This window comes from Massilia arenae (assembly GCF_008014745.1).
Lineage (GTDB): Bacteria > Pseudomonadota > Gammaproteobacteria > Burkholderiales > Burkholderiaceae_D > Telluria > Telluria arenae.
Map to the genome: position 1 here is coordinate 57672 of NZ_VPFD01000023.1, position 47454 is coordinate 105125.

Below are 47454 nucleotides of genomic sequence, written 5' to 3' on the forward strand. Positions count from 1 at the left end.
GCCCGGCTCGAGCGTCCAGCCGGCCTTGACCGCCAGCCGGTCGAAGGCCATGCGCGGCTCGGCGAACCAGGCCGGCATGAACAGCGCCAGTCCCTGCGAATCCAGCGCCACGTTGCCGCCGCGCTCGTTCGCATCGATGTGGCCGCTCAAGTGCTCGAAGCCGGGCGTGGCGGGCCGCGCCGGCAGCGCCGGCACGCCGCCCTGGGCGTTTCTCGCCGGGCGCGCGGCCACGGCATTGAGCGCCAGGTCGGCGACGTCGCCGCGGATGCGCCAGCCGCTCACGTTCGGGTAGCGCCCATCCCATTCGGCGCTGACGTCGCTCAGCATGCCGCGCGGCGCATAGTCGGCCAGCAGCTGGCGCTGCACCGGCGTGACCGGCAGGTACTGGGCCAGCGCCGCCAGCGCGCCGATGTCGAGCCCGCGCGCGCGCAGGGCGCCGCGTTCGGGCTGGCCATTCTTCGCCGGGCGCCAGGTTTCTTCGAGCGTGGCCGGCGGCAGCGCGCGGCCGCCCTGCACCGCCACCGAGAAATTATCGAGACGGATCGTGTGGCCGTGGGCGCCGAAGGTCGGCTTGCCGTCGGCCCCGTTCGGCAGCAATTCCTCGCGCGCCGACAGGCGGCCGCTGACCCGCGCCAGCTGCAGCGGCGCGATGTCCTTGCCGAGCCGCGCATTGACCCCGGCCAGGGCCAGGTCGGCGGTGAAGCCGGCCAGGCGCGCCTGGTCGAAGCTGAGCCAGGCGCGCAGCGAACCGCGGCCGCGCTCGAGCTGGATCGGATAGTCGACGAAGCGTTTCCATGCGCCGAGGTCGACGTCGCGCAGGTCGGCGTACAGCTCGCCCTTCCAGCGCAGCACGTCCGACGGCCGCTCGCCGAAGCGGTGGCGGAACTGGGCGCGCACGTCGATCGGGCTGCCCAGCGCGCGCGGCGGCGTGGCCTGCAGCGCGAAGTGGTGGGTGCCCCAGCGATTGAGCAGCGCCAGCGTCACGCCTTCCAGCGCCAGCGGCGGTGTGCCGCGCAATTCGTCGGTCCAGTCGACCCGGCCGTCGCGGATCACGATCTCGCGCTGGCGCAGCAGCCAGTCGGCGCCGCCGCCGCCGTCGGCCTTGTTGGGGTCGAGCCGGACGCCGGCGACCTCGATCACGCCGTCCAGCCCGCGCCGCACCGCCAGCCGCGGGCCCTTGATCTCGAGCGAGGCGAAGCGCGGCTCGAAGGCAGCCACGCTCCACCAGCCCAGGGTCGCATCGACCTGCGGCAGCGCCAGCACCTGGCGCCCGTCGCGGTCGTGCAGGCGCACCTCGCTCAGTGCCAGGGCCGGCCGCATGCCGTGCCAGGACGCGGCCAGGCGCGCGATCGTGACCCGGCTGCCGAGGGCATTGCCGGCCATGCGCTCGATGTCGCCTTTATATAAGTCGATGTTCGGGAGAATGGCGTAGCGCAGCACCAGGAACAGCACGGCGAGCGCGAAATACACCAGCAGCACGAGCTTGATGGTAAAGCCGAGCACGTGGTGCGAGGCCAGGTTGGCCATGCGGTAGGCCGAACGCAGCCGCCGCCAGCGCACGGCGAGCGGCGATGCCGCAGTGGGCGCCTGCGGATCCGGGTTGTGCATCAAGGTGCTAATAACAAAGGCTCGCCGTAAATTTAACTCTTTAATAAAACAGGTCGCTTGCAACAGTCGCGGCGTCTACCTTACCATCGGTGCAACCCCAGGCAGCGATGGCCTGGCCATGGCCAGCAGCTCATCCCGTGCCCCTGCCATGCCCATGAAGCGGGCCATTCTACCGCATCGCAAATGACCCGCACCTTAAACCGCCCTCATCTACCAGGATCGACGATGACCACAGCTTCCCCCGCCTGCGCTTCACGTTTCGTCCAGCGCTGGCTCGATGCCGCGCCGGAGCGGGCCGCCCAACTGGCCGAATTGTCATCATTATCGCTGGGCGGCGCCGATTTCCGCGCGCTATTGGAGCGCGAACTGGGCAAGGGGCTGCCGCTGGAACGGGCCATGCGCCGCGTGCGCAACCTGCTGGTCTCGACCATCGTGGCGCGCGACCTGGGCGGCCAGGCCGACCTCGACGAGGTGGTCACGGCGATGACGGCCTTCGCCGACTTCGCGATCCAGACCCACGTCGCCGCCCTCACCGACGAGCTGGTGGCCAGCCACGGCATGCCGATGGGCGAGGAATCCGGCCGCCCCCAGCACCTGATGGTGCTGGCCATGGGCAAGCAGGGCGGTGGCGAACTCAATGTCTCGTCGGACATCGACCTGATCTTCGTCTATCCGGAAGACGGCGAGACCGCGGCCGGTCCCGGCCAGCGGCAGTTGTCGAACCACGAGTTCTTCGTGCGCCTCGGGCGGCGCCTGAACGCGGCCCTGTCCGAGGTGATCGAGGACGGCTTCACGTTCCGGGTCGATATGGCGCTGCGTCCCAACGGCAAGTCCGGCCCGCTGGCGGCCAGCCTGGGCATGGTCGAGGAATACCTGATCGTCCAGGGCCGCGAATGGGAGCGCTATGCCTGGGTCAAGGCGCGCGCCGTCACCGGCACGCCCGACGACATCGCGGCGCTCGACGCCATCGTGCGGCCCTTCGTGTTCCGGCGCTACCTCGACTTCGGCGTGATCGACGCGATCCGCAATATGCACGCCCAGATCCGCACCGAGGTGAAGCGCCAGGAGCGCCTGCATCCCGAGCGCAGCCACAACGTCAAGCTGGGGCGCGGCGGCATCCGCGAGATCGAGTTCCTGGCCCAGGTGTTCCAGCTGATCCGGGGCGGGCGCGATCCGGCCCTGCGCGAGCGTTCCACCCGCAAGACCCTGCTGCTGCTGGCCGAGCGCGAGCTGCTGCCGCAAGAGACGGTCCTGCGCCTGCTGCAGGCCTATGTGTTCCTGCGCAATCTCGAGCACCGGGTGCAATACCTGGAAGACGCCCAGACCCACACCCTGCCGGCCAATCCGGACGACCGGCTGGCGGTGGCGCGCATGATGGGGTGCGCGGACGAAGCCACCCTGCTGGACGAACTCGACGCGCAGCGCAGCTATGTGGCCCAGCAGTTCGACGCCATCTTCGCCGACAAGGAAAAACCCGACGACAAGCCGGATGCCCCGGCCCTGGCCGACGAACTGGACAATATAGACGCGCTCGCCGCCCGCCTGGCCGCGCTCGGCTTCGACGACGCCCGCACCGCCGCCAGCCGCCTGGCCGCCACCCTGCAGGGGCCGCGCCTGTCGAACCTGCCCGACGCCAGCCGAACCAGGCTGGAAGCATTGGTGGAAGCCTCCCTGCCCCTGGTGACCACCGTGGTGGTCGAGGCCGGGATCGGCAGCCAGGCCGCCACCCTGGGCCGCCTGCTCGACCTGTTCGAGGCGATCGCGCGCCGCTCGGCCTACCTGTCGCTGCTGACCGAATACCCGCACACGCTCGAGCGCGTGATCCGGATGATCAATGCCAGCGGCTGGGCCGCCACCTTCCTCACCCAGCACCCGATCCTGCTCGACGAACTGCTGGACGACCGCAATGCCGGCGCCGGCGACCTCGGGCAGCTGGCCGCGCTGCTCGACGAGCACCTGGGCGAGGCGGCCGGCGATACCGAGCGCCAGCTCGACATCCTGCGCGAAGCCCACCATGCGCAGCTGTTCCGCCTGCTTGCCCTGGACCTGGGCGGGGAGCTGTCGGTGGAGCACCTGGCCGACCACCTGTCGGCCCTGGCCGACATGATCGTCGGCGCCGTGGTCAAGCATGCCTGGCGCGCGGTCAACGGCCGCCACCGCGAGGAACCGGCATTCGCCGTCATCGCCTACGGCAAGCTGGGCGGCAAAGAGCTGGGCTATGTGTCGGACCTCGACGTGATCTTCCTGTACGACGACGAGGACCAGGACGCCCCGCCCCTGTATGCGCGCCTGGCCCAGCGCTTCATCACCTGGATGACGGCGCACACCGCGGCCGGCATCCTGTTCGACGTCGACATCGCCCTGCGGCCGGATGGCGCCAGCGGCATGCTGGTGTCGTCCGTGGCCGCCTTCGAGCGCTACCAGAACGATGCCGCCTGGCTGTGGGAGCACCAGGCCCTGACACGGGCCCGCTTCTGCGCCGGCGAGCCGGCCATCGGCGCGCGCTTCGAGGCGATCCGCGAGCAGGTGCTGCGCAAGGACCGCGCCGCGCAAGAGGCCCAGCTCAGGGAAGAAGTGGTGAACATGCGCCAGCGCATGCGCGACGCCAACGTCAACCGCAGCGAGCAGTTCGACCTCAAGCACGACGCCGGCGGCATGATCGACATCGAGTTCATCGTGCAATACCTGGTGCTGCGCCACGCCGCGCACTACCCGCAGCTGACCGCGAACGCCGGCAATATCGCCCTGCTGCGCGTCTGCGGCGAACTGGGCCTGATCGATGCCGGCCTGGCGGCCGAGGTCGCCGACGCCTACCGCGCCATGCGCAAGCTGCAGCACAGCGTGCGGCTGCAGGGCCAGGACAAGACCCGGGTCGAATCCGGCCTGGTGGGCGCCCATCCCGACAGCGTACGGGCGCTTTGGCAAGCCTGTTTCGGCGACTCCCACCTACCGGGATAGGCTCTCATAGCAGCGCTTCCTTCCTCTCTCCTTCCTGTTTCGCGCACGCACCACTCCGGTGCGTGTGCGCTCTCCGCGCACCGAATTTACTCGTAAGTACACCTTTTTTGCACCATCGTTAAGCCATTGAATTTCCTGACTTTTTGGTCATTTAATTTCTTTTTGATAACTGTTGTTTTTGCCACTAATTCCAGCCTTCAACGCGTTGACACTGATCAACACGGAATGGTTTTATATAGATGTGTATGCACGACGGAAACCCCGTTATCCACGGGGCGTCCGCATGCGCACGGGTTGCACCTATTAATCATAAAAAGTCGTTCCACACCCGTGGAATGCAGGATGGAGAGCACATGCAACAACGAACGAAGATCGCATTGGCCGTCGCGCTTGCGCTGCCGGCAATGAGCGCCATCGCGCAGGAAGCACTGCAGCGCGTCGAAGTGACCGGTTCCCGCATTCGCCAGGTCGACCTCGAGACCGCACAGCCGGTCCAGGTGATGAGCCAGGAACAGATCCAGAAGAGCGGCCTGGTCACCGTCGGTGACATCATCAACAGCATGTCCTCGGCGGGCGTTCCGGCGTTCAGCAAGGGCACGGCACTCGGCGCAGGCCGCGAACAGGGCGGTCAGTTCCTCGACATGCGCAACCTCGGCTCGCAACGCCTGCTGGTGCTGGTCGATGGCAAGCGCTGGAGCCAGTCGGTCAACGGCTATACCGACATGTCGACCATCCCGTCGGCACTGATCGAACGCGTCGAGATCCTGAAGGACGGCGCCTCGTCGATCTACGGTTCGGACGCGATCTCGGGCGTGGTCAACATCATCCTGAAGAAATCCATGCAGGGCGGCCAGGCCAGCATCTACCACGGCCAGAACGAAAAGAATGACGGCAAGACCAAGGATTACTCGATCTCCTACGGCGCCGGCGACGACAAGGCTTCGCTGCTGTTCGGCCTGACCCATACCGACCAGGGTCCGGTCTGGGCCAAGACCCGCGACATCACCGCCAGCACCAACGGCCCTGAGCGCGCGAACATCGGCCTGGGAACTGGCCCATGGGGCCGCATCCGCCAGGTCAGCGCGACCGGCGGTCCGACCGGCTTCGACCGCGTCATCAACCATACCGGCGGTCCCCTGGGCGATGGCGTCGGCGCCGATTCCCGCGATCCCAACAACTACCACACGTTCGCGAACAACGTAAACGACCTGTTCAACTCGACGAGCCAGATGCACTTCCTGACGCCGAGCAAGCTGACCTCGATCTTCGTCAAGGGCGAAGTGGCGTTGCCGTGGAATATGAACTTCAAGACCACCGCGATGTATGCCGACCGCCAGTCGTCGCGTAGCGTCGCCGGTTATCCGCTGAGCTCGACCTCGCAGGCGGCCTACCCGGTCTATGTCGACAAGGGCAGCTACTACAACCCGTACGGCAACTCGGTCGCCGGCGCCGGCAACGGCCAGGACCTGTTCTTCTACCGCCGCACCATCGACGTGCCGCGCGTGACCGACAATACCAACCGCACCCTGCACATCGACGCGACGTTGGAAGGCGAATTCGCCATCGCCAACAATCCGTGGAACTGGAGCGTCGGCTACAACCACAGCAAAGTCGAAGGCTCGGTCCGCGGCTACGGCGACCTGAACCTGCTGAACCTGAAGAAAGCCCTGGGTCCATCGTTCATGAACGCCTCGGGCGTCGTGCAGTGCGGCACCCCTGACGCGCCGATCGGCCTGGCCGCCTGCGTGCCGTTCAACATCCTGGGCGGCCCATCGGCCTCGACGCCGGAAGCGCTGGCCTATGTGATGTCCACCGCGCAGGCTACCTACGGCTCGACCGTCAACAGCGCCACCGCCGACCTGACCGGCGAACTGTTCCAGCTGCCAGCCGGTGGCGTGGGCGTCGCGGGCGGTTTCGAGTACCGTGAAGTGCGCGGCCAGGACGTTCCGGGCCAGTTCGAACAGTCCGGCTACTCGTCCAGCCTGGCCGGCAACGCGACCTACGGCCGCTACACCGTGCGCGAAGCCTACCTGGAAGCCAACGTGCCGCTGCTGAAAGGCGTGCCGTTCGCTGAACTGCTGAGCCTGAACGCGGCGACCCGCTACTCGGACTACTCGAACTTCGGCTCGACCACCAACAGCAAGTTCAGCTTCATGTGGAAACCGGTGCGCGACGTGCTGACCCGCGGTACCTATGCCGAAGGCTTCCGCTCGCCGACCCTGGGCGACACCTTCGGCGGCGGCTCGCAGACCTTCGCCAGCTACCTGGACGTGTGCGACAGCCTGCACGGCGAAGCGGCGCGCAACCCGACCGTCGCGTCCCGCTGCGCGGCCGCCGGCGTGCCGGCCGGCTTCCGCCAGAAGAACCAGACCGGCGCCGACGTCGGCGCGACCGGCGCCCAGACGCCGTTCCCATTCACCACCGGCGCCGGCAATGCCTTCCTGGAGCCGGAATCGGCCAAGACCCGCACCCTGGGCCTGGTCATCAGCCCGTCGGCCGTGCCTGGCCTGTCGGTGTCCGTGGACTGGTTCAACATCCGCATCGAGAACCTGATCACCGGCGTGTCGGCGACCAACACCCTGGAAGAGTGCTACGTCAACAACGTGTCGAACTTCTGCTCGCTGATCAAGCGTGACACGACCGGCCAGGTGGTCGACCTGCAAATCGGTAACACCAACCGCGGCAAGGTCGAGACCGAAGGCGTCGACGTGGCGATCAACTACCGCCTGCCACGCACCCGCTTCGGCCAGTTCAGCATCCGCAGCGAATCGACGTACACCGATTCGTACAAGCAGCAGTCGACCCTGGACACCGAATGGGTCGAATACGCCGGCGAATACGACATCTACCGCGTGAAGTCGAACACCTCGCTCGACTGGAGCATGGGCAACTGGAGCGCCACCTTCACCGCCCGCTTCTACAGCAGCCAGAAGAATCGCTGCTACTCGGCGACCCAGGCCATCTACTGCTCGGATCCAACCGCAGCGGCCAGCTGGGGCACCGGCTACAACCGTCATGGCGAGATGTGGTACGGCGACATGTCGGTCGGCTATGCGCTGCCGTGGAACGCGAAGCTCCTGTTCGGCGCGAACAACGTCTTCGACAAGAAGCCTGAAATCAACTACAGCGCAGGTTCGGCAACTGGCGGCAACTCGTCGTCGTCGTCGGTGTCGCCGGAACTGCCGATCGACCGCTTCTTCTACGTTCGCTACAACCAGGCGTTCTAAGCTTCAAGTCTCAAGCAATTTAATTGCGCAAAAAACCCGTCCGGCGCAAGCCGGGCGGGTTTTTTTACGCATTGCCAAATTTAGATCAATTATTGACTGCATAGTCAATTACTTGCAACATTGCCAACGGGTAAATACACATTTCTGCAACACATTTGTCATACATGCGTATATGCATTGACAGTGATGCGCCGCGAATGTTTTTATTGCTGACTTGAAAACTCGTTAAACCAATAAGTTGGCGTTTTTCAGGTAGTCGCTTCGCGACATTTTCGGTGGCAGTGCCCTTCCCATGGTGCCGCCGCGTTTTCACCCCTAGGAGTTTGCAACATGATGGAAACACTCTTGTCCCGGTCGGTCCGCGCGATCTGCCTCGGCGGCATGACCCTCGGCATGACCGCAGCGGTCGCACAGGAAGCATCGGCGCCGCTACAGCGCGTCGAAGTGACCGGTTCCCGTATCCGCCAAGTCGACCTGGAAACCGCACAGCCGATCCAGATCATGAACCAGGAACAGATCCAAAAAACTGGTCTGGTCACTGTTGGTGAAATCCTGAACAACCTGTCGTCGGCAGGCGCACCTGACTTCTCCCGCTCGGGTTCGCTGACTTCGAACAGCGAAATCGGCGGCCAGTACGTCAGCCTGCGTAACCTGGGCTCGAACCGCCTGCTGGTCCTGGTGGACGGCAAGCGCTGGACCCAGTCGGTCGATGGCTTCACCGACTTGTCGACCATCCCGTCGTCGATGATCGAGCGCATGGAAATCCTGAAGGATGGCGCCTCGGCAATCTATGGCTCGGACGCGATCGCAGGCGTGATCAACATCATCCTGAAGAAGAACATGCAGGGCGGCCAGCTGTCCATCTACACCGGCCAGAACGAAAAGAACGACGGCAAGAACAAGGACTTCTCGCTGAGCTACGGCGCAGGCGATGAAAAGGCCTCGCTGATGTTCGGCCTGTCGCACACCGAATCGGGCCGCGTGGGCACCATGACCCGCGCCATCAGCTCGTACACCAACGGTCCTGCCCATCCATTTGACGGTCTGGGCGCTGGTCCTTGGGGTCGCATCACCCCGGTCAACCCGCTGAGTGGCGGTTCGCTGTCGACCGGCCCTGGCAGCTTCAACCAGGTCATCAACCACACCGGCAGCTTCGACGGCCAGGGCGTGGGCACCGATTCGCGCAACCCGAACAACTACCACGCATACAACAACCAGATCGAGGATCGCTACAACTCGACCCAGGACATGGACTTGCTGATCCCAAGCAAGCTCGACACCCTGTTCGTCAAAGGCGAGATCGCGCTGCCGAAAGACATGCGCTTCAAGACCACCGCCATGTACTCGCAGCGTAGCGCGACGCAGACGGTCGCCGGCTACCCGCTGACCTCGATCAGCCAGCCGAACTACCCGGTCTACATCGACGCGAACAACTACTACAACCCGTACGGCAATCAAGTCGCCGGCGCCGGCCTGGGCCAAGACCTGTTCTTCGCCCGTCGTACCATCGAGCTCAAGCGTGTCACCGAGACCGAAAACCGCACCCTGCACGTCGATGCCACCCTCGAGGGTGACTTCATGGTCAAGGACCTGGCGTGGAACTGGAGCGCTGGCTACAACCACAGCAAAGTGTCCGGCTCGCAATTCGGCACCGGTAACATCAACCTGCTGAACCTGAAGCGCGCCCTGGGCCCGTCGTTCATGAACGCCGCCGGCGTCGTGCAGTGCGGTACCCCGGACGATCCGATCGGCCTGTCGTCGTGCGTGCCGTTCAACATCCTGGGCGGCCCATCGGCTTCGACCCCGGAAGCGCTGGCCTACGTCAACTCGACCGGCCAGTCGACCTACGGTTCGACCGTCAACAGCGCCACCGCCGATATCGCCGGTGAACTGTTCCAGCTGCCAGCCGGCGCGCTGGGCCTGGCAGTCGGTATCGAGCACCGCGAAGTCAAGGGCCAGGAAGTTCCAGGCCAGTTCGAGCAATCGGGCTACTCGACCGACCTGGCTGGCAATGCCACCTACGGCCGCTACACCGTGCGTGAAGCCTACGCTGAGCTGAACATCCCGGTCCTGAAAGACCTGCCGTTCGCAGACCTGCTGAGCTTCAACGTGGCCACCCGCCACTCGGACTACAGCAACTTCGGCGTGACCAACAACAGCAAGGTCAGCTTCATGTACAAGCCGGTCAACGACCTGCTGGTTCGCGGCACCTGGGCTGAGGGCTTCCGCGCTCCAACCCTGGGCGACACCTTCGGTGGCGGCTCGCAGTCGTTCGACACCTTCCTGGATCCTTGCGACACCCAGTACGGCGAAGCATCGCGTGACCCAGCTGTCCAGGCACGTTGCCTGGCATCGGGCACCAGCGCCACCTATCGCCAGGTGAACCAGGCCGGCACCCCGATCCCGAGCGCCGTCGGCGTCCAGTCGACCGTCGCCTTCAACACCGGCGCCGGCAATGCCTTCCTGGAACCTGAAACCGCGAAGACCCGCACCGTCGGCTTCGTGTACAGCCCGTCGTTCATTCCTGGCTTCAGCGTTGGCCTGGACTGGTACAACATCCAGATCGAAAACCGCATCACCGCGATCAGCGCAACCTACGTTGCTAACGAGTGCTTCATCAACGGCAGCTCGAACTTCTGCTCGGCGATCCGTCGCGACCCGGTCTCGGGCCAGATCACGACGCTGTCGCGCGGTAACGCCAACCTGGGTAACATGGAAACCGAAGGCCTGGACCTGGCGATCAACTATCGCCTGCCACGCACCGCCTACGGCCAGTTCAACCTGCGTAACGAAACCTCGTACGTCGACAAGTTCCGTACCCGCAGCGGCGCCGATTCGGAGTGGAACAACTACGCCGGCGAGTACTTCTACAACCGCGTGAAGTCGAACACCAACGTCGACTGGGCACTGGGCAACTGGGGCGCCACCTGGGGCTTCCGTTACTACAGCCCAGTGAAGGACAATTGCTACACCTCGACCATCGAGTGCAATATGCCTGACTACGAAGCGACCTTCGGTACCGGCGCCAACAAACTGGGTTCGGTCACGATCCACGACGTCAGCGTGAACTACAAGACCAGCTGGGACGGCCGCATCCTGTTCGGTATCAACAACGTCTTCGACAAGTCGCCACGCACCGTGTACAACACGCAAGCGTCGGCAGCTTCGGTGGATGCAGATACCTCGCTGGACCGCTTCTTCTACGTCCGCTACACCCAGAACTTCTAATGGAACGGGGTCGCAAGACCCCTTCCTGAAAAGTTCAGTGAATGCCCGTCCGGCCTTGCCGGGCGGGCATTTTTTACATGGTCGCCCCACCCTGCCGCCGCCGACGCGGTATCATGGCGGTTTGCCCGCGCCACGCGCCGCCCCCTTCCCCTCTGTATGACCATCAAACTCAAGAACGATAAAGACATCGCCAAGATGCGCGTTGCCGGCCGCCTCGCCGCCGAAGTGCTGGAAATGATCAAGCAATACGTCGTGCCCGGCGTCTCCACCGAAGAACTCGACCGCCGCTGCCACGACTACATCCGCAAGGTGCAGAAGGCCACGCCGGCCAACGTCGGCTATCACGGCTTTCCCAAGACCCTGTGCACCTCGATCAACGGCGTGGTCTGCCACGGCATCCCGAGCGAGAAGGACGTGCTGCAGGACGGCGACATCGTCAACATCGACGTCACCGTGATCAAGGACGGCTGGCACGGCGACACCAGCCGCATGTACTTCGCCGGCACGCCAAGTCCTGAAGCAAAAAAGCTGGTCGACACGACCTATGAAGCGATGATGGCCGGGATCCGCGCCGTGCGTCCGGGCGCGCGCCTGGGCGACGTCGGCCACGCGATCCAGAAGCTGGCCGAAGGCGCCGGCTACTCGGTGGTGCGCGACTACTGCGGCCACGGCATCGGCCGCGTCTACCACGAAGAGCCGCAGGTGCTGCACTACGGCCGCCCGAACACCGGCCTGCTGCTCAAGGAAGGCATGACCTTCACGGTCGAGCCGATGATCAATATTGGCGAGGAAGACGTGATCCAGCTCGATGACGGCTGGACCGTGCTGACGCGCGACGGTTCGCTGTCGGCGCAATGGGAACACATGATCGTGGTGACGAAGAACGGCTTCGAGATCCTGACGCCCTGGCCGGACGCGAAATAAGGCACGTCGATAACGGAAACCCGGCCATGGCCGGGTTTCTTTTTTCAGGCGACGGACATCACCTGGCCATCAGAAGCTGTAGCGCGCCGATGCCGTGAAATAGCGGCCGTAAGGATTGTGCAATCCTTCGTTGTAGCCGGCCAGCGGGGCGCCGTTGTTGGCGCCGTAGCGCGGGTCGAACGGCGCAGCCTTGTCGAACAGGTTCTGGACGTTGAAGGTCAGCGCCAGGTTCTTGACACCGGTATAGGTGTAGCCGACGCCGAAACGCACCCACTCCTTGACCTTGCAGTCCGGGAACTCGCCGAGATAACCCGGCACCGCGATGCTGGCGCTCGGCATGCTCGGGCTGGTCGCCGGCTGGTAGTGGCAGAACGCCTGGTCATACACGGTGTCATTGTCGTACTTGCGCAGCAGCGAGACCGGACCGGTGTAGTTGACGTTGGCGCTGAAGGCGTGATTGCCCTTGGTCAGCGAGGCCGACACCTGCGTCTTCCAGCGCGGCAGGTCGATGCCGTTCGACAGGTTCCAGTCCAGCAGGCCGGCGCTGTAGCCCACCAGGTTGTGCTCGGCGTCGCCAGCTTCCTGCTGCAGGGTGTACGAGTGCATATAGGCCGAGGTCAGCTTGGCGGTGAAATTGCCCCACTCACCCAGGTTCTTGCGAAAGGCCATGTCGATGTCGACGCCGCGCACTTCGACCGAGCCCTTGTTCAGCCACGGCTCGCGCACCATCAGCAACGGTCCGGTGCCCGGGATCGGCAGGCCGTTGGCGTCGGTGACGAAATTGGCCTCATTCTGGTCGCGCACGACCAGGCCCGGGTTGCTGTCCTCGTTACGCAGCGCGTCGAAGGCCGAGCCCAGCGCGACTTCGCCCTCCTTGCGGATCTTGTAGAAATCCAGGCCGATGTCGAAGTTCGGGGTTGGCGAGAACAGGATGCCGAAGGTGTAGCTCTTCGACTCTTCCGGCCGCAGGTCGGGGTTGGCGCCGCCCGTGCCCGAGGCCGACTTGTTGCAGTCCGCCTCGGTGGCGTTGGGTTTCGGCGTTTCCTCGTCGGTCTCGCAGCGTTTTGGATCGAACAGCCCGGTCAGGAAGAACTGGGCGCCGCCCGGCGTCACCTGCGACAGGGCCGGTGCGCGGAAGCCCTCCGAATAGGTGCCGCGCAAGGCCAGGCTGCTGGTGGCAGTCCACTTGGCGCCGACCTTCGGCACGAAATTGGTCTTGATGCCCGGGTATTTGTCCCAGCGGCCGGCGAAATCCATCTCGAAGTTGGTGAAGAACGGCGTGCGCACCTCGACGAAGGCCGACTTGACGTCGCGCTCGCCGTCGATGATGGTGTTGGCCAGGCCGTAGATCTGGCCCGACGACAGCAGCGCGTTGGGCACCATGACCAGTTTTTCGCGGCGCGCCTCGGCGCCCACCGCGACGCCGATCGCGCCGCCCTGCAACTGGCCGAACGTGGTAGTCGCCTTCACGTCGAAGTGGGTAATCGACGACTTGTCGTCGCTGCTGGTGCTGCGGAACAGGTCCGGATTGTTCGACAACTGGGCCAGGGTGGCGCCCTCGTTCAGCGTGCGCAGCGCCGGCAGGTAGAGCCGGCCGTTATAGGTGTCTTCGCGCCGCGCCTCGTTGTACAGCAGGCCGACTTCCCAGTCCCAGTTGAAGTGCGTGCCCTGCAGGCCGGTGAGGAACCTGGCCTGTTCGTTGATGGTCTCGGTGCCGGTTGGCGCATTCTCGAAGCGGTAGGCGACCGAGGCGCGCGCATTCGGGAACGGGTTGTCCGGGTGGCCGGCGGGCAGGATGGTCTGGTAGCTCGGGGCCACGCCGGTGGCGGTGAAGTTGGTCACCGGCGTGGTGTTGATCGTGATCGGGCTGGTCGTGTACTGACGCTCGGTGCGGGCATAGGCCGCTTCGGCGAAGGCGCGTACGTTCGGCCCGAGCTTGATGGCGCCGCGGGTCAGGAGATTGGCATCCTTGCCCTCGCCCGTGCCTTCCAGGTTCTGGTTGGTGTCGTAGTTGCAGAAGGTGCGGCCGATGAAGACGCTGGTGGCGGCCAGGCCCATCGAGGTCGAGCCGACCAGCTGGCGCGACGGATCGCAATTGGTGGTCACGCGCAGGCGGTCGGCGGCATTGGCCTGGGTGGCGGTGAACTGGCCGGAGCCCGGCGCGGTCTCGCGGTAGAAGATGGGCGAGCCCGAGATCGTGCTGCCGTAGGGCGTGGCGTAGCGGTTCGACAGGCGGCGGTACTGGTCGAACTCGATGTCCTTGACGTCTTCGCGCAGCACGCGGTCGCGCTCGGACAGGTCGGCCGTGAAGAACACATTGTAGCCGTCGGACTCCAGGTCGCCGGTGCCGGCCACCACGTTCACGCCCTTGCGCTTGAACTTGCCGTCGTCATTGGCGCTGGCGCGCGCCGAGATCTCGGCGCCATTGTAGTTGGAGCGGGTGATGAAGTTGATCACGCCGCCGATCGCATCCGAACCGTACACGGCCGAGGCGCCGTCGCGCAGGATCTCAACCCGCTCGAGGGCCGCGATCGGGATCGAGTTCAGGTCGTACAGGGTGGAATTGCCGTCGTTCGGATCGGCATAGGCGGCCGGCGCCATGCGGCGGCCGTTGAGCAGCACCAGGGTCGAGGTCGACGACAGGCCGCGCAGCGACGCACTCGAGACGCCGCGCGAAAAGCCGCCGTCGTTGGTGTCGAGATTGACGTCGCTGCCCATCGCGGGCACCAGGCGGATCAGTTCGGTGACCGTCGCGGCGCCGGTCTCGCGGATATCCTTGGCCGTGATGACCTGGATCGGCTGTGTGCCTTCCTTGTCGGTGCGCTTCAGGTTGGACCCGGTGACGTACACGGTTTGCGCGCCCTCGGTTCCGGTGTTTTGCGCCGCGGCGAAAGGTGCGGCTGAAAGCGCCGTGGCGACGGCGATGACGCTGTACTTCAAGAGTGGCTGTTTCATTGTTTTGCTCTCTGCGTTTGTCGTTTTTTTAGACCTGCGTCATGTATGCATGGATACATACATCAACGCAGTCTCTCAGACGAATGCCGGAAAGGAAACTGGATGTTTAACAATCTACCCGTGCAACATAAATTCTGTTGTAAATATATAACATCAAACTTTATTAAACAAAAACCGAATTCTCTTATAATTTATTTGGCATAAGCGTTGAATTTTGAGCTCCATCTTCCGCCCGCAAGTACGCTAGTTATATGTATATTTGTGAAATATCAAAAACCATGTGACCTTTTGCAAAAAAGGCGATGGACGAAAAAAAAGCCCTGGACACCGCAATGGCGTCCAGGGCTGGGATGACGGCCGGGCTGATTACTTGGCGTTCATCAGCGCGACAGTGGTGTCGAGCATACGGTTCGAGAAGCCCCACTCGTTGTCGTACCACGAAGTCACTTTCACCAGGCGACCCGAGACCTTGGTGAGCGTGGCGTCGAAGTTCGACGATGCCGGGTTGTGGTTGAAGTCGACCGAGACCAGCGGATCGGTGTTGTAGGTCAGGATATCCTTCAGCGGGCCTTCGGCTGCGGCCTTCTTCATGATCTCGTTGATCTCTTCGACCGTGGTGTCGCGCTTGGCGATGAACGACAGGTCGACGATCGACACATTGATGGTCGGCACGCGAATCGCGAAGCCGTCCAGCTTGCCGTTCAGTTCCGGCAGCACCAGGCCGACCGCGGCAGCGGCGCCGGTCTTGGTCGGGATCATCGACTGGGTAGCCGAACGGGCGCGGCGCAGGTCTTCGTGCATCACGTCGGTTAGCACCTGGTCGTTGGTGTAGGCGTGCACGGTGGTCATCAGGCCGGTTTCCAGGCCGATGGCGTCATGCAGCGGCTTGACCAGCGGGGCCAGGCAGTTGGTGGTGCACGAAGCGTTCGAAATCACGGTGTCGGTCGACTTCAGCACGTCCTGGTTCACGCCGAACACGACGGTCGCGTCGACGTCCTTGCCGCCCGGTGCCGAGATGATGACCTTCTTGGCGCCGCCCTTCAGGTGGGCCGAGGCTTTCTCTTTGGTGGTGAAGAAGCCGGTGCATTCCAGGACGACGTCCACGCCCAGCTCACCCCATGGGATCTCGGCCGGGTTACGCTGCGCGAACACACGGATCTTGTCGCCATTGACGATCATGTTATCGCCCTCGACCGTGACGGTGCCCGGGAACTTGCCGTGGGCGGTGTCGTAGCGGGTCAGGTGGGCGTTCGATTCGGCGTTGCCGAGGTCGTTGATCGCCACGATCTGGATGTCTTGTTTCTTGCCGCCTTCATAGAAGGCGCGCAGGACGTTGCGGCCGATACGGCCATAACCATTGATTGCAACTTTGATCGTCATGCTGTGCTCCTGATTAGAAAAAAACTTTTTTCGTAACGAACATAGTAAAACGGGCCACCCCTTCAGGAGCAGCCCGCATGCAGCGAATGCTTATGCTGCGATAACTTCTTTCGCTTTCGCGACGACGTTCTCGACGGTGAAGCCGAAGTGCTTGAACAGCACCGGCGCCGGCGCCGATTCGCCGAAGGTGTCGATGCCGACCACGGCGCCTTCCAGGCCCACGTACTTGTACCAGAAGGCGGTCACGCCGGCTTCGATGGCAACGCGCGGCACGCCTTTGGTCAGGACGCTTGCCTTGTAGGCGGCGTCCTGGCGATCGAACACGTCGGTCGACGGCATCGAGACCACGCGTGCGGCGATGCCCTCGCCTGCCAGCGCGTCGGCCGCCTTGACTGCCAGTTCGACCTCGGAACCGGTGGCGATCAGGATGACTTTGGCGTCGGCGCTGTCGCGCAGCACGTAGCCGCCCTTGGCGATGTCGCTCACTTGCGCCGCTTCACGCGCCATGAACGGCAGGTTCTGGCGCGAGAAGATCAGGGTCGATGGACCGTCCTTGCGCTGCACCGCCGCGCCCCACGCCACCGCCGATTCGACGGTGTCGCATGGACGCCAGTTGTCCAGGCCAGGAATCAGGCGCAGCGACGAGACGTGCTCGATCGACTGGTGGGTCGGGCCGTCTTCGCCCAGGCCGATCGAATCGTGGGTGAACACCGAGATCGAACGGATCTTCATCAGGGAAGCCATGCGCAGGGCATTGCGGCTGTAGTCCGAGAAGGTCAGGAAGGTCGCGCCGAACGGGATGAAGCCGCCGTGCAGGGCCACGCCGTTCTGGATCGCCGACATGCCGAATTCGCGCACGCCGTAGTTGATGTGGTTGCCGGCGATGCCCGAACGCACAGGCACCGATTCCTTCCAGTTGGTCAGGTTCGAGCCGGTCAGGTCGGCCGAGCCGCCCAGGAATTCAGGCAGCACCGGGGCCAGGGCCTGGATCGCGTTCTGCGAGGCCTTGCGGGTGGCGATGGTCTCGGCCTTGTCGACGCAGGCGGCGATCGCCGCGTCCAGGGTCTTGCTGAAATCGGCCGGCAGGTCGCCCTTCATGCGGCGCTCGAATTCGGCAGCCAGCTCGGGGTGGGCGCCGCGGTAGGCCGCGAACAGCGTGTTCCATTCACCTTCGGCTTGCGCGCCGCGTTCTTTCGCGTCCCAGGCTTCGTACAGCTCGGCCGGGATGTCGAACGGGATCGGATCCCAGATCAGGTGCTTGCGCACGGCAGCGATCTCGGCGTCGCCCAGCGGCGCGCCGTGGACCTTGTCGCCGCCTTCCAGGTTCGGGGCGCCCTTGCCGATGATGGTCTTGCAGCAGATCAGGGTCGGACGATCCGACTGTTTCGCCTGCTCGATGGCCGCGTCGATGTCTTTCACGCTGTGGCCGTCGACCTTCGGAATCACGTTCCAGCCATATGCTTTGAACCGTTCCTGGGTGTCGTCCGTGAACCAGCCTTCCACGCGGCCGTCGATCGAGATGCCGTTGTCGTCGTACAGCCAGATCAGCTTGTTCAGGCGCAGGGTGCCGGCCAGCGACGCCACTTCGTGCGAGATGCCTTCCATCAGGCAGCCGTCGCCCAGGAAGGCGTAGGTGTAGTGATCCACCACGTCGTAGCCTGGACGGTTGAACTCGTTACCCAGCAGCCATTCGGCCAGCGCCATGCCGACCGAGTTGGCGATGCCCTGGCCCAGCGGACCGGTGGTGGTCTCCACGCCCGGGGTGATGCCGACTTCCGGGTGGCCCGGGGTCTTCGAGTGCATCTGGCGGAAGTCGCGCAGGTCGTCCATCGACAGGTCGTAGCCGGCCAGGTGCAGCAGCGCATAGTGCAGCATCGAGCCGTGGCCGTTCGACAGCAGGAAGCGGTCGCGGTTCGACCAGCCCGGATTGGCCGGATTGTGGCGGTAGTGCTTGTCCCACAGTGCGACGGCAATCTCGGCCATGCCCATCGGCATGCCCGGGTGGCCCGAGTTGGCTTTCTGGACGGCGTCCATCGCCAGCGCGCGGATCGCGTTGGCCATCAGGGTGGTGGTTTGCGTAGATTTCATGGAGATCGTGGATCAGGGATAGGAAAGCGATGGCCCGCGAGGCCGTAGCCCGTTATTCTACCAGACCGGGGTGCGGCCGATTTAAAATGCAGGTTTATTCCTTTAACGCAAGCCCACGCTGCGCACCCACAGAATGCCCCGTTTTTATTGCCCCCAGCCGCTCGCCATCGGCGCGAGCGTCGACCTGCCGGAAGCCGTCGCCCACCACCTGCACGTGGTGCGCCTGCAGCCGGGCGCGGCGCTCACCCTGTTCAATGGCGAAGGCGGCCAGTACCGCGCCACCCTGCTGGAAACCGGCAAGCGTCGCGCCACCGCGACGGTCGACGCCTTCGAGGACGCCGAGGCCGAGGCGCCCTACCCCGTCACCCTGGCCCAGGGCTTGCCGGAAGGCTCGAAGATGGACTGGATCGTGGAAAAGGCGGTCGAACTGGGCGTGGCCGCGATCCAGCCGCTGGCCGCGCAGCGCAGCGTGGTGCGCCTGACCGGCGAGCGGGCCGAGAAACGGCAGGCCCACTGGCAGGGCGTGATCGTGGCCGCCTCCGAGCAGTGCGGCCGCAACCGGCTGGCGCGGCTGCATCCGCTGGCCGACGTACAGCCGTGGCTGGCGGCGCCGGCCGGGGGCGTGCGCATCCTGCTCAGCCCGCGCGCGACCGAATCGCTGGCCGGCTGGGCACGCGCCAATGCGCCGCAGCCGGTAACTTTCCTGATCGGCCCCGAAGGCGGCCTCACGCCGCAAGAAGAAGCCGCGGCCATTGCCGCCGGCGCCCTGTCCCTGTCGATGGGACCGCGCGTGCTGCGCACCGAGACCGCCGGCCTGGCGGCGCTGGCGGTGCTGGCCGGGGCCTGGGGCGGGATCTGAGCGGTCCGCCAAATACATTCTATTGTTAACGTAAAAAAACGTCGTTCCCGCGAAGGCGGGAACCCAAGTACTGCTTGCGTGTCGAAACGCTTGCAACCTTAGGTTCCCGCCTACGCGGGAACGACGTGCTGAGGCAGCTGGCCTAAGACTTAGAACGTATAGTTCGCGCCCAGGCTGAAGAAGCGACCCACCGCGCCAGGCTGGTGCAGCGAGGCGTTGTACGAGGTCTGGTTGCCCGCGTTGCCGTAGGTGGCGACGTCATACGGGGCTTCCTTGTCGAACAGGTTCAGAATCGCGCCGCGGATGGTCAGGTTCTCGGTGACCTTGTAGCTCACGTTCAGGTTGGTCGAGGTGAACGAGGACACGTCGCAGTACCATGCCGGCTGGACCAGGCCCTGGAAGTAAGGACGGCCGCCGACGTTGGTGCCGGTCGAGGCGCAATCGGTCTCGCCCAGGGCCGGGTCGAAGGTCGAGAAGCCGCTCGTGTAGTTCACGGTGGCGGTCACGTCCAGCGGGCCGCGGGCATAGCCGAGGGTGAACTGGGCACGGTCTTTCGGGTTGCCGGTGGCGCCGCCGACCGACGATGGACCCTGGGTACCGGCCAGCTGGTAGCTGGCGCCCGCCACTTCGGTCTCATAGCCGAACACGTGAGCCGCGCTCAGGTTGGCCGTGATGGTGCCCATATCGCCCAGGCGCCAGCGATAGCGCACGTCCGCTTCGATGCCGTGGGTCTCGGTGCTGCCGGCATTGATGTACGGCGACAGGCCGTACAGGATCGGACCGGCGGCAGGCGTGCCCACCGCGGTGGTGTTGCCGGAGCCGGTCGCGATGTCGATCGGCGCCGCCGGGCCGCGCACCCAGGTCGGGGTGAAGCTCGGATCGTTGCCGGCCTGGGTCACGATCAGGTTCTTGATCTGGATCTTGTAGTAGTCCAGGGTCATGTTCAGGCCGCGCATTGGCTCGAGGATGACGCCGAAGGTGTACGACTTCGACTTCTCGGGCTGCAGGTCAGGATTGGTGGTCTGGACGTATGGCGGGCTGAACGAGCAGGCCGACGGCACGTTGCCGGCCGTGGTCTGGCTGCCGTTGGCGCACAGGATCGGGTCGCTGATCGCATTGAAGGTGAAGAAGGAACCCGCATTGCCGACCTCGGCCGGGGCCGGCGCGCGGAAGCCGCGCGCGAAGGTGCCGCGCAGGCCGATCTGCTGGCTCGGCGTCCACTTGAAGTTGGCCGACGGCGTGAACGAACGGCCGTAGGTGTCGTAGTGGTCATAACGGCCGGCCAGGCCGACTTCGACGTTCTTGATCGGGGTCGCTTGCAACTCTGCGAAGGCAGCCTTGTTGGTCTCTTCGCCGATGGTGAAGGCAGAGGTGTTGGCGACCGAACCGTTGGCCGTCAGGCTCGACGGTGGCGCATCCTGCTCGCGCTTGTGCCAGTGCAGGCCGGCCGCGAAGTTGAGCGGACCGGCGCCAAAGCTCGACAGCAGCTCGCGCGAACCGATCAGGTCGGCGTAATTCAGGGTCGACTCGATCTTGTTGCTGAAGCGCGGCGACACCTGGCTCATGACGGCCGGCGAGTTGTTGCCCAGCACATTGAAGGTGCCGTTACGCAGTGCGGCGTAGAGCGCGTTGCGGTTGACGTAGCCGCTATAGTCGAGGTCGTTCTTGACCTTGGTGGCGCCGACCGAGGCGGTCACGTCCCAACCATAGGCGCTGCCGATCAGGTCTGCCGAGAAGCGGGTCGCGGTCGACTCGTTCTTGGTGGTCAGGGCGGCGCCGATATCCGGGATGAAGCCGTACAGGCGGGCATTCTGGCCGAACGGATTGGTGACGTTGGCGCCGACCTGGGCGCCCGGTGCGAAGGTCGTGTCCGGCACAGCGCCCACGCGCGGGGTCAGCACGCCGTCGACCAGGGTGGTGGTGCCGCTGAAGGCGGTCGGATTGAACTGCAGCGGCGAGGTGCCCGCGCCGTTGCGGTTGTTGGTGCTTTCGCGGCGGAACAGCGAGCCCTTGAACTGCACTTCCCAGTCTTCGCTCAGCTTCTTGGTCATGCCGACCAGGACGTTGACGTTCTCGGTTGGCGGCTGGATGAACGATTCGGTATCGCGCACCGAGCAACCACCGGCGCGATATTTGGTGAAGTTACAGTTCGGATCCAGGAACTGGTAGTTGGCCGGGTTGTTGACGTTCGTCACGCCCGCCGGGTTGTTCGGATTGGCCGGGTTGTACAGGAAGGGGCTGCTCGACGCGGTCAGGAAGTTGTTGATGTTGGTCGGCACGCCCAGGGTCAGGTCGTTGCCGCCGCGTGCGCGCCAGTCGCGGTTGGCGTAGCCGAAGTTTTCGCGGTCGGCCACGTAGATCGGATCCTGCTTGCGGTACTCGGCGGTGATGAAGGCGTTGTAGCCATCGGCGCCCAGGTCACCGATGCCGGTGCTGATCGAGGCGCGCTTGGTCTTGCCGCCGCCGTGCTGGGTGTCGCCCACTTCGGCCGACAGGCGGGTGCCGTTCAGGTTTTTCTTGAGCTTGATGTTGATCACGCCCGCGATCGCGTCGGAGCCGTACAGCGAGGAAGCGCCGCTTTTCAGCACTTCGATGCTCTCGATGGCGTCGAACGGGATCGCCGACACGTCGACGAAGGAGCGCTGGGCGTCGTCCGACAGCGGATACGGCGCCATGCGGTGGCCGTCGATCAGCACCAGGGTGGCGCCGACGGTCAGGCCGCGCAGCGAGATACCCGATGCGCCGTTGGCGAAGGCGCCGGCAAAGCCGGTGCCCAGGGTGCCGGCGCCGTTGGCGGCCAGGTCGGTCAGCAGTTCGGCGACCGAGGTCTTGCCGCTCTTCTGGATATCGGCCGCGGTCAACACCTGGATCGGGGTCGGCGTTTCGGTATTGGTGCGGCTGATCAGCGAGCCGGTCACCACCACACGCTGCGGGCTTGCCTCGGCGTTGCCCTGCTGGGACTGAGCCATGGCCGGCGCTGCGCCGATCAGGGCGCCACTGGCGATCGCGCAGGCGATCGCAAAGGGCATCGACTTGAGTTTCAACATCATGTGTACTTCTCCTTGTGCTTTTCTTGTGAGTGGGTGCCTGCCGCAACATTGGTACCGACAATGTGCGGCATCCTCTCCGCCTGCAGCCGGCATGGCTCCTCGCCGAAACCATGCCCCAGCGCGCGCGGCCAGGAAGAGGATGGACTTTCGTGCGTCTGAATACGATGTCTGCATATGTCCGCATTCACGGCGATGCGTTATATGCATTCCAGATATTAAGGACGAACAGCCTCAATTAGCGTTTGTTATTAAATCAAACGTTATTTAAGTGAGCATATAAAAACATAGGGCGCGGAAAAGTGTCAATGAGACACAGGGCGTGCAGAGTGTTAAATACAACAGATTTCCAGAATGAAATTTTAATAAGCACAGTCGGTTCTTGATAAGACGCCAAGACAGGTATGCACGATGAAATCGGCAACACCGTCGCAAATCTGCGCTAAATCATTGTATTGACGATAGTTTCATACGTAGTGCATACATGAACGGCGGCATACCGGCCACAGCTTTTCCCGATTGCGCTCCAAACATTATTTACATCGTATGCATTCAAACTAAGTTGTAGAGGATTTGTAGAATGCTTTGGCGTGGTTGCGTAAACCATACAGAATGTCGTTTCCGATCACTATCACTCAACAAAAATAAAACTTCAGCCTCCATTCCGGGATATCGCGGCAGCACACCGAGGCCTAAAGCGGTGATGCACTCGGCCCAGCCGAGGCACTGAAGCCAACCCGTCCGATGCCCTGCCGCCGAGGTAAAATAGCGGTTTGCCCGCCTACATTTTGTTGCCTCACCAGCAACCACCCTCCCATGCTGCGTATTAACGAACTCAAACTCCCCCTGAACCACCCCGAACCGGCCCTGCGCGAAGCCATCCTGGCCCGTCTCGGCGTGCCGGACGCCGACCTGGTCGACTTCAGCGTCTACAAGCGTAGCTACGACGCGCGCAAGAAGGCCGCCATCGTGCTGATCTATTCGATCGACGCCGAAGTGCGCGGCGAAGCGGCGGTGCTGGCGCGCCTCAAGAGCGACCAGCACGTGATGCCCTCGCCCGATGTCGACTACAAGTTCGTGCAGGTCAACAAGCCGGCGCCGGGCACCCCGCGGCCGGTGGTGGTCGGCACCGGCCCCTGCGGCCTGTTCGTGGCGCTGATCCTGGCGCAAATGGGCCTGAATCCGATCATCCTCGAGCGCGGCAAGATCGTGCGCGAGCGCACCGTCGACACCTTCGGCTTCTGGCGCAAGCGCAAGCTCAATACCGAGTCCAACGTGCAGTTCGGCGAAGGCGGCGCCGGCACCTTCTCGGACGGCAAGCTGTACAGCCAGATCAAGGACAGCAACCACCACGGCCGCAAGGTGCTGACCGAATTCGTGCGCTTCGGCGCACCCGAAGAGATCATGTACGTCAGCAAGCCGCACATCGGCACCTTCCGCCTGGTCAAGATGGTCGAGCAGATGCGGGCCGAGATCGTCCGCCTCGGCGGCGAGATCCGTTTCGGGACGCGCGTCGACGACGTGCTGATCGAGGAAACCGGCGGCGTGCGCCAGGTGGTCGGCGTGCGCCTGGCCGATGGCGAAGAGATCGCGACCCGCCACCTGGCGATGGCGATTGGCCACAGCGCGCGCGACACCTTCCAGATGCTGTACGACCGCGGCGTGTACATCGAAGCCAAGCCGTTCTCGATCGGCTTCCGGGTCGAGCACCCGCAGTCGCTGATCGACGTCTGCCGCTTCGGCCCCAACGCCGGCAACAAGATCCTCGGCGCGGCCGACTACAAGATCGTGCACCACGCATCCAATGGGCGCTCGGTCTACAGCTTCTGCATGTGCCCGGGCGGCACCGTGGTCGCCGCATCGAGCGAGGAAGGCCGCGTCGTCACCAACGGCATGAGCCAGTATTCGCGCGCCGAGCGCAACGCCAACAGCGCGATCGTGGTCGGCATCACGCCCGACGACTATCCGGGCCACCCGCTGGCCGGCATCGACTTTCAGCGCGAACTCGAATCGCGCGCCTTCGTGCTGGGCGGCGGCACCTATGACGCGCCGGGCCAGCTGATGGGCGACTTCGTCAAGGGCCGGCCGTCGACCGAATTCGGTTCGGTCACCCCGTCTTTCCGTCCGGCGGTCCACCTGACCGACCTGGCGACCTCGCTGCCGGACTACGCGATCGTGGCGATGCGCGAAGCCTTCGTCGCCTTCGACAAGCAGATCAAGGGCTATTACAAGGAAGACGCGGTGCTCACCGGCGTCGAGACCCGCACCTCGTCGCCGATCCGCATCAGGCGCAATAACGACGACCTGCAAAGCCTGAACACGCGCGGCCTGTTCCCGGCCGGCGAAGGCGCCGGCTACGCGGGCGGCATCATGTCGGCCGCGGTGGACGGCATCCGCGTGGCCGAGGCGGTGGCCATAGCGATGGCGGCCAAGTGACAGGCCGCGCCGACGTCACGCCCCACGGCGTCGCCGCGCCCGCGCTGGCGATCCTGGGTTCGCTGGTGTCGGTCAATGCCGGCGCCGCCTGGGCCAAGGGCCTGTTCCCGGCGGTCGGCAGCGCCGGCGTGGTGGCGCTGCGGGTCGGGCTGTCGGCCCTGATCCTGCTGGTGCTGGTGCGGCCCTGGCGTTTCACGCTGCGCCGCGCCGACATCCCGAACATCGTCATCTATGGCGTGATGCTGGGGGCGATGAACCTGTTCATCTACCGCTCCTTCGAACGCATCCCGCTCGGGATCGCGGTCGCGATCGAAGTCACCGGGCCGCTGGCGGTCGTGATCCTGTCCTCGCGCCACGCGCGCGACTTCCTGTGGGTGATCCTCGCCGGCGCGGGATTATGGCTGCTGCTGCCGACAGCGGCCAGCAGCGCCGCGCTGGACCCGGTCGGTATCGCCTATGCGCTGGCCGCGGCGTTCTGCTGGGCGATGTATATCGTGTTCGGCAAGCGGGTATCAATGCTCAATGGCGGCCAGGCCGTGTCCTGGGGGCTGCTGGCGGCCTGCGTGTTCGTGGTGCCGTTCGGCGTGACGCACGCCGGCGGCGACCTGCTGGCGCCCGCGGTGCTGGGCGGCGGCCTGGCGGTGGCGCTGCTGTCGTCGGCCCTGCCCTATACGCTCGAGATGAAGGCGCTCAAGCGCCTGCCGCAGCGCGTGTTCGGGATCCTGGTCAGCGCCGGTCCCGCGGTGGCGGCGCTGGCGGGCTTTTTGCTGCTGGGCGAACGGCTCACGACCGTGCAATGGCTGGCGATCGGCCTGGTGACGCTGGCTTGCGCCGGCGCGGCGGCAACCGCCGATCGACGGTGATTACAACCAGCCGGCCTTCTTGAACCGCCGGTACAGGTAGGCGCACACGCCCACCATGGTCAGGAGCGCCAGCGGATAGCCCCACTTCCACTTCAGCTCCGGCATGAACTCGAAGTTCATGCCCCACACCCCGGCGAAGGCCGTGAACACGGCGAAGATCGCGGCGTACGAGGCCAGCTTTTTACTGACTTCGTTCTCCTCGATCGCCACCATCGACAGCGTCACCTGGATCGCGGTGTTGATCGTGTCGCGCACCGCGTCCAGGCGGCCGGCGATGCGGTACAGGTGGTCGTGCACGTCGCGGAAGTAATCCTGGGTCTCGACCACCACGCCCGGCACCCGGCCGCCGTACAGGCGGCCGACGGCGTCCATCAGCGGCACCACGGCGTGGCGCAGGGTCTGCGCCTTGCGCTTGAGCTCATACAGGCGCTCGACGTTGGCGCGCTGCTTGCCCTGCATGCCGAAGATGTGGTCCTCGATCGATTCGAGCTCGGATTCGAGCATGTCGACCACCGGGAAGTAGCGATCGACCACGGCGTCGACCAGCGCATACAGCACGAAGCCGGCGCCCTTCTTGAGTTGATGCGGCTCGCGCTCGGCGCGCGCACGCACGCCCAGGAAACCCTGGTTGGCGTCGCGCCGCACCGACAGCACATAGTTCTCGCCGGCGAACACGGCCAGCTGGCCGACGTTCAGTTCGTCCCCGGCCAGCTCCACGATCTGGACCACGACGAACAGCGAGTCGCCGTATTCCTCCAGCTTGGGCCGCTGGTGGCCGCGCAGCGCGTCTTCGACCGCCAGTTCGTGCAGGCCGAATTCTTCCTGCATCAGGGTGATGTCGGTGGGCGCCGGGTCGCGCAGGGCGACCCAGACGAAGGTGTCGTCCTGTTTCAGGTATTCGCTGATATCCTCGACCGGGATATCACACAGTTTCTTGCCTTCCTGGTAGGCGACGCAGTTGATCAGCATGAGGTGAAAAGGTAGAGCGGGCGATGCAGGAGCTTACACCACCGGCCGTCCTTTCCACCATCACACTTTACGACGGCGTCATTCCTCGCGCGCGCCGTCGATCCCCAGCTCCACGATCTTGCGCGTGATGGTGTTGCGCCCGATCCCGAGCCGCATCGCGGCGTCGTTCTTGCGGCCGTGCGTATGCTTGAGGGCTGTCCTGATCAGGGCCGACTCGAACTGGCGTCCCAGGATATCCATCACGTCCATCTGCCCCGCACTGAGCATGCCGGCCGCCTGCAGCTCGAGCAGGTCGATCCAGCCGTCGGGCGTTTGCGGCGCCTGCGCCGCAACCTGCATGACGATGCCACCGGCGCCGGCCACCGGCAGTGCGCCCGCCCCCACCATGCCGTCGGACAGCGGCACCGGATTGACGCCGGCCCCGGCCTGGCCCTGGGTCAGGTCGCGCGGCAAGTCCTTGACCTCGACCGTCTGGCCGGGCGCCATCACGGTGATCCAGTTGCACAGGTTTTCCAGCTGGCGCACATTGCCCGGCAGTTCGAGACCGGACAGGAAACGCATCGCCTGCTCGCTCATGCGCTTCGGTTCGACGCCCAATTGGTGTGCACTTTGCACCAGGAAGTGGCGCGTAAGGATCGGGATGTCGTCGCTGCGCTCGCGCAGGGACGGCAGGCGCAGGCGGATCACGTTCAGGCGGTGATATAAATCTTCGCGGAACAGGCCGTCGCGCACGCGCTGCTCGAGGTTCTGGTGGGTGGCCGCGATCACGCGCACATTGGCCTTCACCGGCTGGTGGCCGCCCACGCGATAAAAGTGGCCGTCGGACAGCACGCGCAGAAGCCGCGTCTGCAGATCGAACGGCATGTCGCCGATCTCGTCGAGGAACAGTGTGCCGTCCTCGGCCTGCTCGAAGCGGCCGCGCCGCATGGCCTGGGCGCCGGTGAAGGCGCCGCGCTCGTGGCCGAACAGTTCCGATTCCAGCAAGTCCTTCGGGATCGCAGCGGTGTTCAGGGCGATGAAGGGTTGCTGCGCGCGCGGGCTGTGCTTGTGCAGCGCGCGCGCCACGAGCTCCTTGCCGGTGCCCGACTCGCCCGTGATCAGGACCGTCACATTCGATTGCGACAGGCGGCCGATGGCGCGGAACACCTCCTGCATCGCCGGCGCATGGCCCAGGATCTCGGGCGTCTCGGCCGGCAGCGCCTCGACGCTGGCTTCGCGCAGGCTCTCCTCGAGGGCGCGCCGGATCAGCGCCACCGCCTTGTCGATGTCGAAGGGCTTGGCCAGGTAGTCGAAGGCGCCGCCCTGGAATGAGGACACCGCCGAATCGAGGTCCGAGAAGGCGGTGATGATGATGACCGGCAGGCCGGGATGGCGGGCCTTGACGGCCTGCAGCAGGTCGATGCCGGATTCGCCCGGCATGCGGATGTCCGATACCAGCACCTGCGGAGTATCGGTTTCAAAGGCGGTCAGGGCCTCGCGCGCGTTGGCGAAGCTGCGGGTCTCCAGGCTTTCGCGCGCCAGGGCTTTTTCGAGTACCCAGCGAATCGATGCGTCGTCGTCGACAATCCAGATTGGTTTCATGTATTCGTGCTTCCCGCAACATGGATTCAATAAAGGACTGGTCGGCGCCCTGCTCGCCCGCGCTTATGGCAGGGGCAGCAGGATACGGAAATCCGTCAGTCCAGGCCGGCTTTCGCACTCGATCACCCCCAGGTGCTGCTGCACGAAGGTTTGCGCCAGCGTCAGCCCGAGGCCACTCCCGCCGTCACGCCCGGATACGAGCGGATAGAAAATGCGGTCGCGGATATCGGGCGCGATGCCCGGTCCATTGTCGATGATATGCAAGTCTAATGCCAGCCCGTAACGGACCTTCGCCAAAGTGACCTGGCGCGCCACGCGGGTGCGTAAAACAATCTCGGCGTCGCCCCGCGCCATGCGGCTGGAAAGCGCCTGGGCGGCGTTATGGGCGATGTTCAGCACCACCTGGATCAGCTGCTCGAAATCGCCGCGGAATTCCGGAATCGAGGCGTCGTAGTCGCGCTTGATCGTCAGGCCTTGCGGGAATTCGGCCAGGATCAGGCTGCGCACCCGCTCGCACACTTCATGGATATTGACGTCCCCAACGATGTGGGGCTTGCGGTGTGGCGCCAGCAGGCGGTCGACCAGGGTCTGCAGGCGGTCGGCTTCCTTGATGATCACCTGCGTGTATTCCTGCAGCTCGAGCAGGTGGTGCGGCGGCAGCTCGAGTTCCAGCAGCTGGGCCGCGCCGCGGATGCCGCCCAGCGGGTTCTTGATCTCGTGCGCCAGGTTGCGGATGAGTTCCTTGTTGGCCTGGCTCTGGTCGAGGATGCGCTCTTCGCGGTCCAGCTTCAGCTGCTGCACGTTCTCGCGCAGCTCGATCAGGAGGGTGCCGTCGCCCAGTGCGCTGACGATGCTGTTCACGTGCAGCGGCTCGCGGTTGTTGCGCTGCAGGGTCAGGTCCTGGCGCAGGTCGGCGTACTGGTGGGCCAGCGCCTGGCCGATCAGGGCGGCCAGCTCGGCGCCGTTCTGGAACAGCTCGGGCAGGCGATGGCGCTGCAGCGACTTGAACGACAGCTCCATCAGGTTCTCGGCGGCGGCGTTCGCATACAGCACTTCACCGTCGGCGCCGGTCAGCAGCACTGCCGAGGCCAGCAGGTCGAGGCCGGCGTAGCGCGCCGGATCGCCCGCGTCGAAGGCGGGAACGTCGTTCATGGGTGGCAGGGTCATCTGATATTGCCGATCTCGCGCCGCAGCGCCTCGATATTGCGTTCGGTACGGCTGATCTCGTCGCGCATCGTCACCACCCGTTCCTGGTACTTGGCGTAATTACGCTCATTGCCCTGGCGCTCGGGCTCGCCGTTGTTGAACACCTTTTTCAGGTCCAGCAGCTTGCGTTCCTCGATGCGCAATTCGTCGCCCAGGATCTCGCGCCGCTCGTCGTCGCGCGCGCGCTGCACGACATTGTCCACGCGCGGGAAGCTGGACGGCGTGCTGGCAGCGGCGGGGGCCGGCGCGCTGGCCGAACCCGATCCGCCCGACGAACGGGGGGCCGGAATCGGCGCCGATGCGGCCGGCGGCGAACTGTAGCCGGTATCGATCAGCTGGCACTTGCCGACCTTGACGTCGGTGTACAGCGGGCGCCCGTTGGCGTCCGTGCAGCGGTAGATCTGGGCCTGGGCCGAGGCGCACAACAGCAGGGCGAACATGGCCACGGCGCCGTGGAAAACGATGTTTGTCATTCCTATCACTCGGTAGCTTGCATCGGCGGAAAGATGCATTGTAGTCGCGCCCGACTATACCCGAAGCAACAAAAAACGCGGGGAAAGCCATCGCTTTCCCCGCGTTTCATGGCATCACCGTGGAGCTTGGCGATGCGTAGGCACAACAGCTTGCCAGACGATTACGACGAATAGTACATGTCGAATTCGGCAGGGTGCGGGGTCATGCGCAGGCGCTGCACTTCGTTCATCTTCAGCTCGATGTAGGCATCGATCATGCTGTCGCTGAACACGCCGCCACGGGTCAGGAACTCGCGGTCCTTGTCCAGGGCTTCCAGCGCTTCTTCGAGCGAGGCGCACACGGTCGGGATCAGCTTGTCTTCTTCTGGTGGCAGGTGGTACAGATCCTTGGTGGCGGCTTCGCCCGGGTGGATCTTGTTCTGGATGCCGTCCAGGCCGGCCATCATCAGCGCGGCGAAGCACAGGTAGACGTTGGCCAGTGGATCCGGGAAGCGGGTCTCGATGCGGCGGCCTTTCGGGTTCGCCACGTGCGGGATGCGGATCGAGGCCGAGCGGTTACGCGCCGAGTAGGCCAGCTTGACCGGGGCTTCGTAGCCCGGCACCAGGCGCTTGTACGAGTTGGTGCCCGGGTTGGTGATCGCGTTCAGTGCGCGCGCGTGCTTGATGATGCCGCCGATGTAGAACAGTGCGGTTTCCGACAGGCCGGCATAGCCGTCGCCAGCGAACAAGTTCTTGCCGTCTTTCCAGATCGACTGGTGCACGTGCATGCCCGAGCCGTTGTCGCCGTTGATCGGCTTCGGCATGAAGGTCGCGGTCTTGCCGTAGCTGTGGGCCACGTTCCAGATCACGTATTTCATGTTCTGGGTCCAGTCGGCGCGCTCGACCAGGGTCGAGAACTTGGTGCCGATCTCATTCTGGCCGGCGCCGGCCACTTCGTGGTGGTGCACTTCGACCGGGATGCCCATCGATTCGAGGATCAGCGACATTTCCGAGCGCATGTCCTGGAACGAATCAACCGGTGGCACTGGGAAGTAACCGCCCTTGACGGTCGGACGGTGGCCGCTGTTGCCGCCTTCGATTTCCTTGTCGGTCGACCACGACGATTCGTCCGAATCGATCTTGACGAAGCAGCCCGACATGTCGATCTTCCAGCGGATCGAGTCGAAGATGAAGAATTCAGGCTCCGGGCCGAAGTAGGCGGTGTCGCCGATGCCCGACGATTTCAGGTAGGCTTCGGCGCGCTTGGCGATCGAGCGCGGATCGCGGTCGTAGCCCTTGCCGTCCGACGGTTCGATGACGTCGCACTGCATGAACAGCGTGGTCTCTTCCATGAACGGGTCGAGGTTGGCGGTGTTCGGGTCTGGCAGCAGGAGCATGTCCGAGGCTTCGATACCTTTCCAGCCGGCGATCGACGAACCGTCGAAGGCGTGGCCGGATTCGAATTTGTCCAGGTCGAAGTGCGACACCGGGACCGTGACGTGCTGTTCCTTGCCGCGGGTATCGGCGAAGCGTAAATCAACGAATTTGACTTCGTTGTCCTTGACCAGTTGCATTACATCTGCGGCGGACTTTGCCATTCGGAATCTCCTAATTGAAAAAAGGAAGTCGGGTCATGAGAACCGACAACTTGCATCATGTTGAAGCACGAAGTATGCCAACTTGGTGACACCCCACGTGCCCAGTTAATTGCATGAGGACATGCACAAATCGTTCTTGGGGGACGGGCCAGTTTACCCATAAAATCGCGTCGATCGGCAGGCTTGTCGAAAGATTTACAGTGCATGCCGAATGCACCAATCAAGTGCAAACATGCGCCAACGCACCATTTAAGAGCAGGATACACTGATCCACGATGGTGCAGCGCCTTTGGATGCCCAAAAACGGACCGGACATTATGACGACAGAAAACATTCTCGAGGCTGCGCGCCAGCGTGGCGCAGGCCAGCCCTATGCCGGTGCGGTGACGCCGCAAGAGGCGTTCGAGCTGCTCAGGAGCAGCCCGAAGGTCAAGCTGGTGGACGTGCGCACCAATGCCGAACGCGACTGGGTGGGCCGGGTTGCCATTCCCGACGCCCAGCATGCGGCGGTGCAGTGGGCGACCTATCCGGGCGGCGTGCCGAACCCGGACTTCGGCGCTCAGTTGGAAAAAGTCGCCAAGCCGGATGACATCCTCCTGTTCCTGTGCCGCTCGGGCGTGCGCTCGCGCCATAGCGCCCGCGTGGCGACCGAACTCGGTTATGCGAATGCCTTCGACATCCTCGAGGGTTTCGAGGGGGACAAGGATGGCGAAGGTCATCGCAAGACGCTCGGCGGCTGGTGCAAGGCGGGATTGCCGTGGGTGGGTGCATGAACGCGCAGGTGGAAGAAGGGGCAGACAACCCCATCGAACGCCTGGTGGCGGCGCGCGAACTGGCCGACCAGGGGCAGTACGACGCCGCGCTGCAAGAGCTGACCTGGTTCCACGAGCATGCGCTGGAACAGGATCCGTCGCTGGCCGGCGTACGCCGTTCGTATGCGCTGGCCGATTGGGCCGTGCTGGCCGAGGCCTATCCGCCGGCGGAAGCGGCGCTCGAGGCGGTGCGCGAGCGCAGCACCGCCCTGCTGCTGGCCGGCCAGGGTAACCGCGACCACCTGCTCGACGTGGTCTCGATCGACCACGCGCGCGACCAGCCGGTGCGCACGCGCGACCTGTTCCTTCAACTGGAAACCGTGGCGCCGGCGCTGGCTGCGTCCTGCATCCGGGTCGTGCTGCCGCAGGTGATCGCCGCCGGCGACGCCGAACTGGCCGAACGCCTGATGCCGAACCCGGAAGAAAACATCCGCCAGCATGCCGACTACCTGATGGACGCCTTCCGCGAGCGCCGCAAGCGTTTTACCGCCGCGCCCAGCATCCCGGCCGAGATCCACAACTATGTGCAGGACGTGAACGCGATCCTGGACGTGCTGGCGGCGCGCGGCCGGCACGCCGACGTGAATCGCCTGCGCCAGCTGGCGGCCGACGCGATTCCCGCCACCACCCTGCGCCGCGAGGTGCGCGCCGCCCTCGTTCCCGGCGCGCCGGCGTGGTACGAGCGCGGCGTCCCGCGCCGTCGCAACGCGTAGGCGTTTACGGCATCACCATCAGCTGAAGTCCCGAGGCCGTGCCCGGCGCGCGATACACGCGCTGGGTCGCCTTCCTGAAGTCTTCCGGCCTCGCATCGGGAATGCGCATGAAGGTCTGCGGATTCAGGTCGATCAGCGGGAACCAGGAGCTCTGCACCTGCACCATGATGCGGTGGCCGCGGCGGAAGGTGTGGTTCACCGCCCCCAGCTCGTAATCGATCGCTGTCACCGTGCCGGGCACGAAGGGCTCCGGCTTCTCATAGCTGTTGCGGAACTTGCCGCGCAGCGGATTACCGCGCACCAGTTGCTGGAAGCCGCTCAGCTTCAGGGCCGGCGGTCCGACGTCGCTGCCCGCGCGCGGCGCCGCCGGCGTCGGATAGTCGCTTGGATAGACGTCGATCAGCTTCACCACCCAGTCCGCATCGGTGCCGGTGGTCGACACGAACAGTTTCGGCAGCACGGGCCCGGCCACCGTCACGTCTTCTTCCAGCACCTCGCTCTGGTACACCAGCACGTCGGGCCGGGTCGCGGCGAAGCGCTGGTCGGACACCATGTATTCGCGCGGCACGCCTTGCGCGGGGTAGCCGATGTAGGGCACCGGGCGCTTCGGATCGGCGATATATTCGTCGTAGCCTCCCGTGCCCGCGGCCGGCTGCTGCCAGGTCAGGCTGCCGTTGGCGTTGAAGTACAGGGTGCGCGCCTGGGCCGGCTTCGGCGGCCAGGCGTCGTAGCTGCGCCAGACATTGGTGCCGGTCTCGAACATGGTGACCGGCGCCAGCTCCGTGGCCGGCTTGATGCCTTTCAGGTGCTGCTCGAAGAACGGGAACTGGATGTTGCGCCTGAAGTAATCGCTGGTGTTGGCGTCGAAGCGCACGTGACCGAGGCGCGCGCCGTCGCCGCGCATCCAGCCGCCATGCACCCATGGGCCCACCACCAGCTTGTTCACCGCGGCCGGATTGTGGCGCTTGACCGCATCGTGAACGGTGAACGGACCCTGGAAATCCTCAGCATCGAACCAGCCGCCCACGGTCAGCATCGCCGCCTTGACGTTCTTCAAGTGCGGGCCGATGGCGCGCGAGCGCCAGAAGTCGTCATAGGTGTCGTGCTCGATGTTCGGCATGAACAGCTCGCGCTGGCGCTCGCTCATCGTGCCCGCAATCGCGCCCAGAGTCAGGTGCTTGAGGAAGAAATCGTAGCCGTCGGCCTCGTCGTAGTCGAAGCCGCCGCCCGAGGCCGACTTGGGCGAGGGATTCGGCGCCGCGACGAAGGACGAATAGAAGTCGAAGTTGGCGGCCAGCTTGAACGCGCCACCGTGGTAGGAATCGTCGCCCATATACAGGTCGGCGATCGGTGCCTGCGGCGAGGCGGCCCTGATCGCGGGATGCGAATCGATCACGCTGGCGGCGGCGTAGAAGCCGGGATAGCTGATGCCCCAGATGCCGACCTTGCCGTTATTGTTCGGGACGTTCTTCAACAGCCAGGCCACGGTATCGTGCATGTCCTGGGCTTCGACGCCCTCCCCCTTGCCCAGCGCCGGCTTGGCGTGCGGCGTCATCTCCTGCCACACGCCCTCGGACATGTGGCGGCCGCGCACGTCCTGGACCACGAAGATATAGCCGGCGTCTTCGAACTCGCGCGAGGGTCCGAGCGATTCGGGCATCCAGTCCACGCCGTAGCGCAGCTCTCCTTCGGCGCGCACGCCGGCACTGTACGGCGTGCGCTGCATCAGGAAGGGATAGGCGCGCGAGCTGTCCTTCGGCACGTAGACCGCGGTGAACAGGCGCGCGCCGTCGCGCATCGGGATCCGGTATTCGTACTTGGTATAGGCTTCGCGCGTCGAACGCTTGGCGGAGGCGCCATCGGGCGCGGCCTGCATGCCGGCGGCAAAGGCCGGGGAAGAAGCGGCGAACAGGAGACCAAGAACAAGAGCGGACAGCGGACGGCGAATCATGACTTCCTTCGAGTGAGAACACTGGGGGCGCCAGTGTAATCGCAATCAGGCGCCAACGATTACTTTGCCAGAGGCGACGCCGCCGCTTCCTCTTCCTGCACGCCGCGGATCCGCTCGCGCACCAGGTGGATGTGGCTGCGCAGGCGATACAGTTCGTCGGCATAGGCCAGCGGCACCGAGATGTGGTTGACCCGGTCCTCGAGCCCGTCCAGGCGCCGCAGCAAGTCCTTGCGCACCGTGTCGACCGGCTCGAGCCCGGCGTCTTCCAGCGCCTGTTCGATCGCGCGCAGCTCGCCGTACCAGCGGTAGACGCGCGAGCGCACGCGCCACACGTAAATCGGCGGCACGATCTTCGACAGCGGAATCAGCAAAGCGGTAAGCGCCACCACCACCACCCACAGGCGCTCGGCCAGGTTGGCCAGCCAGAAGCTCATATAGCGCTGCATGAAGGGCGGGCCGTCGCGGTAGTAGCGCGCGGCTTCCGGCGCCACCGGGATCTCGGTGTACTTCGGCGATGGGAACTGGCCCTGCTGCTGGAACCAGCCGGCCCCGCCGTGGATGTTGGTCGCAGCCTTGACCAGCAGCCCCACCAGGGCCGGATGGATTTCCTCGCGCGCCACCAGGGTCGCGGTCGGCGCGATCAGGTGGTAGTCCTGGGCCGGGATATTGCGGCCCAGGTCGACGATCCCGCGCGGCAGCACCACGTGGGTCAGGAAAGGCAGGCGCCGCGTATAGGCCTCGGCCTGGGCGAAGTCGAACAGCCGGATGCCGGGCGTCTGCAGCAGCATCTGGATCAGCGGCGCTTCCGGCGCCGAAGAAAATACCAGGCCGTCGATGCGGCCGGCCAGCAGCTCCACCGTGGCCGGCGTATTGGCCAGGTCGCCGAGCTGCAGTTCCGTCGGCGCGATGCCGTTGGCGTCGAGCACCTGGCGCAGCAGACGCGGCACGCCGGTGCCTTCCGGCCCCAGGTTGATGCGCTTGCCGCGCAGGTCGGTCAGCTTCGAAATATTCGCCTCTGCGCGCAGGAACAACCACACCGGCTCGGTGAACAGGCTGCCCAGCGACACCAGTTCCTGGCGTTCGGCGGCGTCGCCATCTGCCGCATTCATGGTGTCGCCGTCGGTCGAGCCGCTCTGCACGAAGGCGACGTCGGCCTCGCCCGCCAGCAGGCGTTCCAGGTTGTCGCGCGAGCCGAGCGTCGGCTGCAAGGTCACCTTGATGTCGTCGCGCGCGAGCAGGTTGGCGTACTGCTTGCCGAAGGTCTCGTAGGCGGAATTCTCCTGGCCGGTGGCCAGGCGCAGGCTGCGCGGCGGCGCCGGGTCGACCCACCAATAGGCCAGCAGCAGGGCCGCCGCCACCATCAGGATGGTGGGGCCGGAGGCCACCACCAGGTCGCGCAGTGAGACGATGGAAAAATTCTGCAGCCGCGCGCGCAAGCCCTTGCCCGGCGCGCCGCCGCCCTCGCCCGCCGGCTTCAACGCACGCACTGGCGCTGGGCCGCCGCCGCTGGCGTGGCGCCAGGCATGGGCGCTGGCGGCGCCGGCTCGATCATCGGCATCAGGCTCGGCGCCAGCGTCACAAGGAGCTGCACCGGCAGCGCGCTGGTGAAGTCATAGTGTTCCGACTGCGGGCCGTGCACATAGGCCGTCATGCTGCCGTAGAAGCGTTCGCCGATATTGAACACGAAGGTCGCCGAGCGGTTCACGTAGCGCGATTCGACCAGGCGGCCGCCGCGCGCATAGACGTCGAAGCGCTGGTCGCCGGTGCCGGTCTTGCCGCCCAGCGCAATCACGCTGCCGTCGGCCTGCACGAAGGCGGTCTTGACGCGCTTGGCGGTGCCGTCCGAGACCACGCCCTGGATGGCGTCGGCCACGGTGCGCGCGACTTCCGGCGCCAGCACCTGTTCCTTGCCGCCGCCCTTGTTGCGCTTGACCAGGGTCTCGTACGGCGTGTCCTTGGCGAAGTGCAGCGAGTCGATGCGCTCGGTGGGCTTGCGCACGCCGCCGTTGACGATGATGCCCATCAGCTCGGCCAGCGAAGCCGGACGGTCGGCCGATGCGCCCAGCGTCGTCGCATACGACGGCACCAGCGAGTCGAACGGGTAGCCCATCTTCTTCCACTGGGCGTGGATCTTGAGGAAGGCTTCGACCTCGAGCAGGCCGGCGATGCGCTTGTCCTGGGCGTTCTTGCGGCTGGTCTTGAACAGCCACTGGTAGACTTCCTGGCGCTCCTTGACGCTGGCGGCCGTCACCTCGGACCAGGTGGCCTTCGGGTGGGTACGTAGATAGCTCACCAGCCACAGTTCGAGCGGGTGCACCGAGGCCACGTAGCCGCGGTCGGCCAGCGACATATTGCGCGGATCGTACATCTCGTACATCTTCGGGATGCGTTCCGGATCGATCTCGTTGGCCGATGGCAGGCTCGCGTCGATGAAGGCGCCGAACTGGTCCAAGGTGGCGTTGGGCGCCACCGTGCGGTGGGCCGCGGCCAGCTTCGAGGCCAGCGGACGCACGCCGGAGAACAGCAGTGCTTCGATCTGGGCCGGGGTCTTGCCCTTGTATTTGTTCCAGAACTTGGCCAGGAAGTCCTTGCCTTCGTTGTCGGCAAAGCGCGCCAGGTAGGACGCGCGGCGCGGATCGTTGGCGTCGGCCAGCAGCTGGGCCGAAGAACCCGGCAGCTGGAACATGTAGAAGCGCACCACGTCGCGCATCATGCGCACGAACACCAGGTTGGTCGACTGGCGCAGGGCCTGGTGCACTTCCATGATCTTGCTGTCGTCGAGCTTGCTGAAGTTGCCGAAGGTGTGCAGGCCGCCGCCGGTCATGAAGCGCTCGCCCGGGCTGGCCGAGTAGCGGCGCGCCATGGCGGCGTCGAGCATGGGCTTCAGGCCGCGGTCGGCGCCTTCCGGCAGGGTCTGGAAGTATTCCAGCGCCCATTGCGACATGCGGTCCTTCGGATCGATCTCGACGCCGTGCAGGCCGATCTTGTCCAGCGGCTCGAAGCGCTTGTGCAGCTGGTCGAAGATGTCGAGATAGGTCACCAGCGTGCGCAGCTTGGCGGTCGAACCGAGGTCGAGCTTGGCGCCCTCGTTGATGTCGAGCGGCTGGTCGTAGTTGTCGGTCTGGACCCGCAGGTAGTTGACGTGCTCGCCCCGCTCCATCAGGGTGAAGCTGTACACCACCTGGGCCGGGTCGCCGTTGCCGAGCAGGCCCTTGCCGGTCAGGCCGGCCGCCTTGGCGTGTTCGGCGTCGGACAGCTGACGCAGGGCCGCCGTCACCGCCTGCTGGGCAGTGCCGTCCAGGGTCGAGACCACCGACAGGTCGAGGCGGTCGACGTTGTACAGGCGGGTGTCGCCGATCAGGAAGCCGAGGTGGTTGCGCACCGCATTGGCCGCCTTGCGCGACACAAAGGCGTCGGCCGGCGGCGGCGCCACGCCGCTGTGCAGCGCCGGCTGCAGTTTCACGCTCAGGGCGGCGTCGCGCAACTGGGGTGAGATCACGCCGGCCTGGGCCAGCACGCGCAGGTGGCTGTCGGTCAGGATTTCGAGGTCGGGTTCGCCGGCGCCCAGGTAATAGGCCGGGCGGCGCTGGGCGATCATCAGCGACAGCGCTTCCTTGTAGGCCAGCACGGCGTCCGGGCTCGTCATCGGGCCCTTCAGCATCGCATTGACCTTGTCGAAGTCGCGGCCATACCAGACCCACAGGCCGTCGCCGATGCCGTTCACTTCGCCATAGCCGGACTTGGCCGACAGCGGCACCGTGTTCAGGTAGTCGAGCACGATCTGGCGGCGCGAACCGGTGGTGTCTTCGCCGTCCTGGTAGGCGCGCAAGGTGGCCGAGGCCATCTGGATGATTTTGTCGGTGGTCGAGCTGGTGCGGCCTTCGGGCGAATGCCGGTATTTCTCGATTTGGGTCGCCAGCGTGCTGCCGCCGGCCACGCGCCCGCTACCGCCCAGGCCGATGCTGGACAGGGACTTGTCGAACACGGCCTTCGAGAAGCGGTCCCACTCGACCGCCGGGTTGCGGCGCGGATAGCTGGCGTCGAGCAGTTCGCGGTTCTCGATGAACAGCAGGCTCTGCACCAGCAGCGGCGGCGCCGCGTTGAACTCGTGGTAGAAGCGCTCGGGGAAGCGCGAGGTGAAGATCGGCTGCGAGCGGCAGTCGAGGATCTCGAGGCCGACCTTGGTCTTTTCGTGATAGGTCGCGTACAGGCCCATGTCGGCCATCTTGACCATCTGCGGCGAGATGCGCGCCTGGGCCGCGATCGCGTAGTCGCGCGTCCGCAGGCGCTCGAGGTAGCCCGGCAGGCCGGCATAGCCGAGCCGGGTGTCATACGGACTGGCGGCCGGGAAACGGATCGCATCGCTGGGACCGTTTTCCATGCGATAGGTAAGCTCGCTGGCCATGTCGGCGAAGATCTTCGCCTGCAGGCGCGAGGTGCGCGTCTCCAGCACCGCCCAGGCCGCCAGCAAGGCGATCAATAGCAGCAGGCCGAGCACCAGCCACAGCTTCCAGCGCCGCTTGCGCGGGGCAGGCTCGTCGTCGCCGGGCTCGCCCGACGGGCCGCCGGGGATGCCGCCATTGCCCGCCAGGTGCGGGAAGGCTTCATACAGGGGAACGTCGTTGCCGCCGGCCGCGAGCGCAGGAGTGCTCTCCACGGCGGCCGCCGCGGCACTGGCCGGCGCGGCCGATGTCGCGACCGCGTCGCCGAAAGTCGGCTCGAAGGTCGGCTCAAAGGTCGGCTCACTGCGCTCGTTGGCGGCACGCTTGCCGGACACATTACTTGACCGTCCTTGACGGCGAATACTTTCCATGATGGATTAACCGGTCTGAATCAAAACGCTAGCAATCCCCGCCAACCTGCTCGCCATCTGTGGTGCTGCTGGTCCGTTCGAGTGATCGTGGTGTGTGTTAGTTCGCACGCTGATGGTGCGATCCCACTCCAGATCGCACCTTACGTAGGCAATATTCCACCACATCAATACGTCTCACGCGAGGCGCCGTTTAACAAATTTGCTGCGCTTGGAATATTTTCGCAAAAAAACAACGAGGTCTTGGCTGAGTGATATTACCGTGTGTAATTCAGGCAATATCGCCGCTAGTTTTAGCCACCAATATTTAACGCGCTGGAAATGCTTTTGGTGCACAGCTGCGTTTGATCCATGTCGAAAGGCAGATCACGCGGGCTGGGGCACCGCTTCCGCGCGCAGCTCTTCAAGTGCCTGTAGGCAGTAGTACTGGAACCACAGCCCGGCGAACAGGAAAATCATGACGTACAGCCACAGCGACACCAGGGCCAGGATCGGGAACAGCACGATCGACAACACGGCGCCGCCCATCCAGACGATGCCCGGCAGCGCGCCGGCCAGACCGGTGGTGAAGCCGATGGCGAGCAGGGCCGGCCGCCGGCGCCGCATCAGCGCCAGGCGTTCGGCCTGGGTGGCGTGGGCGGCCAGCGCGTCGTAGCTCATCACGCGCGACGTCACCCAGGCCCACAGGCTGGCCTGCACCAGCCAGGCCAGCGGCGGCACCGCGTACAGCGGCAAGGTGAACAACCACAGCAGGGCGAACACGGCGACGCTGCCCAGGTTGATCGCGACGCTGCCGAAGAAGGAACCGCCCTCCCGTTTCTCGAGCTGCGGGAAGTGGCGCTTGCCGACAAAGGATTCGATGGCCGGCATCGCCACCACGCCCACGAACAGCAGGGCCGAGCCGATCTTGAGCGGCAGCAGCAGCACGATCGCCATCAGCGGCACCACCATCACCTTAAGCATGCCCAGGCCCACCATTTCGAGCATGCTGCCGCTGGTCTCGAAGCCGCCGTAGTCGGCGAACATGCCGTGCAGCCAGTCGAGCAGCGGCTGCAGGCCCAGCCACATCGCCACGCCCCACAGGACCAGCGCCAGCAGCAGCGGCGCCAGCGACAGCAGCAGCATGCGGCCGCTGAACTGCGCGCCCAGGGCGCGCCGGCAGGCGGTCAGTACACCGTTCATCGGGCTTTCTTTCGCGGCATGTTTTCTCCTGATGGCAGTTCAATGCCGTCATTCTACGGGATGACACCGGATGGACCCATCGACTACAATCGTCGTTCAATCTGAACAACAAGGAAGACCATGTCCACCATCACCACCGAATCCGGCCTGCAATACGAAGAGCTCGTCACCGGCGAAGGCGCCGAGGCCAAGGCTGGCCAGCACGTCACCGTGCACTACACCGGCTGGCTGCGCAACGACGACGGCAGCCTGGGCGCCAAGTTCGATTCGAGCAAAGACCGCAACGACCCGTTCGAGTTCGCACTCGGCGCCGGCCACGTGATCCGCGGCTGGGACGAAGGCGTGCAGGGCATGAAGGTCGGCGGTTCGCGCCGCCTGACCATCCCGGCCAGCCTGGGCTACGGCGCACGCGGCGCCGGCGGCGTGATCCCGCCGAACGCCACCCTGATCTTCGACGTCGACCTGCTGGCCGTCTAAGCACGATCGCCATGCGCCGTCCTGCGATGGCGCATGGCTCGGCCGCCCTGGGGCGGCATTTGAACATCTCTTCTAAAATGCGGCCGGATTCCCCGTGCCCGCCTGTCTCCTGGGCTAAGATGCCTGCCGCGTTGTCCAAGCGACAATACCGCAATCAACCATCACAGGAGTTTCCATGAGCTTGCAGGAACAGTTCACCCAGGCCCAGGCCGATTCGAAAAACCTGTCGGAGCGTCCCGACAATATGACCTTGCTGAAGATTTACGCGCTGTTCAAGCAGGGCTCGAGCGGCGACGCGACGGGCGAGCGTCCGGGCATGACCGATTTCGTGGCGCGCGCCAAGTACGACGCCTGGGCCGGCCTCGCAGGCACCTCGCAAGAGGAAGCCCAGCAGCAGTACGTCGACCTGATCGAAGAGTTGAAGGGCTGATCGCCCACCGGGCCGGCGCCTGCGCCCGGCCCATTACCCCGGTTACGCTGCGGCGGCGAAGGTCTTGCGCATCTTTTCCGCCACCTTGGCCTCGATGGCCGGCGCGAACGCGCCCATGAAGAAGCCCAGGCGGATGCGCATCGCGGCGCGCTGGTCTTCCAGGGTCAACATGCCCTCCACGCCGCTGCGCTCGAAGCGCAGCACATCGCCGTCCCACCTGCATTCCAGCCCGTATTCGGCCGCGATACGTTGCGCCACCTGCTCGGCTGCCGAACGCGCCGCGTCCGGGCTCAGGCTGTGCTGCTGGACGATGCTGATTTCCGCCATCTGACTGATCCTTCCTGAATCGATTGCAAACAATCCGCCATGATGCCAGTTGCGGCCGGGCTATGCCAGAGCCCGCTACAACAGACAGGGCTGGCGCAGCCTCAATTGACGATTATCAAAGCGTGCCCGGCAGGGAGCGCGAGGATGAAGGCGCAAGCCCGTCATTACGCGAGGAGTCGATATGGAAACCCCCGTCGAGCAGCCGAACCGCCTGTTGCCCAGCGCAGAGGCGCCGCAGACCGCGCAGCCTCCGGTGCGCTTCGTCCCCACCCCGAGCGCGCCCTACCGCCAGCAGCACCGCGCCGCGCGCCTGCTCGAAGAACCCGACGTTCCCGATCCGGCCGCGCCATCGACCGCCGAGCCGCCGCCGCACGCCTTCGGCGCCCGCGTCCTCATGTGGAAGCAAGATCCTTCTGTCAGCGAAATCGGCACCCGCAAGGCCTTCCTGCCCGGCGTGGTGCTGGCCGGCCCGCGCGATGCCCGCATCGCCCCCGGCGAGCCGGGCATTGCCGCGGTGGAGCCGAACGCCTTCGGCGACTTCGTCACCCAGCCCGACACGCCGCAGTTCGACGCCGTCCACACCTTCGTCGTGGTGCGCCAGACATTGACCATGTACGGGCGCGCCCTGGCCGCGGCCGGCGAGGCCCACACGATGCCGCTGCCCTGGCAATGGAATAGCAGCACCGACACGCGGCCGCTGCTGGTCTTCCCGCACGGCCTGCCGAACGTCATGAACGCCTTCTACAGCCGCAGCCAGGCCTGCCTCAAGTTCGGCGACTTCATTCCCAACGGCGCCACCGAGCGGGTCTTCACCTGCCGCTCGTTCGACATCGTGTCGCACGAGACCGCCCACGCGGTGCTCGACGGCATCAAGCCACTGTGGCTGCAGGCAGACGCCCCGCCCCAGACCGGCGGCCTGCACGAAGCCTTCGGCGACCTCACCGCGATCTTCCTGGCCCTGTCCCAGCTCGACCAGTGCGAAGCCGTGATCGCCCAGACCAAGGCCGACCTGCACGACAAATCCTTCCTGACCGACATCGCCGAGCAGTTCGGGCTGGCGCTCGGCAACAGCACCGGCCTGCGCAACGCCGACAACGACCTCAAGCTGAGCGAGGCCGGCACCCAGGTGCACGCCATCTCGCAGGTCTTTACCGGAGCGGTCTACGACGTGCTGGCCGACCTGTTCGCCCATGAACGCGATCCCGGGCGCGAAGACTGCGCCGCCGTCCTGCACCGGGTCGCCAACTACCTGAGCGGGGTGCTGCTGCGCGCCCTGATCGCCGCGCCCGACGCCGCCGCCACCTATGCCGACGTGGTCAACGCCATGCTCCAGGCCGTGACGGCCGACGGCAAGCCGGCCGCCTATGCCGACGCCATCCGCTTCCAGTTCAGCCGACGCGAAGTGGTGGAAGCCGGCCATGGCGGCCCCGACGCGGTGGCCGCCTTTGTCCCCGGCCTGCCCCTGGCGGCGCGGGTATGCGACGCGCCCGGCGCGCGGCAAGACCGGCGTTCCTGCTGCGGCACCATGCAGCTGGCCGAATACGATTGCGCCGAGCGCGTGCTGGCCGGCGAGGCGCACCTGCTGGCGCGCTGGTGCGCCGAACATGGCCGCCACGGGCCGGGGCTGTCCGGCCCGCCGGCCGCCGGGACGCCGGCCGAACCGTCGATGCTGGCATGAAGATCAGCGCCCGCGCCTGCGGCGGCTTCGCCGGACTGGCCGAATCCTACGAACTGGATACCGCGCGCCTCGACGACGGGCCGGCCCTCGAGACGCTGCTGCGCCGCCTCGACTTCTTCGGCGCCGCCCCCGCCTGCGCGGTTGGCGCCGACCTGCCGCGCTGGGAAATCACGGTCGAGGACGGACCGCGCTGTCACACCGTGTTCCTGCGCGAGGATGGCAGCGGCGGCCAGTGGCAACATTTGCTCGACTATTTGCGGCAGGCCGGCTGAACCGGGTTTTCGGGTCTCGGCCGGTCGCGGCGCCCGCCTACCGGGGAGCTTCTTAATCCCGGTCAATGGCCAGTGGATCGCGCCTTGACAGTCCAAAAACCGCACGCTCGTGCGGATTCTTGCTTCATTTGCTTATGTAGATTGTGTATATAGGCGAATTTGTGAGAAAAGCCGAATTGCCCTAAAATACAGTGCTTTGCTCTGTCCGGCCGGCCTGTTCATGTCCATTGTTCTTGCGCCCGGCGACGCGACATCCCACCAATTGATAGGACTGTTATGACCCACGTTGTCACCGAATCGTGCATCCGCTGTCGTTACACCGACTGCGTCGATGTATGCCCGGTAGATTGTTTCCGGGAAGGCCCGAATTTCCTCGCCATCGATCCTGACGAGTGCATCGACTGCGCCGTCTGCGTCGCCGAGTGCCCGGTGAATGCGATCTATGCCGAAGAAGACACGCCTGGCGACCAACAGCACTTCATCAAGCTCAATGCCGATCTCGCGCGCTTCTGGCCTTCGATCACCAAGACGAAGCCGGCCCTGCCAGACGCGGAAGAGTGGAAAGACGTCAAGGACAAACTCGACCAACTGGCCCGCTAATACCGCCGCTGCGCCGCCCGTTCGGCGCCGGCCCGGGGTCGTTCTGCATGGCAGTGCTGGCTGCCATCGCCTCACCAATCAAAATCACAGGAAGTAAGCGCATGACTATCAGTGCCACCCACGAAGCGGGCAGCATCGCTCCCAACAGTTCCTTCGCCGGCGCCATCGAAGCGGATGCCGTGATCATCGGCGCCGGCCCGGTCGGCCTGTTCCAGGTGTTCGAACTCGGCCTGCTCGAAATCAAGGCCCACGTCATCGATTCGCTGCCGGCAGTCGGCGGCCAGTGCGTGGAACTGTATCCGGACAAGCCGATCTATGACATCCCTGCCGTCCCGGTGTGCACCGGCCAGGAACTGACCGACAACCTGCTCAAGCAGATCGAACCGTTCGAGCCGACCTTCCACCTGGGCCAGGAAGTCACGACCGTGCAGCGCCGCGAAGACCAGCGCTTCAACGTCGAGACCACCACCGGTACCCGCTTCATCACCAAGACCATCTTCATCGCAGCCGGCGTCGGTTCGTTCCAGGCGCGCACGATCAAGGTCGACGGCATCGACAAGTTCGAGAACGAGCAGCTGTTCTACCGCGTCAAGGATCCGGCACGCTTCGAAGGCAAGAACATCGTCATCTGCGGCGGCGGCGACTCCGCGCTGGACTGGGCCCTGAACTTCGTCGGCAAGGCCGAATCGGTCGTGCTGGTGCACCGCCGCGACGACTTCCGCGCCGCCCCGGCCTCGGTCGCCAAGATGAAGGCCCTGTGCGATGAGTACGAGATGCAACTGATCACCGGCCAGGTGACCGGTTTCGACGAAAAAGACGGCCAGCTGACCGAAGTGAAGGTCACCGGCGCCGACGGCGTCACCCGCCGCGTGCCGCTGGACATGCTGCTGGTGTTCTTCGGCCTGTCGCCGAAGCTGGGTCCGATCGCCGAATGGGGCCTGGACATCGAGCGCAAGCAGCTCAAGGTGGTGGACACCGAGAAGTTCGAGACCAACGTCCCGGGCATCTTCGCCGTGGGCGACATCAACACCTATCCGGGCAAGAAGAAGCTGATCCTGTCGGGCTTCCACGAAGCCGCGCTGGCCGCCTTCGGCGCCGCGCCGTACATCTTCCCGGACAAGAAGATCCACATGCAGTACACGACGACCTCGCCGAAGCTGCACAAGATCCTGGGCGTCGAAACCCCGGTGTTCGATTAAGGTCTGCAGCGCCGCGTTCAGTTACTTCGCGGCGACACAGTCCCCTGAAGCGCCCCGCCCTGCGGGGCGTTTTGCTTTATGTGGGCCGCCCAACGGAGCGGGTCCGGGTAAATATGCTACAAGTGCACCATGCATAGGAGATAGCGGTGGCCCTCGTTGCCACCCGCCAACGCAAATCCCCTATAATCGGATGAAGCTTATGCGCGGGCGATATTAGCGCAGTGTCAATACGAAGGATTACTTTATGCTTTATCAACTGCACGAGATGCAACGCTCCTTCCTGACCCCGCTGATGCAGTGGGCCGATGCGTCATCGAAACTGTTCTCCAATCCCGTGTCGCCGTTTGCGCACACCCCATTTTCCCAACGTATCGCCGCTGGCTACGAGCTGATGTACCGTCTCGGCAAGGAATACGAAAAACCGGCCTTTGGCCTGAAGACCACCACCATCAACGGTGAAGAGGTCGGCATCGTCGAGCGCATCGTCGTCGACAAGCCCTTCTGCGAGCTGCTGCACTTCAAGAAAGACATGGACGACGCCGCCTTTGCCGCGCTGAAGCAGCCTTCGGTACTGGTCGTGGCGCCATTGTCCGGCCACCACGCGACGCTGCTGCGCGACACCGTGAAAGCCCTGCTGGTCGAGCACGACGTCTACATCACCGACTGGACCGACGCCCGCATGGTGCCGCTGTCCGACGGCCCGTTCCGCCTGGACGACTACGTCTTCTACGTCCAGGACTTCATCCGCCACCTTGGCCCGGACGTGCACGTGATCTCGGTATGCCAGCCGACGGTGCCGGTGCTGGCCGCGATCTCGCTGATGGCGAGCAACAAGGATCCGAAGCTGCCGAAGTCGATGACCATGATGGGCGGCCCGATCGACCCACGCAAATCGCCGACCGCGGTCAACGACCTGGCCATCGAAAAGCCCTACTCGTGGTTCGAGAACACCGTGATCTATGCGGTGCCGGGCAATTACCCGGGCTTTGGCCGCAAGGTCTATCCGGGCTTCCTGCAGCACGCCGGCTTCATCGCGATGAACCCGGGCCGCCACGCCCAGAGCCACCGCGAGTTCTACCAGCACCTGGTGCGCGGCGACGATGACTCGGCCGAGGCACACCGCAAGTTCTACGACGAGTACAACGCCGTGCTCGACATGCCGGCCGAGTACTACCTCGATACCATCAAGACCGTGTTCCAGGACTACAGCCTGCCGAAGGGCACGTGGAAGGTCGGCGGCCAGCTGGTGCGTCCGCAAGACATCGAGTCGGTCGCCCTGCTCACCGTCGAAGGCGAGCTGGACGACATCTCGGGCCTGGGCCAGACCAGCGCCGCGCTGACCCTGTGCACCGGCATCCCGAAAGACAAGAAGCACGACTTCGTGGTCGAGAAAGCCGGCCACTACGGCATCTTCTCGGGCCGCCGCTGGCGCGAGATCGTGTGTCCGAAGATTACCGAGTTCATTCGCGCGAACGGGTAAGCCGTCAAGTGAAGGCAAAAGCCTTCTTGAGTTAGCATAAAACGTCGTCCCCGTGAAGGCGCACTGCTGTCCGGAATAATCTTCTTGATTTTTCCATCAGAATAGGCATCCCTGTTTGAGTGCCAAGTCCTCTCGATATCGACG

31 protein-coding genes (1 of these 31 cut by a window edge) are annotated in these 47454 nt (G+C 64.9%); 16 read left to right on the top strand and 15 right to left on the bottom strand.

The annotated features are described in order from the left end of the window. Positions 1 to 1608, bottom strand: the 5' portion of a protein-coding gene (locus tag FVD38_RS19310; protein ID WP_147936326.1) for a YhdP family protein. It extends 2592 nt beyond the left edge of the window; the window shows 1608 of its 4200 coding nt (coding positions 1-1608); its start codon is at positions 1606 to 1608; the stop codon falls past the left edge of the window. 225 nt (positions 1609 to 1833) lie between these two features. Between FVD38_RS19310 and glnE the strand changes: the two genes are divergently transcribed. From glnE to map, 4 genes are all read left to right on the top strand, one after another. Further along, entirely contained in the window at positions 1834 to 4566 is a 2733-nt protein-coding gene (gene glnE / locus FVD38_RS19315) for a bifunctional [glutamate--ammonia ligase]-adenylyl-L-tyrosine phosphorylase/[glutamate--ammonia-ligase] adenylyltransferase (protein WP_147936327.1), read from the top strand. 353 nt (positions 4567 to 4919) lie between these two features. Next, a complete protein-coding gene (locus tag FVD38_RS19320; RefSeq protein ID WP_147936328.1) occupies positions 4920 to 7793 on the top strand; it encodes a TonB-dependent receptor plug domain-containing protein in 2874 nt (957 codons plus the stop codon). 330 nt (positions 7794 to 8123) lie between these two features. Further along, complete coding sequence (locus tag FVD38_RS19325) at positions 8124 to 11021, top strand: TonB-dependent receptor domain-containing protein (RefSeq protein ID WP_147936329.1); 2898 nt, start codon at positions 8124 to 8126, stop codon at positions 11019 to 11021. A gap of 156 nt (positions 11022 to 11177) precedes the next feature. Continuing rightward, positions 11178 to 11945, top strand: coding sequence for a type I methionyl aminopeptidase (map, locus tag FVD38_RS19330; RefSeq protein ID WP_147936330.1), 768 nt, complete (start codon positions 11178 to 11180; stop codon positions 11943 to 11945). Between the two features lie 69 nt (positions 11946 to 12014). Here map and FVD38_RS19335 read toward each other — a convergent pair whose 3' ends face one another. The 3 genes from FVD38_RS19335 to tkt form a co-directional block, all read right to left on the bottom strand. Beyond that, the gene (locus FVD38_RS19335; protein WP_147936331.1) at positions 12015 to 14900 is read right to left on the bottom strand and encodes a TonB-dependent receptor domain-containing protein; all 2886 of its coding nucleotides are present in this window, start codon (positions 14898 to 14900) and stop codon (positions 12015 to 12017) included. 366 nt (positions 14901 to 15266) lie between these two features. Next, positions 15267 to 16280 (bottom strand): type I glyceraldehyde-3-phosphate dehydrogenase, encoded by a 1014-nt coding sequence (gene gap, locus FVD38_RS19340; protein WP_109344797.1) that lies wholly within the window; start codon positions 16278 to 16280, stop codon positions 15267 to 15269. Between the two features lie 90 nt (positions 16281 to 16370). Further along, complete coding sequence (gene tkt / locus FVD38_RS19345) at positions 16371 to 18368, bottom strand: transketolase (RefSeq protein WP_147936332.1); 1998 nt, start codon at positions 18366 to 18368, stop codon at positions 16371 to 16373. A 133-nt stretch (positions 18369 to 18501) separates the two neighbouring features. Here tkt and FVD38_RS19350 point away from each other — a divergent pair, with 133 nt between their 5' ends. Continuing rightward, the gene (locus FVD38_RS19350) at positions 18502 to 19227 is read left to right on the top strand and encodes a 16S rRNA (uracil(1498)-N(3))-methyltransferase (RefSeq protein WP_147936333.1); all 726 of its coding nucleotides are present in this window, start codon (positions 18502 to 18504) and stop codon (positions 19225 to 19227) included. 149 nt (positions 19228 to 19376) lie between these two features. Here the strand turns inward: FVD38_RS19350 and FVD38_RS19355 are convergent, their stop codons facing one another. Continuing rightward, positions 19377 to 22277, bottom strand: a complete 2901-nt coding sequence (locus tag FVD38_RS19355; RefSeq protein WP_229493839.1) for a TonB-dependent receptor plug domain-containing protein — start codon at positions 22275 to 22277, stop codon at positions 19377 to 19379. Positions 22278 to 23090: 813 nt separating this feature from the next. On the opposite strand from FVD38_RS19355, the gene FVD38_RS19360 reads away from it, so the two are divergent. Continuing rightward, positions 23091 to 24710, top strand: coding sequence for an NAD(P)/FAD-dependent oxidoreductase (locus FVD38_RS19360; RefSeq protein ID WP_147936334.1), 1620 nt, complete (start codon positions 23091 to 23093; stop codon positions 24708 to 24710). Next, entirely contained in the window at positions 24707 to 25573 is an 867-nt protein-coding gene (locus FVD38_RS19365; protein ID WP_147936335.1) for an EamA family transporter, read from the top strand. The genes FVD38_RS19360 and FVD38_RS19365 overlap by 4 nt, the downstream gene beginning before the upstream one ends. Here the strand turns inward: FVD38_RS19365 and corA are convergent, their stop codons facing one another. The 5 genes from corA to glnA form a co-directional block, all read right to left on the bottom strand. Next, positions 25574 to 26542, bottom strand: a complete 969-nt coding sequence (corA, locus tag FVD38_RS19370) for a magnesium/cobalt transporter CorA (protein WP_123069502.1) — start codon at positions 26540 to 26542, stop codon at positions 25574 to 25576. Positions 26543 to 26620: 78 nt separating this feature from the next. Then, complete coding sequence (gene ntrC / locus FVD38_RS19375) at positions 26621 to 28123, bottom strand: nitrogen regulation protein NR(I) (RefSeq protein WP_147936336.1); 1503 nt, start codon at positions 28121 to 28123, stop codon at positions 26621 to 26623. Between the two features lie 63 nt (positions 28124 to 28186). Then, entirely contained in the window at positions 28187 to 29275 is a 1089-nt protein-coding gene (gene glnL, locus FVD38_RS19380) for a nitrogen regulation protein NR(II) (protein ID WP_147936349.1), read from the bottom strand. An 11-nt stretch (positions 29276 to 29286) separates the two neighbouring features. After that, positions 29287 to 29802: a DUF4124 domain-containing protein gene (locus FVD38_RS19385; protein ID WP_147936337.1), complete on the bottom strand. Its 516-nt coding sequence runs from the start codon at positions 29800 to 29802 to the stop codon at positions 29287 to 29289. Positions 29803 to 29963: 161 nt separating this feature from the next. Then, positions 29964 to 31379 (bottom strand): type I glutamate--ammonia ligase, encoded by a 1416-nt coding sequence (glnA, locus tag FVD38_RS19390; RefSeq protein ID WP_147936338.1) that lies wholly within the window; start codon positions 31377 to 31379, stop codon positions 29964 to 29966. Positions 31380 to 31696: 317 nt separating this feature from the next. Between glnA and FVD38_RS19395 the strand changes: the two genes are divergently transcribed. Together FVD38_RS19395 and FVD38_RS19400 are read left to right on the top strand one after the other, a co-directional pair. Further along, positions 31697 to 32152, top strand: a complete 456-nt coding sequence (locus FVD38_RS19395; RefSeq protein ID WP_147936339.1) for a rhodanese-like domain-containing protein — start codon at positions 31697 to 31699, stop codon at positions 32150 to 32152. Further along, a complete protein-coding gene (locus FVD38_RS19400; protein WP_147936340.1) occupies positions 32149 to 32904 on the top strand; it encodes a hypothetical protein in 756 nt (251 codons plus the stop codon). The genes FVD38_RS19395 and FVD38_RS19400 overlap by 4 nt, the downstream gene beginning before the upstream one ends. Before the next feature lie 4 nt (positions 32905 to 32908). Here the strand turns inward: FVD38_RS19400 and FVD38_RS19405 are convergent, their stop codons facing one another. The 4 genes from FVD38_RS19405 to FVD38_RS19420 all read right to left on the bottom strand — a co-directional run bounded on the left by FVD38_RS19405 (position 32909) and on the right by FVD38_RS19420 (position 40847). Then, positions 32909 to 34855: a CocE/NonD family hydrolase gene (locus tag FVD38_RS19405; protein WP_147936341.1), complete on the bottom strand. Its 1947-nt coding sequence runs from the start codon at positions 34853 to 34855 to the stop codon at positions 32909 to 32911. A gap of 59 nt (positions 34856 to 34914) precedes the next feature. Then, entirely contained in the window at positions 34915 to 36333 is a 1419-nt protein-coding gene (locus FVD38_RS19410) for a TAXI family TRAP transporter solute-binding subunit (RefSeq protein ID WP_229493845.1), read from the bottom strand. Next, positions 36330 to 39668: a transglycosylase domain-containing protein gene (locus tag FVD38_RS19415; protein WP_147936342.1), complete on the bottom strand. Its 3339-nt coding sequence runs from the start codon at positions 39666 to 39668 to the stop codon at positions 36330 to 36332. The genes FVD38_RS19410 and FVD38_RS19415 overlap by 4 nt, the downstream gene beginning before the upstream one ends. 363 nt (positions 39669 to 40031) lie before the next feature. Further along, positions 40032 to 40847, bottom strand: a complete 816-nt coding sequence (locus tag FVD38_RS19420) for an EI24 domain-containing protein (RefSeq protein ID WP_147936343.1) — start codon at positions 40845 to 40847, stop codon at positions 40032 to 40034. 120 nt (positions 40848 to 40967) lie between these two features. Here FVD38_RS19420 and FVD38_RS19425 point away from each other — a divergent pair, with 120 nt between their 5' ends. Beyond that, the gene (locus FVD38_RS19425; RefSeq protein WP_123068487.1) at positions 40968 to 41324 is read left to right on the top strand and encodes an FKBP-type peptidyl-prolyl cis-trans isomerase; all 357 of its coding nucleotides are present in this window, start codon (positions 40968 to 40970) and stop codon (positions 41322 to 41324) included. A 175-nt stretch (positions 41325 to 41499) separates the two neighbouring features. Then, positions 41500 to 41754 (top strand): acyl-CoA-binding protein, encoded by a 255-nt coding sequence (locus FVD38_RS19430; RefSeq protein WP_123068488.1) that lies wholly within the window; start codon positions 41500 to 41502, stop codon positions 41752 to 41754. A 42-nt stretch (positions 41755 to 41796) separates the two neighbouring features. Here the strand turns inward: FVD38_RS19430 and FVD38_RS19435 are convergent, their stop codons facing one another. Continuing rightward, positions 41797 to 42081, bottom strand: coding sequence for a polyhydroxyalkanoic acid system family protein (locus FVD38_RS19435; RefSeq protein ID WP_005668465.1), 285 nt, complete (start codon positions 42079 to 42081; stop codon positions 41797 to 41799). A gap of 181 nt (positions 42082 to 42262) precedes the next feature. Here FVD38_RS19435 and FVD38_RS19440 point away from each other — a divergent pair, with 181 nt between their 5' ends. The 5 genes from FVD38_RS19440 to FVD38_RS19460 all read left to right on the top strand — a co-directional run bounded on the left by FVD38_RS19440 (position 42263) and on the right by FVD38_RS19460 (position 47310). Then, positions 42263 to 43759 carry a gluzincin family metallopeptidase gene (locus FVD38_RS19440; protein ID WP_147936344.1) on the top strand — a complete coding sequence of 499 codons (1497 nt, stop codon included), beginning with the start codon at positions 42263 to 42265 and terminating at the stop codon, positions 43757 to 43759. Continuing rightward, the gene (locus FVD38_RS19445) at positions 43756 to 44031 is read left to right on the top strand and encodes a protealysin inhibitor emfourin (RefSeq protein WP_123068490.1); all 276 of its coding nucleotides are present in this window, start codon (positions 43756 to 43758) and stop codon (positions 44029 to 44031) included. Before FVD38_RS19440 ends, FVD38_RS19445 begins: the two co-directional genes overlap by 4 nt. Positions 44032 to 44307: 276 nt before the next feature. Then, the gene (fdxA, locus tag FVD38_RS19450; RefSeq protein WP_123068491.1) at positions 44308 to 44631 is read left to right on the top strand and encodes a ferredoxin FdxA; all 324 of its coding nucleotides are present in this window, start codon (positions 44308 to 44310) and stop codon (positions 44629 to 44631) included. A 101-nt stretch (positions 44632 to 44732) separates the two neighbouring features. Further along, entirely contained in the window at positions 44733 to 45830 is a 1098-nt protein-coding gene (locus FVD38_RS19455; RefSeq protein WP_229493841.1) for an NAD(P)/FAD-dependent oxidoreductase, read from the top strand. Between the two features lie 244 nt (positions 45831 to 46074). Next, positions 46075 to 47310, top strand: a complete 1236-nt coding sequence (locus tag FVD38_RS19460; RefSeq protein WP_123068492.1) for a polyhydroxyalkanoate depolymerase — start codon at positions 46075 to 46077, stop codon at positions 47308 to 47310. The last annotated feature ends 144 nt before the right edge of the window (positions 47311 to 47454 follow it).

Coding starts and splice junctions, on each gene's coding strand:
- glnE (WP_147936327.1), top strand. CDS start 1,834: ATGACCACAGCTTCCCCCGCCTGCGCTTCACGTTTCGTCCAGCGCTGG.
- FVD38_RS19320 (WP_147936328.1), top strand. CDS start 4,920: ATGCAACAACGAACGAAGATCGCATTGGCCGTCGCGCTTGCGCTGCCG.
- FVD38_RS19325 (WP_147936329.1), top strand. CDS start 8,124: ATGATGGAAACACTCTTGTCCCGGTCGGTCCGCGCGATCTGCCTCGGC.
- map (WP_147936330.1), top strand. CDS start 11,178: ATGACCATCAAACTCAAGAACGATAAAGACATCGCCAAGATGCGCGTT.
- FVD38_RS19335 (WP_147936331.1), bottom strand. CDS start 14,900: ATGAAACAGCCACTCTTGAAGTACAGCGTCATCGCCGTCGCCACGGCG.
- gap (WP_109344797.1), bottom strand. CDS start 16,280: ATGACGATCAAAGTTGCAATCAATGGTTATGGCCGTATCGGCCGCAAC.
- tkt (WP_147936332.1), bottom strand. CDS start 18,368: ATGAAATCTACGCAAACCACCACCCTGATGGCCAACGCGATCCGCGCG.
- FVD38_RS19350 (WP_147936333.1), top strand. CDS start 18,502: ATGCCCCGTTTTTATTGCCCCCAGCCGCTCGCCATCGGCGCGAGCGTC.
- FVD38_RS19355 (WP_229493839.1), bottom strand. CDS start 22,277: ATGATGTTGAAACTCAAGTCGATGCCCTTTGCGATCGCCTGCGCGATC.
- FVD38_RS19360 (WP_147936334.1), top strand. CDS start 23,091: ATGCTGCGTATTAACGAACTCAAACTCCCCCTGAACCACCCCGAACCG.
- corA (WP_123069502.1), bottom strand. CDS start 26,542: ATGCTGATCAACTGCGTCGCCTACCAGGAAGGCAAGAAACTGTGTGAT.
- ntrC (WP_147936336.1), bottom strand. CDS start 28,123: ATGAAACCAATCTGGATTGTCGACGACGACGCATCGATTCGCTGGGTA.
- glnL (WP_147936349.1), bottom strand. CDS start 29,275: ATGAACGACGTTCCCGCCTTCGACGCGGGCGATCCGGCGCGCTACGCC.
- FVD38_RS19385 (WP_147936337.1), bottom strand. CDS start 29,802: ATGACAAACATCGTTTTCCACGGCGCCGTGGCCATGTTCGCCCTGCTG.
- glnA (WP_147936338.1), bottom strand. CDS start 31,379: ATGGCAAAGTCCGCCGCAGATGTAATGCAACTGGTCAAGGACAACGAA.
- FVD38_RS19395 (WP_147936339.1), top strand. CDS start 31,697: ATGACGACAGAAAACATTCTCGAGGCTGCGCGCCAGCGTGGCGCAGGC.
- FVD38_RS19400 (WP_147936340.1), top strand. CDS start 32,149: ATGAACGCGCAGGTGGAAGAAGGGGCAGACAACCCCATCGAACGCCTG.
- FVD38_RS19405 (WP_147936341.1), bottom strand. CDS start 34,855: ATGATTCGCCGTCCGCTGTCCGCTCTTGTTCTTGGTCTCCTGTTCGCC.
- FVD38_RS19415 (WP_147936342.1), bottom strand. CDS start 39,668: ATGGAAAGTATTCGCCGTCAAGGACGGTCAAGTAATGTGTCCGGCAAG.
- FVD38_RS19420 (WP_147936343.1), bottom strand. CDS start 40,847: ATGAACGGTGTACTGACCGCCTGCCGGCGCGCCCTGGGCGCGCAGTTC.
- FVD38_RS19425 (WP_123068487.1), top strand. CDS start 40,968: ATGTCCACCATCACCACCGAATCCGGCCTGCAATACGAAGAGCTCGTC.
- FVD38_RS19430 (WP_123068488.1), top strand. CDS start 41,500: ATGAGCTTGCAGGAACAGTTCACCCAGGCCCAGGCCGATTCGAAAAAC.
- FVD38_RS19435 (WP_005668465.1), bottom strand. CDS start 42,081: ATGGCGGAAATCAGCATCGTCCAGCAGCACAGCCTGAGCCCGGACGCG.
- FVD38_RS19440 (WP_147936344.1), top strand. CDS start 42,263: ATGGAAACCCCCGTCGAGCAGCCGAACCGCCTGTTGCCCAGCGCAGAG.
- FVD38_RS19445 (WP_123068490.1), top strand. CDS start 43,756: ATGAAGATCAGCGCCCGCGCCTGCGGCGGCTTCGCCGGACTGGCCGAA.
- fdxA (WP_123068491.1), top strand. CDS start 44,308: ATGACCCACGTTGTCACCGAATCGTGCATCCGCTGTCGTTACACCGAC.
- FVD38_RS19455 (WP_229493841.1), top strand. CDS start 44,733: ATGACTATCAGTGCCACCCACGAAGCGGGCAGCATCGCTCCCAACAGT.
- FVD38_RS19460 (WP_123068492.1), top strand. CDS start 46,075: ATGCTTTATCAACTGCACGAGATGCAACGCTCCTTCCTGACCCCGCTG.